The sequence below is a fragment of the Streptomyces sp. NPDC003943 genome (assembly GCF_053605265.1).
Window position 1 is genome coordinate 1 of record NZ_JBSGIW010000031.1, and the last position, 55,317, is coordinate 55,317.

The window sequence follows — 55,317 nt, forward strand, 5'->3', positions numbered from 1 at the left end:
GGCAAGGGTTTCGACGAGGTTCTCGACGGCTCGGACCGGGCCTGAAAACAGTCCACAAAGCATACCTGCGAGTCCAGTTGCTGCGTCACTCCCAACGCTGCCGCGCCGCTGCGCGGCGCCGGGGGGAGCGACCTGGCTGGCAGTCACCTTCGGTGACTGCGGGGCAGTCCGGCCGGACCGGGTGCGCGGCCCGTGGTTGGGAGGCCAGCGGTGGCTTCACGCCCCGCTGCGCGGGGCGTTTTACCTGGTCAGAGAGCTGATCGGCCGCTGAGTACCGAGGTGATGCGCTTCCGTCCCCTGCGGGGCCGAAAGCGCCGGTCGCGTTCCCGCACTCCCTAATAGCAACAGTATGCAACGGACACCAAGGGCATGTCCAGCCCACAGAAGGGCCGAAAGAGCGGTCACACAGAGCGTCAGACGGGCAGTCTGCCCGACTGTGGGTGGTCTACACCAAAAACGCAGCAACAAGGAGAGAAACGGGTCTCCGGCCCCGAAAAACACCCGCCGCCCACCACCGAATACCGCCCCCCACAAACACCCATGACGAAACCACAAAAACCCGCACCCGAAAGGCGACTGACAGACCAACAACCCCCCATGCAAAAACCGCAAAAGAAAGACCATCAGAACACGCATGGAGTTATATAACTCTGCTAGAGTTTCTTCATCAGGTGGCCGACCGGCCCCACCAATCTCCCTCGCCGAAAAGGACGCTTGAAATGTCCTCAATTCCCAGCAGTGCAGAGCGGCTCATCGACACGGCCAAGGAATACGAGTGGGTGGTGTCCGCCACATTCGCGGCCGGCGGTACCGGGGAGGTGAAGGTGGACACGTGGCTGGTTGCGTTGGAGGCCTACACGACCGCCGGAGAGGTGTCCCTGCTGCTGCTCTGGGAGCGCGATGCGCGCAACGCGTTCCGGTACAAGCCGGGTGCGTGCCGGGGCGGGGTGGACGGGGTGCCTCTGGCTGACAAGAGCCTGAAGGCCATCACTACGCTGATCGAGGAGTCCGAGCTCTGGGACGACGAGTGTGGGTGTGAGACCCCGGAGGATGCCGAGGACTGGCACAACCCGCGGGTGTGCATCGAGCGCGCCTACTTCCCGGCCCGCGGGTTCTCGACGCGGTGGGGGTCGCAGATGACCCGGAACCGTGATCTTGTCGGGTGGGATGAGGATGGCGGGACCGGCGGTCACTACTTCGTCGAGGTGGGCGAGGGTCAGGAAGCGCTCACGCTCGCGGACATCGTCCCGGCGGAGATCCGTACCGCCAAGCCGGCCAAGTGCCGGTGCCGGGGGACGTTGGCGAGTGCCGCGAGTCGGTCGCTGGTGGCTTCCAGGGCATGTGTGACGCAGTGGGTGTCCGCCTCTACTCCGTGGTGAACGGCGGCCGGCAGGTGTGCACGGAGCACGCTGCGGCACGGGCCGGGGTGCCGGTGAGCGCGCTCCCGGTGCTCGCGATGGACGCCGAGGAACGGCGCTATGCCGCCGACCTGATCGAGGACGACCGCAAGCACCGGATCCTCCGCGGGGCCGCGGACTGGGCGGAGCAGCAGGAAGGGGACGGCCGCACGGTGCCGGTGGGGTACGAGCGGTGGGCGGCAGAGAACTGGACGGGGGACGACCACGCCGCAGCGTTCGAGGCGTGGCTGCGTGCGAATGGGCGTGCGGCCGAGCCGGGTTTCGCGTGGGCGGTTTCGGGGCCGGTCGACCGCGTCGAGCAGTCCGGGGCGCGGCTCGACATGGCCCGGGCCGCGGTCCAGGCCGCGCGGGAGGGACACGCGGCGGCGCAGCGGAGTATGTCGCGGGAGGGTATCCGTCGGACCCGGGAGCAGCTGGACGTGGCGCATGTCGCGCTCGCGGATGCGGAGCGGGAGCACGCGGCGGAACGTGCTGTGAGCGCCAAGGGCAAGGTGGGTGAGGGTGCGTCGGACGCGGGAGTCCGGTATGGGTTCGGTCTGTTGGACGGGCGGGGCCGGAGAGCGGTGCTCGTGGGCGGGTTGCTCGCCGTCTACGTGTCGCAGCCGTTCCTTGGTGACTGGTACGCGTACCCGCTCCATGGCCGGGTGACGGCGCATCCGGATGGCGAGTCGGCCCTGGAGGCACTGGTGGAGTGGGCGGAGCGTCGTGCGGTCGAGGACCGCGAGCGAGTCTGGCAGGAACGGGCCGACGCGGCACGGGCCGTGGTCACGGAGTCGGTCACGACCGAGGTGGCCGGCGCCGGCACGGCCGGGGTGGCCGGGGTGGCCGGCACGGCCGGGAGGTCAGTCGCACAGGCGACACGGGCGGGGGGTGCGGGGTATTTCCGCAGGTCAACGTTTGTGACTGGGGTTCATGTGACTGGTCATGTGACGGGCTGTGTGACCGTGGTCCGGCCGCTCGCGGCGGGGGCGTGGGGCCGGCGCAGCCGTGGGCGTGGGGCGGGTATGTCGGCAGTGCCGGTCACACAAACCAAGAAGTTATATAAGTTACGCCGTGCGGTCACCCCTCGATGGCCGCCTGGCGGGGGTGCTCCGGGCGGACATCCGGCACTGCGTGTGCGGCTCGAAGGGACCGAAGCAACGAAGAAGTTATATAAGTTGAGATAGGGTGGTGTGGAGTCCGGCCCGGAGCCGGCCCCTGACCCGAGAGGCGACGCCCCGTGACCACCGCCCCGCGCCATCACGACCGCTCCCCCAAGACCTACACCGACGGCACCGGCCGACCCACAGCACGGGCACTCGACCGGACCAAGGTCGTGCGCACCGTCAACGTCACCGGCTCGGTCTGGGAAGCAGGCAAGAAGCGCGCGGCCGCCGACCAGGTGTCCATCTCCCACGCCATCGGACTGCTGCTGGAGGCATACAACGCCGGCTTGGTCGACCTGGAAACGATCGTGACGCAGCTCGATGCGCTACACGACAGCGTGGAGTAGTCCACGCGCAGTCACATGGTCATACGCCCTGAGGCCCGTTCGGCCAGAGACTCTCTACGAATCGCGATCCGCGCACTCGGCGCTGCTCGAACAGATCCTCTGCCAGTGCAGCCGTGGCTAGCAGCGCTTCAAGCAGGGGCATCTCTTCGAGCCGTATATCCATCGCGCCATCGAAGTCCCCTCTGCTCTCAAGCTCGTCAGCTTGAGCCTTCAGGCGGGCCAAGGAGGCCTTGAGGGCCTTCATTTCGCGTTCGCGGGCTGAGGGGCTCTTGTGGAGCAGCGCCTCTGCATCGGCAAGCAGCTGCTCCGCCTCAGCATCAGCACGAGCGACCGGACCGCTGTCCTCTCGTTCGTTCTCCAAAGGGGGAGGAATGGCCGGTGGGACGACCATCAGCGGCGGCGGAGGCGGGATGTTGGGTTCGGCCCCTGCCGGAGGACTGCCGACGGGAGCTGGCGGATCATCAGAGGCCGCGTCCCACAGGGCGTGGAAGCGCTCGACTTCTGCCGTGGGGTCAGCCCGGGGGATCTTCCTGGCGAGCGCCTCCACGATGACGTCGAGCAGTTCCCAGTCGGGCAGGCGCGGTTTCGTGAAGGCGTCGTGGATTCGGCTCGGGCTCGCGACACCGTCGCCGAGGGCGCGCGACAGGTTACGCACGGAGGGCCATCCAGCGCGGCGGTGCAGGGTGTGCAGCTCCGTGCTGAGGGTCTGCCGGGGGCCGGGCGGCAGGGGTGGGGCTGTCAGCTTGGGCACGCATGCTCCGAGGGCTGTCCGACGGTGTCCAGATCTGTCCGACGGACACCGTACAACGTCCGAACACGTAGCCCAGTGTCCTGAGTTGTAGCCCTGTGTGGGAGATCGTCTGCGGGGCTATTTCCGACCCCAACCTGGAGGAGTCCGAACGGAACTCACCCAGGAGACAGGCATGTTCGACACCGCTACGGCGCTCAAGCTGCTCGCACAGGGACTGCTCAGCGAACTTCCCTCCAGCCTGATCACGGCGGCAATCACCGCCCTCGTGGTCTGGGCCTTCCGCCGATACCGCAAGCGCGGCAACGGAGAGGGCGACGCGGACCGGGTCTGAACCCGCAGAGGGCCCCGGAGCCGGTGCACCGGGGCCCCTTCTATGGCAGCCACCCGCGTCTGTCCGCGCGACGCACCCCGAGGCGCTGGGCGGCCTGGTCGGGGCCGAGGGGAACGTGCTGGTCGAGGAGGGCGGGCAGATCCCGGCGGCGCGCGAGGGCGGCGACCTGGTCGGGGTGGACATCGAGATAGGCGACGTCGCCGCCGAGGTAGGCGAGCAGGCTGGCGCGCACGAGGTGGCCGACCGCGGACGCGGTCACCCGCGGCCGGCAGCCCGTCACCATCGTCGCCCTGCTCGCGGCACCGGAAGCCGCCCGGCCGTCGGTTCCCACCGGCCTTCCCGATGTCGTCCCGCTCCGCAGGGCTCCGTGAGAGCACCATCGACCGGTCGGCAGCCGAGAATCCGGCTGCCGACCGCAGGCCGTGATGGCAGAGTCTGCCCATGGTCTTCCTGCGTTGCGAAGCGGTCCGATGGGTCGATGACGAACCCCAGCCCGGCCTGGTCGAGGTCCGCTTCACCGACGCCCACCGCCAGCAATGGACCTTCATCGAGAAGTGGCCCGTCTTCAGCGGTGAGGACCTGCGCCCCAACTCCAGCTATCCCGTCAAGGTGGGAATCCTCTGCGACATCGTGACCAGCGGCAACAGCTCGGGCACCGCGGACACGGTCAAGGTCTCCGTCGCCCCCTGGGGACTGGAGTCACTCGACGGACACATCGAGTTCGAAGTGCGGGCTGATCAATTGACCACCAGCTGAGGTCCACGATCACCGGGCCCCGCCGACCTGACGGTCGGCGGGGCCCACGCATGCTCTTTGCCCCCCACCTTCCTCACACCGTTCAAGCAACAACGAAGTCAGGCGAAGAGCGGATCCCCATCAGGGCGTCCTCGCGGACGATGCACTCGCCGCAGATGGCACAGCACGGTGCCACCGACAGCACCCACGCGGCTTCGAGCCCGTCGAATGGCTTTGTCCACGAGAACAGGAGTCGTTTGTCGATGAGCGCGGGAGGCACCCCGAAGGCGGCGCTAAGTCGATGTTCACGAGCTCGGGAGGCACCCGCCGAGTGTGGTGAACCGTGCTGTCGAGATCGTCGCCAGCTGCAGCCACGCACCGGCGACTGCGCCCGTAGGCGGGACCGTGCCTACACAGCCGCATCGGAGGGGTTTCCGTCCCGCTCCGGGAGCAGCTCGGGCATCCCCTCCACCAGCACCACGACGCCGGTTACCTCACCGGCCTCGGAACGGCCGACCCACACCGGGTACGTACCGTCCCCGTTCGTCGCGAAGGACATGAGCTCGCCGCCGGAAGCCTCGTCGAAGGTGCACTGCATGAAGAGGGAACCGTCGTCGATGTCCTCGTAGCCGTCCAGGTCCGGCTCCCCCTGGATCAGCCCCCGTTCGAAGAGCGCGATGAGCGGCTTCCAGGACCCGGCGTCGGCGAAGCAGCCGGTGGCGCCGTCGGTGTCGAAGCCGGCTATCTGCTGCTCGATGAACAGGCGGGGATCGTCGTCCGGGCCGAGGGCCATCGCCCAGGTCGCTGCGGGGGTCTCGCTGACGATCAGGCGGACGGCGGTGGGTTCCGTGGTCGTGATCTCGGCGTCCCGCCACTCGCAGTGGTAGCTGAAGCGGACCCGGGCCTCGTCGAGTACGTACTCCCCGGGCGGGACAGGGACCGTAATGCGCGGCCCGTCGCCGTGGTCGATGTCCGGGCCGGAGACGGCCAGCAGCCCGCTGGGCACGCGCAGGGTGCCGACCCGGCGCGGCTCCACGACGGTCATCTCGGGGTGGTATCCGTCGGTCACGCGCGCTCCGGGCCGGAACAGCTCGTTGATCGGCCCGGGCTGCGCGGGGCGCGGCGGACGCCAGCAGGTAGCGGGGGCGCTTCCGTCACCTGGCTCGGCTGCCTCGGCCACCTCAGCCGCTTCGAGGGCTGGCGGATCAATGAGCCCGTGTACTTGGGCCGAGAGCAGCGGCCACTCGCCGAAGGCGGGGCGGTCCATCCAGCGTTCGTCGTCCCGGAGCTCGGGCGAGGTGGCGCAGGAGCTCCCGTGCTGCCCCTGCCGCTCCTCCGTTCGTCGGCCCCTCCCGTCCGGGAGGAGGTCCAGGGTGATGCGTGGGCACGCCTTGTCGAACTCCCCCATCTCTGGGCCTGTGTAGTACCAGCCGACGGAGTATCTGCGCAGCAGCCGCGACGGGTCGTCCAGCAGCCGCATGTCCAGATCGTATGTGCGGCGGCCTTGGGCGTCGTAGACCCACAAACCGACGTAGTGGTCCCGCCAGGAGACCAGCCGGACTTCCAGCGGAGCCTTCCGACCCGGCTCCCGGTACACCACCACGTACGGAAGCCCGGCAGCATCCCGCTCCCGGGCCTCCTCGACGGACATCGGCCGCCAGGGCGCGCAAGACTCCAGGTCCCACGCCTGCGCGTACCCCACCTCAACGACCACTGCCGCTCCCCTTCGTGCAACCTGCCGTGGCTCCGTGTTGAGCTGCAAGATAACCGCCGCCTGTGACAACGCCCTATTGGGCGGGCGGCGGCGGGCCAGCTCCGGCGCCGAGCGGTCGTGCCGGTGAACCGGTCCATGGACCGGGCAACGAGTGGCTTGCCAGCGTGATCGTTGATCCGCAGACGCCGCTCTGCCATGGACCGCGTAGGCGCAGGCGCTCAGTGGCTCCCGAACTCATCGACATTGATCAAGCGACAGGTGCCGCGGTGACTCCCGAAGCCGTCGACAAACGACTCCCGTTCTCGGGTTCTGGCACAACTTCTGTGACGGAGAGCTTTCAGGCCGACGGCTGGCGCGTTGACTGCGCAGTGTCGTGGACCAGTTCAGCAAGCTGGATCAGGAAACCGTACGTCGCCATGCGCCCGTGAATCCGGATGAAGTAGGACTGGCTGGAGCACTTGAAGATCTCTCGCCGGCGCACCTTCCAGAGCGTGTGCTCGTATGCGTTCACGGCCTCTAAAAGGGACGATTCCGCTTCCTCCGCGCTGCCGTCGAACTCCTTGAGGGTCCGTGCATCTCGATCTGTCTCGGTGACACCGTCAACAGGTATGGCCAGCACGATCCACCGAGACATCCTGATGTCTGTTCCTTCCCCCTGGCACCGCCTGCCGCGACGCGCACGGCGCAAGTCTGGCAGACGCCCAGCACGCTAGACCTTCACCACAGAAGTTGTGCCAGAACCCGTTCTCGTGTGCAGGGCCAGTCGAAACCCTCAGCACCGCGGCGGGCGTCGTCCTGGTCGTACGGCACAGCTTCTCCTGGGGAAAGGACGCCCGCCCCGGGCAGGTTCCGGGGGCTCACGGGGCGGGGTGGGGGAAGGGTCCCCGGAATCGGGTTGCCGGTTGTCGGAGGGTGTGTCAGCGTTCGGGCGGGACCGGTAGTTGATCATCGGCGGCCGGTCGGTACCGGCCTGCCGGCGGTCCGCCGGAGAGCTGACGAACGAGGGGAACCCGAGCCGTGGGGAACAGTTACGAGGACCAGTGCCGCCGGTCGCTGGCCGACGAGCAGGCCAACAGCCTCGCCCTGACCAACGACTGGGCACACGTGGACAGGGAGCAGGTCCACCGCGACTGGGACGTCCTGTACCGGGAGATCACGGCTCTGCTGGAGGGCGGCTCCCTGCCGGGAGACCCGGAGGTCCAGGAGCTCGTCCGCCGGCACTTCGACATCGTCTGCCGGTTCTACGTCCCTTCCCGGGATGCCTACGTCGGCATGTCGCTCTTCTACGCCGAGGACGAGGCCATGAGAGCGTTCCACGACTCCTACCACCCCCGGATGGCGGAGTTCCTGGGCGCCGGCATCAAGGTGTTCGCCGAGCAGGGCAGCGGCTTCGCCGCCGGGGCGGGGGCCGGGGCCCCGGCGTAGCCGGCCCGGCCCCCGCCCCGGCCGGTCTACTAGGTGGTCAGGCGCCGATGCCGACCGAGGAGACGTACGCGTACGCGTTGTAATCGGAGTCCAAGTCGCTGATGACGTCGTCCCAGATCTCGTCGACGAGATCTTCGTTCTGGTCGGCGTAGGCGTCGACGAGGTCGGACCAGACGTAGCGGACCGTGATGGAGCGCTGGGAGACGGTGGGGCGAAATCGCTTCTCGGAGACGTGGGTCTGGTCGACGGGGTAGATCTCCACGCGGCGCCCGCGGCCGTCGTTGTCCAAGTGCCTCTTCAGCCAGCCGGAGCGGATCAGGTTCTCGCGCCGGCGGACCCAGTACGCGGAGTCGATGCGCTCCAGGTTCGCCTTCGAGGGGCTGGACTTGCCGCGCATCCAGGAGCGGATCGTGCGGGCGCTCACGCCCTGGTCCTTCAGCGCCTGGCGGCCGGCCGGGCTGTCGAGGTAGCGCAGGCGGGCGGAAAGCCCGCGCCTGGAGGTGACCGGCGAGGAGATACCGGAGGAGTACACGATCCGGTTCAGCTCCAAAATCAGGGCCTGGCCACCCTTCACTCCCCGGGTGTTGAACTTGCCGAAATCTCCCCAGCGGGACCACAGCTCCGGAGAACCGGCCATTACCGCTTACCCCCAAGAATGTAGGTGGTCTTTTCCTTGACCTGGCTCAGGTCCCTGCCCTCCGGGAAAACCGTCCGCCAGTCGCCGATCACGTGCAGTTCGTCCGTTCCGGAAATCTCGACCACCTGCAGTCCGGCCTTCTGCGCCTTGCGGGCCTTCATCCACAGATTCGCGAACGCCTTCGAGCGGATGATGTGCATCCAGTCCGGGCGGCGGATCTCGCGGTTAGCAGTGGACTCGCCGATAGTGGAGACGAACTTAGAATACATGGCCTTCACATAGGCCACGGTCAATTCGTCGCCCTCGACGAGCGCGGTTTTCCGGGATTCCGCGAGCGCCCGGCGCAGCTTTTCCAGAAGCCCTTCGGTGGCACCGGAGACCAGCGAGCGGTGGATCACCGGCGCGTCGGCAAGACCCTGCCGGGCGCAGTCGAGCAGCAGGCGCAGCGTGGACTCCGTGACCCACAGCTCCCCCGGCTCCATGCGGGCCCCGAGCGGGTTGGGCAGGTCGTCGTGCTCCCAGTCGGCGGGGGTGATCAGGTGCACGCCGGCCTTCTTCGGGTCGTGGACTCCGCTGGTGTCCTCGCGGAGCTGGCCGATCGGCAGCCACGCCTTCATCGCCGACAGGTAGGCCGCGTTCATGTCGAGCGCGGTCACCTCGAACCGCGTCCCCTTCTTCGCCGCCGAGAAAATCTCGGCATTACGCCACTTCGGGCGTCCCTCCCAGATCTCGTCCGCGCCCTTCTGGGACTTCTTCCGCAGGATTTCGGCAGTCGGCGGGAATTCCGAATGCTCGTACCGGCCGCCGACCCGGGAGGACTTCAACAGCGTCATCACGTCCGGAATCGCGGACTTGATCAGTTCCGCCTGCGCCAGCTCCATGTCGCCCGAGCACGCCGCGAGGACGTCGTGCACCCGGTCGGAGATCTGCTCCAGGAGCGTGGCCGAGGCGTACCCCGGAGCAGACCGCGGTACCCCGTCCGGCGCTGCCGCAGCGACCGGCGCGGCTTCCGGCTCGGGCGCGCTGACGGGCCCGGCGGCCGCGGGCACCTCGGCCGGAGCAGCGGCCGGTACGGGCGGCGCGGCCGGGTGCTGTGCCGCGACTGCGGCGGACAGCTGCTCGTCTGCGGCCGCGAACTCCCCCGAGACGGCCGTCGGCTGGGCCTCGGTCTCCTCGAACTGCGCGGCGGAGACGGCGGGCTGGGGCGCGGCGGCCGGCGAGCTGCTCGCGGCGGCGACGGCCGCCGCGCACTCCTCGGCAGTCAGGTGCTGGGGGAAGCCGTCGACCTCGAGAACGGCCGGCTGCCCGCACAGCACACACGGGCGCGCCGGCTCCTGCAGTACGAGACCGGCCGGCAGTGCGACCTGAGCGGGCGCCGGGGGCGGGGCGCCGGGCGCGGCCGGCTCGGACACCGGCCCGGCGGCGGGGAGCTGCACGCGGGTCGGCGCCGGTACCGCAAGCTGCTGCACCGCCGCCTGGAGACTGGGCACAGCACCGTGCAGGACACCGACCGCATGCGTCGGGCCCGCCAGCACGTCCAGCGCGTGCAGCTTGTAGTGCGCGGCCAGCAAGTCCACGTCCTCCAGGGACCAGTGCGCCTTCGCGGCCTGTTTGCGGGAGACCTGCGCCTGTGACTGCCCAAGCCCTGCGGCGAGGTCGCCCTGCCGTTCGCCGGACCGCGACATCAGCGCGGACACCGTGAGCCTCAGAAGATCCTCAATACCCATCACAAACGCAATCCTAGTATCACGAATGCGGAATCCACATAGAGAATGCGAAAGTCAACTCTTTAGAGGGGCCCACCGGGAGCGCCAGCGTCCCAACGTCCAGCGGGCAACAGCCGAAGGCCTTCGCCCCGGTGACCGGTGCCGCACCGTCGAACGCATCCATGACGCTCTGCGCGGGCGGAGTCCATGAAGCCGACAGCCGCCACGCGGAGCCGAGCGCGGGGCTGATCGGCGCGCAGTCCGACCACATCGCCGACAATGTCCCCGCGACCGCCCCGGGCTTGGTGCGAGCAAGAAGGCGAAGGACCGCAAGGTGCCTCCCGCGTGCCCGGCGCGGGATGGTGGCCGGCCGCCCGCTGGCCGCCGCCGGGTACGGACAGACCGGCTCGGGGAGTCAGACGCCGAGGCGGACCACGGCTTCCTCGGATGAAGTGGGTCGCCGCGATCGCGGAGCGCCGGTCGTAGTAGCCGGCGTGGCCATCGGCCTTGATGCAGTACCACCACTCGAGGTCGTTGACCGTAGTCGCGAAGTCCCCGCGTATCTCGACCTTCGCCCAAGATGCGACATAGCTGAGAAGAGATCGGAAAGATGCTGGATACCTACGGTTCCTGACCGCAGCAGCTCGCTCAAAACAGCACTATTTGCGCCGCCCTCCAGGATCGTATTCCTGGGGGCGGCCGCCGCGCATTATGCGGGCTGATCTCCCATGTGCGAGCGCGGGCCGTCTCGCGCCCGGGCGCGGACCTCCGCCCTGGCGCGACTCGGGGCCGATGCCCGGCAGTTCGGTGAGGATTGCCGCCGGGAGCCGGGTCAAGGCGGTGAGGGCCGCCCGCTCGGCGCGGTCCGAGCACGGTGCCAGGGGAAGGCGGCCACAAGGGTGACGGTCAGGGCAGCGGACATCGGGGGTTCCTCGGTGGGTTCGCGTCGGCGGGTTCGCGTCGGCGGGCTTACGACACGCTGACGGCGTCGGAAGCGCGGATGTGACAGCGCACCGGCAAGAAGTTCGGGCGGGGGATGAACCCACAGGACGGGATTTCGGTCTCGTAGAGGGGTCCGGCCTGGGGGCCAAGCAGCCCCATGGCGTGGGCCCTTGTCGTGTCATCGAAGTTACGGAGCCACCCCCCGAATGAAGAAGAACCTGACCCGTCGCCGTCTGGCGCCCATAGGCCTCGCGGCCGGCGCCGCGCTGGCGCTCGTCGGTTCGGCCGCGACCGCGGCCACCGCCGTGCAGAAGCCGGGCGAGGGCATCATCGGCGGCCACGAGCAGCCCGACGGGACCTACCCCTGGATGACCGCCCTGCTGCACAAGGGCGAGGCCAGCCCCGTGCAGAGGCAGTTCTGTGGCGGCAGCCTGATCGCCGACAACATCATCCTCACCGCCGCGCACTGCGTGACCGGCGAGAAGCCGAACAAACTCGAAGTCACCGTCGGCCGGACGGTGCTGTCGAAGAAGAACCAGGGCCAGCTGCGCAACGTACGCTCCATCACCGTGCACCCCCGCTACCTCAAGGGCGACGAGGCGTACGACCTGGCGCTGCTGGAGCTCGCCAAGCCGGTGACGGGCACCGCCGCGGTGAGCCTGCCGACGCCGGGCACCGACGCGCTGCTGCGGCCGGGCGCCAAGGCCACGGTCATCGGCTGGGGCAACACCGACACCGAGATCACGCACTACCCGGACCGGCTGCGCGGGGTGCAGGTGCCGCTGCTGTCCCACGCCGAGTGCAAGGCGACCAACAAGAGCTACAACAAGGCCGTCAACATCTGCGCGGGCGTCGAGGGCAAGGACTCCTGCCAGGGCGACAGCGGCGGCCCGCTGTTCCGCAAGGTGGCCGGCCGTACGTACCAGATCGGGATCGTCTCGTACGGCGAGGGGTGCGCGGAGCAGGGCGCCCCGGGCGTGTACGCCTCGACCAGCTCGGCCAAGCTGTGGAGCACGCTGGCCGAGTCCGCCGAGGGGCGGCGGATGCTGAGGATGCTCGGCCGCTGAGCCGGCGCCGCGGCCGTACCGCATGTCCTCGCGGGCATGCGGTACGGCCGCGCGCATCATCCGTCCTGACGCCGCGCCGTCACGGGCCGTGGCGGTGAGCGCGGCGGCCAGGACGAGGGCGGTGAGCACGTCAAGCCGGGCGCCGGCGGTGAGCACGTCAAGCCGGGCGCCGGCGGTGAGCACGTCAAGCCGGGCGCCGGCGGTGAGCACGTCAAGCCGGGCGCCGGCGGTGAGCACGTCAAGCCGGGCGCCGGCGGTGGCCAGGGACGTGACGGCGATGAGCAGGACCGAACAGCTCTCCCTGTGCTTACCGGAAGACGCCGAGGGGGACTGCGTCGGCTGGCTTCCACCGCAGTCGTAGGACCGGATCGGTCCCGCCGGCGGAAGGGGCGTCCCCGGCCGTACGAGGGTTCCACGCCGTCGTCACGAAAGATCCGGGACACCCTCGTTCTCGTCTCGCAGGCACCCCTTGGATCACACCGCCAGTGGCTCTGCACACGGGAACGGGAGTCGTTGGTCAACGACTCCGGGAGTCGCCCCGCTTGGAGTAGGCGCGATCAGTGTCGATGAGTCGGGGCGTCACTTGCGGCCCGGTGTGCGATGTCCGTCGCAGCACCCCGCTGCCTGACTTTCGAACCTGGCCTGTGGGGTCAGCGGGCGAGGGAGACGGCGAAGGGCTCAAAGCCGTGTCGGCGAAGGATGTGGGGCACGACCAGGATCATGGACTCAGTGGCGCGGGCTGTGGTGATGTCGCCGAGGTTCTCGATCCATGCGGGCTGCCAGCCCAGGTCGCCGAGCAGGCCGGTGACGGTCTTCTTCGCGTCCTCGTCGTTGCCCGAGACAAAGACGGTCGGTGGGGTGGCCAGGGTTTCGGGAGCGGTCATGACCATGAACAGCATGGTGTTGAGGGTCTTGACTACCTGGGTGTCGGGGAGAGCGGCCTGGAGCTGTTCGGCCAGGCTGCTGCCGGGATAGCACAGGTCGCCGGGCAGGCCGTCACCGGCGTCGTGGGTTGCGTTGGAGACGTCGATGAGGATCTTGCCGGCGAGTTCGGTTCGCAGGCCGGCCAGGCGGTCAAGGGCGCTGTCGCCGGGCGTCGCGTTGATCACGATGTCCGCGGTGCGGGCAGTGGTGCATTGGTCAGTGAAGGACAAGCGCGGGCCTGTGCCTTCGGCAGCCGCTGTGGTCTGTTTCGTCGGGCTCCGGCGGCCGAGGACGACGTGGTGTCCGGCCTCAGAGCTTGCCGGCGAGGTTGGTACCGACGCGGCCGGCGCCCAGGATGCCGATGCTGGTCATGCGGTGATGCTCCCTGCGGTATCGGGGCGGAGAAAAGCGGAGACGTCCGCGGCGGGGCCGACGGTGGTCGAGCGGGAGTGGAAGTCCTTGTTCGGGTCGGGGGTGCGCACGAGGCCGGTGTGGAGGTCGACGATCCCGGCCGGGGTACACAGGGCCTAGGGGTCGGCGTCGAGATATACGGCCTAGAGGACCACGCCGGGCGCGGACTTGGCCTGGGCCAGCAACGCGTTGATCCCGGCCGTGCTCAGGGCCCGGCGCCGGAGCTTCTTGAGCGCCTCGACCGGGTGCTCGCCGGTGGGGTCGGTGGTGGCGAGGTGTTCGCCGATCTCACCGGCGGCCCACAGGACGGAGTCGTCCTCGTCGACCTGCCAGCGGGTGGTGTCCCACCGGTACCAGCCCAGGCCGGGGACGTGGCGGAAGTCGGCCTGGTAGAGCTTGACGAACAGCTTGGCGTTGCCGCAGTCGGTCAGGGAGTCGGCGCGCAGGCCGTGGGCAGTCGCTGTCGATGGGGCTGTCGGCGGCTGTTCGGACGGTGTTGGTGCGCTGGGGCGGCAAAACGGGGGCAGCCTTGGCCATAATCTGCTCGGCCAGGGCCTGGGGGTCGAAGTCGAAGAGCATGTTCCGCTCGCCGCCGGCGGGGCTGGTCACGGGCGGCTCCCGGCGTTCAGAGGACGGCGGGCTCCGGCAGTCATGCCACTGCGGACGATGGCCCGGGCACGGGAGTCCTGCCCGGGGCGGGCAAGGAGAGCGGCTTCCATCAAGCGTTCTCCGCGTCGAGAGCAGAGAGGTGTCCCGCGGCGACGAGGCTGCCGACGGTGTAGGCGGCGCGGTTGAGCTTCTCGGAGAACCCGGTGCCTTCGGCGGCGTCGGCACAATCGCGATCTCGGCGAGGACGGTGGTGAGTACGGCGACAACGGGGTTCTTGGTCCCGCGGGCCACAAGGACAGCCTGGCGGGCGCGGCTCGGTACAGGCCGCGGGGCGGGAACATGGGCGGCGGGCAGGTGGTGAGTGCGCTGGAGCTCCAGAGCGAGCCAGGCCGGGAGCGGCGCGGGGGTCCTCGAACGCGCCGGCCACACCGACATCACCGTCCTCGACGGCGGACCGGCCGACTACGCCGCCGCCCATGGCCAGCAGCTCGCTCAGGGCATGGAGGGCACCCGCTCGTGAACGCGATCGCCACCGCCCCGGCCGACGCCGCCGGGCGGCCCGTACGGCTCGGCCTGTGGGAGTTCACCCTGCTGGTCATCGTCAACATCGGCGTCGGCGGCGTGGTCGGACTGGGACGCACCACCGTCCCGCTCATGGCTCCGAGACCTTCGGACTGACCGCAGGCGGTAACCTCATCGATCGAAGCTCAAAAATCTACGTTGGCGAGAGTAGACATTTGACTTCAGCGTGAGTATGGTTTCTGTCATAGCCCAAGAAAGTCAGCAGGGCCTGGCAGAGACGAACTGCCGGCAAGCAGGATCAGCAGTACAGGTAAGTGCAGTACGCAAGGCGGTGCGGTGGTGGAGTTGCGAAGCCACAGAGGTTGCAGGACGGCGACGGGGCTGACCACCGCACCGGGCGGCCCGCAGTGATCAGGGGCCGCCGCAGGCGAGTCCGCAGTCATGGCAAGAGCGGACGCGCACCCCGCAGTAGCTGGCGTTACGCCGGTGAGCAGTACCCCGAGTGAAAGGCGTCGACTGCGGACGCGCGCACCGGGCGGACCAGTACCCGCAACACCCTAAGCAGTGCAACCGATGAAGGAATGGAGGAACCGAACGCCATCAGGATCGCCCGGGCAGCAGCGTCACGCCCCGGGTACCGCAGGACATCGATAGCGAGGTGGTCTCCGGTCAAGCAACCGCGATCCCCGCACCCCCGACAGCAGCAAGGTCCGGGATGCGGACATGACGAGCCGGCGCATTATCAGGGCCGGCAGATGGTGTAGCAGTTCCTTCGGGGCCCTGGTGCCGTACGGCACCAGGGCCCCTCGACGCGTGCCCCAGGAAGGTGCCGATGACAGCAGACAACGTCTACAACCGACTCGACGACGATGACTACCCCGCCTACACCATGGGCCGGGCAGCCGAGATCACCGGCACCACCCCCGCCTTCCTCAGGGCCCTGGGCGAACACCGCCTCATCACTCCGCTGCGCTCCGAAGGCGGCCACCGCCGTTACTCCCGCTACCAGCTGCGCATCGCCACCCGCGCCCGAGACCTCGTCGACGAGGGCACCCCCATCGAGGCCGCCTGCCGCATCATCGTCCTCGAAGACCAGCTCGAAGAAGCTCAGCGCATCAACGCTCAGTACCGCCGTGCCGCCGAAGCAGCCCAGCCGCCGGCAGCAGGGTGAACCAGCCCGGCGTCTGCGCGGCGACTCCACCTACGGGGCCCGGTCGATCTTCGCCCCCGGCCTGAACATCCTCTCGAACTGGTTCGGCTCACCCCGCACCACCAAAACCGCGTCCGACACCGCTCAGGCCGCGGCACACGTCGCAGACCTGGCTGCCTGCCTGATCTCGTCCTCCAAGGACATCACGACCGCCGACGTCGGCTCCGCCATCCTGGTCCTGGCCACCAAGGGCGCCCTGGTCGGACATTCCCACGTCCGACACTCGGACCTGCTGGCGTACAACAACGCCACCGGTTCCCGACCCCACCACACGGCCCGACCCGGACCCGGCGAAGCGACGCCACGAGTGCCGCACAGGTACGGCGCCCTTCAACCGCTGCCGACCCGCCCAGAGGAGCCAGTCGCACCGCTGCTCACCACGTGAACAAGAGCCCTGCCTGCCGGAATCCCTCCGTACCCTCTCTACCTTGGTCTCGTTGGCCAGGACACGAAGAAGATGGGTGGCGGCGGACGCCCTCAGGCGGGCGTGGTACGAGCCGGCGCGGGTACGCGCCGGCGTGTATCGACAAGCGCGCAGCCGACTGGCCGACCGGCTGTCTCGACGCTCCCGAGCGAGGCCTGTGAGTCACCTCAGCGGCCCCGGCACGCTTCGCCAGCTCGGCCTTCGCCGGGGTCGACGTCGTGCCGATCACCCTGCCGCCGAGATGGGTGATGAGCTGGGTCAAAAGCAGCCCCATGCCACCAGCGGCCGCATGCACGAGCACCGTGTCGCCCCCCTGAACCCGGTAGGCGTCCTTGACGAGATAGTGCGCGGTCATGCCTTGGAGGAGCACGGCGGCGGCTGTCTCGAAGCCGATGTCGTCGGGCAGCGGCACCAGCCGGGAGGCGTCCACGACGGCCCGCTCGGCATACGTGCCGGGAATCTCCACCCAACCGACCCGGTCCCCGACTGCGACGTCAGCGACGCCGGGTCCTACTTCGACGACCGTGCCGGCGCCCTCAGCGCCCGGGGTGAAGGGCAGCGGGAGGCTGTACCGGCCTTCGCGGTGGTAGACGTCGAGGAAGTTGACCCCGGATGCGGCGACCTCCACGATCGCCTCGCCCGGACCCGGCCGCGGCTGGTCCACCTTGGCCTCCTGCAGCACCTCGGGACCGCCCACTTCGTACACCTGTATCGCTCGCATGGCCCTCCAATATCGGCTCATCCCCCACCAACCCCGTTGATGGCGATCCGATTCCCGGCAAGGAGACCAGCCCGCCGCCCCCGCCGAGAGCGGAGACGCCTGCTTTGCACCCGGGTCTGGGACAGGAGACCAAGGCCGTCAAGGGTCGACGAATGCACCACCCGCGCCAGGCGGCTGGGACCGTCGCCCGGTGCGGGTTGGCCACCGGCGTCGGATTCAGCCTCGTTGGTTGAGTGCCCGCGTGAGCTCCCGGTTCGCCGGGCGGGCGGCATCGAGTTCAGCCTGCTGGTCGTCGATCTGGCGGGTCAGTACGATTTCGCGCTGCTCGAGGCGGGTGATGTTGGCTTGCAGCTCGGCGATGTCCGCGCTTGCGCCCAGGCCGGCTTCGCACCATGCCTGCCGCCCGAGATGCTGGGACAGATGGTTCTCCAGCTGCTGTACCCGGCGGGACAGCCGGGAGGCCCGGGCGTTGGCGTTGGCGAGGTCGGCCTGCAGGGTCGCAACGGTGACAGCCGACGCCGATGCATGCGCCCCTTCCGCACCGTGTGAAGGGGCCTGATGGCGTTGTCAGGAACGAGGCCCCGTGCCCCGGGTGTGCGAGAGAAGCGCCGTTGCTCGGATGCGCCTGCCAACGGACTGGGCGGCCGAATTCAGCGGTGCGAGCTGCCGGGACATCCTTCTGCCGCCCCTCCGGCCGCACCCGCGTTCCGTGCGTATGGGCCGCAAGGCACGGGCCCGACTTTCAGATCCCTACCGTTTCTGCGGAACGATCACTGAGGGAGAAAGCATCACCACGGTCCTTCGTCGTCACAAGCCGCCCAACGATCACCTGGGCCGCCTCGTCGAAGAGGCCGCGATGAGCAAAAAGGAGCTGGCGCGATGCGTCAACGAACGTGTGCCGTGAAACGCTCTGTAGACCACCCCTACGAGTGTTGCCAACTGGATCGACCGCGGCATGATCCCCCGCCCACCGATGCCCCAGCACATCCCTGATGTACTGGGAAAACGTCTCGGCCGGATCGTCACACCCAACGAAATCGGCATGAGTACGAGGGACAAGACTGAGGCAGACATCGGCTTGGTTTTTTCCTCGCGACCCTGTGGAAGCCCTGCGCCTGTCTGCCAACTACTGGAGCACCATGAAGCGCCGCACACTCGTCACCGGCGGCCCTTTGGCCATCGCCGCCTACACAACCCCCGTACGGCGGTGGCTGACGAACCCAACAGACGTACCCGAGCCCCGACAGGGTGGAAAGCGCGTTGGACAGGCAGACCTGGACGAACTCTGGCTCGCCTCCGAGGACGCCCGCCGCTGGGACTCCAAGTTCGGCGGCGGCAACTCCATGTCCTCCTCCGCCATCAACTGTCTCCAGAACAAGGCCGCCCCACTCCTGCGAGGCACCTTCACCGAGGCCATCGGAACCGAGTTGTTCTCGGCCACGGCCGAACTCGCGCGAATCGCCGCATGGACCGCTGTCGACATAGGCCAGCATGACGTCGCTCAGCGCCACTTCACCCAAGCTCTGCGCCTGGCCCGCAGCGCTGGCAACGTCGAAGCCTGCTCCTACGCACTGGCCACGATGAGCTTGCACGCGTTTCTTCGCGGACACCCTTCCGAGGCCGTCGACATGGCCGAGGCGCCGGCAACCTCGACGAGGGTCTCCACCTCCGCCAAGCCTCGGACATCCTCTCCCAGGTCCGCTCGACACGAGCCCACGACTACGTACGGCAACTGAGCACCGATGTACGGCCGTGGCAAAGGGACACAAACGTGCAGTCCTTCCTGGCAGAGCTGTCGGCGTAGGCCATCAACGGTCCTCATATCCGACATGGTCAGTCAGACGATCGGTGGGCGGCCGGCGTGCGTCAGCTGCCACACCGTGCGCCACGACATCGCCCGCCGCTCCCCGCGCCGCCGCGCAGACCCTCGGCGAATCCCCTCATCGACGACAAGCCGGCCTTCCTCGACCGGGTCCGGCGCATCCTCGCGCCCTGCGGAGTCTTCTGGGTCGTCACCAAGATCGCCGGCCGCCGCACGACCACCAACCCGACCCTCCAGAAGCGCGGGATCTCACCCCTGGAGGCCGAACTGCTGACGACCGGCTGGTCCTGCGTACGGACCGCCGACCTCAACGTCCTGCGCTGCTACGCCCTGCGGCCCTGCCCCCCGTGAACAGAAGGAAGCATCCGGTGCCAGACATCGAGAACCGCACCCCAGAGGTCTTCTGCGGCTGCCTTGCCCGCTCGGAGCCCGGGGCATTCCTGCAGGAGGAGGCACCGTGGACGCGCTGGCGAACGATCCCCGCTTCGCCGCCGCAACATTCTTGGTGATCGATTTCGAAGGCCTCGCCTCGGCGGGACCGCCTGCCCAGCCGATCGAGGTCGCGGCGCTGGCCCTGCGCCCGGCAGGCGACAGGCCGGTGGATCGGCCGGTTCGAAGAGCTGAGGCGGCCGCCCGCCGACGTTCCTGTTACCGCGCGGGACGTCCAGCTGAAGGGACCCACCAGCAGATGCTCTCCACGGCACGTCCGGCCGCCGAAGTACTGGCGCGGCTCGAAGCCCACCTGACCGCGCCGCCGTACCGGCTGGTCGCCCACCATGCCTCCACGGAGGCCGGGATCATCGGCCGGCAGGCCGAGCACTGTCCCGTGCTCGCGGCGACGCTGCTGCTGGACACGCTGCGTCTGGCCAGGGCCGTGGTGCCCGGGCTCGGCTCCTACGGACTGGACGGCCTGCTCGGCTACTACGGCATCCCCAATCCGGCCGGACGGCACCGAGCGACGCCGGATGTCGAGGTCACCTCCCAGGTGCTGGCCCGGCTCCTGGCCGACGGATACGTGGCTTCGTTCATCTCCTGGGACAGCGTTTGTCGACCGGTTCCGGAGTCAGTCGGTGATCAACGGACCCATGGATGTCGATGAGAAGTGACGGCACTGTCGTGGTCGGGGCGTGGGGGCGGCTCAGCGGGGATCCGAAGCCGTTCGATGCTGAAGAATCTGAGTGCTCCAGGTGTCCACCACGGGACTGCGGCGATAGAAGACGTTCGGCTGTACTGGGTCACACGTCACCAGCAGGATGTCTCCTTGGTCGAGCACAACTTTCTGCTCGACTCGTGTGGGACCTGGCCGACGGATCCGATCGACCTTGAGGTGCAGCGAGTACGAGCCTGGGGGCAAGGGGAAGAAGCGGACCGTTCTGAAGGTTGTCCGATCAACACTGCAGAGGCGACGCCCGTTTGCAGTGACAGACAAGACGCACCACTTGGGCGACATGCTCCGGGGAGGATCACGTAGGTCCGCCTGGAAAAGCAGCCCGGTCAGGCATCGACGGTGGGCCCTGTGGACCAGGTAGCGGGAACGCCACTTCAGTCGACCGTCGAAGACGCTGTTCATCTGCACCGCACTGCTGCCCACTGTGCCTCCATCTGCAAGCTGGTCAGGGCACCTGGCCGCCCAGGCTGGCACGGGTGTGTTGGAAGGAAAAGTGCCCTGACCGGCAGAGGAACTCGCGGAAGACTGCCGACGACAGCGGTGATGGCAGCAGATGTCAGCCGGCCTTGGCGGGTTCCTCGGCCCGTGCTCGGGTGCTGGCGAGGCGGTAGGAGTCAGTGCCGGTCTCGATGATGGTGCCGTTGAAGGTGAGGCGGTCGACAATGGCCGCGCAGAGGCGGGGGTCGGTGAAGGTCTTGGTCCAGCCGCCGAACGACTCGTTGGAGGCGATGGCGACGCTGTTCTTCTGGTCGTAAACCACCAGGTGAGAGGCGTGCAGGATGACCCTCACCCGCTTGCCGATCAGCCGGATGGGGACCGAGTAGCGGTTCGTGCGGACCGGGATCTGGCCGTAGCGGTCGACCCTCGGGGTGAACAGCCGCCCGGTCTCGAACGGCTCCTCCGGCAGCGGCATCAGCAGCCGCTGTTCGAGCGCGAACTCCTAAGCAATGGTCCGGGACCTGGCGCCGATCCTGCGGGCGTCGTCCTGCCGGTCCCACTGCTCGACCATCTCGTTCAGCTCGGCGAGCGATGAGACCTCGGGAACCGGGACGAAGTGGTTGCGGCGGAAGTAGCCGATCTGTCCCTCGACTCCGCCCTTCTCGTGGGCGCCCTCGACGCCCGGGCGGCAGTAGAAGCTTTCGATTCCGCAGTGCGATTTGAAGGCGATCCACCGGTCAGCTTCCACCCTCGCCCGGCTGAGTCCCAGCACCCGGGCGACGGCGGCCTTGAGGTTGTCGTAGCGGACCTTGCTCCGCGGGACCCCGCCCAGTGTCCGCAGCGCGTGGACGTGGCCTTCGAAGAACGCCTCCTGGCCGCAGGAGGCGAACACTCGGTGGACGGCCTTGCCCGAATACGACAGGCGGAAGGAGAACAGGTAGCAGGTCACCAGCTCGCCGGCGAGGCGGATCGTGACGTCGCCGAAGTCGACCTCCGCCTCATGCCCCGGCTGGTGGGTCTGGGGGACGAACGCCTCCAACGGGGCCTTGCCCGACTCGACCAGGATCTCGGGCTTCCGGGCCGCGACGTAGTAGCGGACCATCCCGTAGGAGACGTCGGCGCCGTGTTCCTCGACCAGCCGGTGGAAGATCCGGGTGACCGTGTGCCGCTGCTTGCGCGGCGCGTCCAGGTCCGCCCGCAGGATCTCGTCGATCACCGGCTTGTAGCGGTCCAGCCCGGTCGCCCGCGGCGGCAGCTTCTTGCGCGGCTCCGGCCATGACGAGTCCAACGCCTTCCGCACCGTCCGCCACGTCACACCGTGCTTGCGCTCAAGCTCCCGCATCGACATGCCACCACGGTGGTCACGCCGGATCGCCGCGTACAGCTCGACCTTCGACATCCGCGGCATGACCAGCACCTTTCACCAGGAGCATCCCGATGCTGCCCTGGCAAGAACCTTGGTGCCTCCCAAACTCGTCGACATCACCCATCCGTGGAACAGGGCGCCTCCCAAACCCATCGACAGGTGACGTCACTACTGCTCGATAAAGCCAGATACGCCAACGGGCACTGGAGCACCCTCCTCGAACTGGACGCGGCCGCCGGATTGCAGCCCAACCGACGACCGGCGCCTGAAGCGGAGCAACATGCCCTTTTCTGAATCAGAAGCTGTGCCACATCGTCTTTCCGCAGGTAGCGGCGATATGAGGCTGGTTGTTGATCAGGGTTGCCGTTCGGTTGGGCGCCCATGGACGCCCAACCGAACGGCAGTTGGAGATCGTCAGGCCGCTTCCGCAAGAGGGGCGGGGAGCGGCTCAACGCGGCGGTTTCGGCGTGTCATGAGGGTGATGAACACCCACTGGACGTCAACGTCAACTCGGGTAACCGATCGTGGCGTTGCCCTTGACCCACTCGTAGTCGTGCAGCTTGTTCAAGTAGAAGTAGTAGGTGCCGTCGTCGTGAGCCGTGAAGAACGCCCTCTTCCCCCTCTCGCACGTCAACGTGTGCCCCTCCAGCTTGATGTCCGACCCGATCACCGAACGCCGCAACTCGACGTAGAACGTTTCCCGCTCCCGGCACCAGGTCACCGTGAAGGATGTGGAACCACGCTTCTGCTTCCAGGTAGTGGTCTCCATCTCCCGCTGGAAGCTGAAGGAGATCTTCTTGTCGGTACGGCCAGCGGCGCCGGCCGGCCCCGTCTGCACAACGACGAGCGACGCCGTACAGAGAACAGCGGCCACCACACGGCCCATGGTCGAACGAAGCACGTGATTTTTCCTTCCGGAATGCCAGGTGTGCGATCACTCTCACAACGACGGGAAGACGCGGCTGGTGACGAGTAGCCGTCCGTAGACACGACAAGCCCTGGCCTGCTCAAAAGCCACTCGACTTGTCATGTAAAGACCTGACACAGGCACTCAGCGTCCCGGCAGGGATGACGCGATGCGGCCAGCCTCTTCAGGGCCGGTTCCCGCAGAGCCGACCGTGCCAGACACCTGCCCAAGGTCGTTGACCAAACTGACGCGAGATAGGGTAACTACCCATAACCACGCCGGTGTTCACCGTGGCGGTGGCGGCGGCACCACCTGCACCCCCGGACGCAGCCGAGGACGTCGCGCGGATGCGTCGCGCGTTCGCGGCCGCGGCCAACGACTTTCAGGTCGCGCCGTCGGGCCGGGAGGTACGCGGGTGGCAAGGCCGCACGCTCGGACGGCGTGCCAGCACGAACTGGCTTCGCCTCGTTTGCGCTCCGTCAGACAGAGCCGGTGGACGACTGTGGGAGGGCACCGCCCTCGCGGACACTGCCGTGCCGCAGTTGGTGCCGCGCCCCCGGCCGCACAACCTCCTGGACTGGACGTTGCGGCGCGTACGCGTACCGGGCCGAGCTCACCGAACTCGTCACCACCCCGGCAGTCGTCGCCGGCAGCCCCGTACTCGACCGCGATCCCGGGCTGCTGGATGCCTGGTGGCGAGACCTGCGCGCAGCATCGCGCTCGCTCGCAGAGGTGCCGACCGACCGTGAGGCCGTGCGGCACTCCCGGATCGACCGCAACTTCCGCCGCTTCGTGGGCATCAACCCGCCAAGGGTCAGCGACCGCACCACCGGTCACGCGGACCTGCACTGGGCCAACCTCACTACCCCGAATTTGATGGGGCAGGCACACGGCGAGCGTGCCGGGCGGACGAGGACCCGCGATCACCTAGCCGAGCGGCTCGGCCCCGCGCTACCCCAAGGGCCTGGCTGCCCGCATCCACCTCGTCGCCACCGACCCCGACTTCCGGCGTCTTGGGCTCGCCCGGGCCACCGTGTCCGCGCTGCTGGACCACCTGACACGGGACGGGGGTCCCCCTCTTCGAGCTGCACGCGAGCAAGGATGCGGCCCCGCTGTATGAGGAGTTCGGTTCGCGAGCGAGCTGGCCCTGATGCGGATGACCAGGCTCTCCCCCGCGCCCGGGGAGGGAAGGGCATGAGCTCGACATGGCTGCCTCCCGAGGAGTACGCGGCGACGCTGCAAAGGCCACCGTGCTCGGCAGGGTGTTCTTCACCGACGAGGACGACCGCCCGGTGCACCTGCGCGCCGTCTACAGCGCGGAGCATCCCTGGCAGAGGCCGGGCGGTACGGCCGATCCGGGCGAGCGGCCGTGGGACACGGCCGTCCGCGAAACCGCCGAGGAGACCGGGCTTGTGGTGCCGGGCCCGCCGCGCCTTCTGGCGGCGGTTTTCGGACTCCCCGGCGCGGCATGGCCGTTTGCGACCTCGGGCCTCGCCTTCGACGGCGGCCAGCTCTCGGACCGACAGATCGCGGGCATCACCCTCGCGCCCGACGAGCACGACGAGGTCCGGGTGCTGCCGCTTGAGGGCTGGCGGGGGCTGATGCCGGAGCGGGACTTCGCCCGGTTGACCGCCGTCATGGAAGCGCGCCGCACAGGAGTGGCAGCCTACTTCGACACCTGGGACTGGGACGGGTGACCGCCGGGCCGGCACCCACCGGCCCCAAACCAACTGAACTGACCTTGTCGTGTGAGGAGATGACGGATGTATGTCGTGCGATCCGAGTGGGAGAAGCACTATGCCGACGGGAGGGGGTTCCGGCAGATCAGCGACGACGAGCGGGAGCTGCTGACCCGGCGCGTCGCGGCCCCCGAAGGTGGCGGCCGGGCGCTGGACGCCGGCTGCGGAACCGGCGACCTGGCCCTGTTCCTCGCCTCGGTCGGGTACGAGGTGGACGCGGTCGACTTCGCCGACAGCGCTCTGGCCCGCGCACGCGAGGAACACAGCGAAGTGCCGGGGGTGCGGTGGCTGGCCTTGGACCTGGAGCAGGACGACTGGGCCGAGCTGAACGAGAAGGGGTACGACCTGATCGCGCTGCGCCTCGTCGTCCCCTTCATCAAGGACAGGGCCAGGATTCTGCACGCGCTGGGCTAGCGGCTGCGGCCCGGCGGCAAGCTGCTGATCATGACGCCGACCGCCGGATCGATGCCGGTCGACACGCGCGGGGTCGCCCTCGACGAGGAGGAGCTCGCGCTAATCGCGTCGGGCTGGGAACGGTGTGTGCGGGAGGACCTGGACGGGCTGGTGGTGCTCACCCTGCAAGGGTCGTGTCACAGCGCCACGCGCGCGGTGGAGCGTCGGCTCCCGCCCGCCAGGCCGGCGATGACTGCGGCGTGCGCGGTGGTCACGGACGAGACCGGACGCGTGCTGCTGGGCTCTTCCCTGCGCGGGCATGGTCTTTGCGGTCAAGGCGCGGAAGCGGCTCCGGCTCGTCCTGGGCCGTGATGGTCTGCAGGTCGCCACGCATCCGGGTCGCTTTGGACCGGTCGGCGCAGAACTCCAGGAGTTCCCCGCGTCGTGTCGAGGTAAGGGCCGGCCTTTGCCGTGCTCAGGGGGTGGGACGCGCAGTGCGTAGCAGGACGGCCGCGCCGATGGCCGGAACGGTGAGCGAGAGCACCACGATAACGAGCCGCGCCGTATGAGTGACATGGAGGGTGTGAGGGAGGCCTCCGATGATCACCAGCATGGGAACCGCCGTCGTGGTGACTGTGCCGATCACTCTGCTCCGCTGCTCCCAGAGCGGCGAGTCCCACAGCATGATCAGCGAGGCCAGCAGCAGGAACAGCCCCACGACGATGTTGAACAGGAACATCGGCCCGGCCACGGTCAGCATGGCGAGGGTGGGCCAGGCACGCCTGGGCGGCTGGCCCGCGACCGTGGTCGTCGGCCCGCCCTGTGCGCGGCGTGGCGCGGGCGACCCCTCGGCGAGCGCGGACGCGGCCACCGTGTGGGGGTCGCCCAGGTCCGCGAGGACCTCGCGCAGCTGCTGCTCGCCCTCGGCGCCGCTCATTTCGATGTGCTCGCGCAGATTCGCCAGGAGCTCGGCCCGGCGCTCGGCGGGCAGCTCGGCCGTCTCGCGCGCGACGGCGTCGAGGTAGGCGGCCACGAGTGGATGGTCGATGGTGTTCATGAAGGTTCCCCCTATTGTTCGCTCGGCGCCGGCTACCCGATGAGCTGTTTCGCCGCCTGGCGATACTGCTTCGACCGATCTTCCGTCAGTTCCCACAGAGTAGGCACACCGTCCTCTCGCATCCGGGCTTCCGCCTCTTGTTGGCACATCGCTTCGAAGCGGATCAGGCTGTCGAAGTGGCCGATTCGGACGGCGGTCGGCCAGGATGCCGCCGCCTTCGAGGCGAACTCCAACGTCTGCGCCGCCGCAAGGTTCTGCTGCTTCGGCCTGGCCAGCACCACCGTGCCGAACACCAGAGAGGACCATCCTTTGACGAAAGGGTGGCTCGCCAGACCTGCCGGATACCTGGCATCCAGGGACCAGCTCTCGGCGAAAGCAGAGTCGAGCAAGTCGTCGTCGAGTCCTCGACCGTCAAGAAACGCCGTGATGTTCTCCAGCCCCGCCATGATCGGGTAGTAGTGGTCAAGCAGGTCAGATCGAACGGTCAGTACCTGCGCAGCTCCGCCGAGCCGGATGGCTGCGGCACAACACAGCGCCACCCCCGCCGTGTCAAACGTCTCGTCCACGAGCCCCCGCCCCCTGCCCAGCCGCCGATGCCCCCCGGGCACGATAACCGCAAGAGCACCACAAGAAGCGACGATACCGTCGGCGCCCCGCCCGTGACCGGCCTGCCCGGCATCGACGAGGGGGCCCAGCGCCTTCACGCCGCCGCGCACGGCCAGCTCCCGAAGAAGAAGACACCCGCCCAGCGCCGAAGCACACCACCACCTGCCGAAGAGCCGGCCCCGCCGTACGCCGACTACGCCCGGTTCCTGCACTCCCACCTCAACGGTGGAGAGCTCCTGCGCCGCCTCCAGCCCGGTGTGTACCCCGGCCACATGGAGCCCGCACCTTCGCTTGGGAGCAACTGACCGATTTCAGGCCGTACCGCCTCTGGCCAGGACCCGGAGCGGTGAGTCATGATCGCCGTCCCACTCCCCAAAGCACGTACGGAAGGGGCGGTGGAATGAGTGACGGCCGCAGAACGGTGGCGACGGTCGTACGCGTAGGCCCGCAGACGACGCTGGTCGCCCTGTCCGGCTGGTACCGCGGTCAGGTCCTAGCAGCGGTCAAGACCCGAGAACTCACAGCCGCCACAGGTGCCACGTTCCGACCCGGCAAGCGTCTCCTCGATTCTGACCTGGCTATGCATGGCTGCGAGGCCGTCTGACCGCCGTCCGTCGAATACCGCTCCAGGCGAGTGTTCACGGCTGGCACCAGGCCGCACGGCGACTTCCGAGGTTCTCCCGGACCACAACCTGGAGCAGCGGGCGAAATCTGATCTCACCCGTCCGCCGGGACCGTGGAAGACTCGGCTACGCGGACCGCTCACCGTCGTACTCCACAACGTCGCCCGGCAGGATCAGCAGCCCGGGCTCGCCGTCTTGCCAGGCGAGGCCGATCCGACGCACCTGCACCGCCGGGCCCCGCGCGCCGACCATGACGACGGTGGGGTCGATCTCCCGGCCGTGCTCGGCCAGCCACCGCTCCAGGGCCGCAGAGTTTTCGCTGCTCGCCGCCTGCGGCCACTCGAACGTGCTCATCGCCATCCCTCTGTATCTCGTTGCCGGCTTCTTCGCCGATCGTGCCACGGCGCACCGACATGTCCGTGGGCTCGCAGGGGCCCCTACACGGGTTGGGCCGGGCATGATGAACACGTGCCGAGCTATGTGCCCTCCCCTGATGAAGTGGCCGCCGCGATCACCGAGAAGGGCGGGTGGACGAGGAAGCAGCTCGCGGAGTGGGGCATCCCCTCTCCGCCGCCGCCGGGCTGGCGAAGGTACCTGGAGGCGAAGTGGCGCGGCGAGGACGTTCCTGATCTTCCCCGGGACGAGCCCGACCAGGACGCCCTCTTCTAGCCGCAGCCCACCATGCGGGGCCGGTCTGTCACCGGTTCGGGATCACGCCGTCCATGAAGTCTTCGAGGTGGTCCCGTCAGTTGCGGCGCCCTTCAAGCGGAGGCAGCCCGGCGGCCACGCTCGCATGCCAGACACCTCAGGCGCTTAGGAAGTCAAGTTCGCTGCGCTGAGTCCGTGTGTAGCCTGTCAATCCGTTCGAGAGCAAGCGGGGGCGGATGGTGTCTGGCGGGCCGTGGACGGGCGATGACCGTGGCCACAACAACGAGGTTCACGAGCGTTGGCTGCCTCTGCTGAACAGGTCGACCGGAACGCCCGACTATCCGGACGAGTGGTACGACGAGCAGTGCGGCGGATGCCGGTTCTGGGTCGCGCTGAGCGGCGAATTGGGGCGGAACTGGGGAGCCTGCGCCCATGCCGAGTCGAGGTTCGACGGGCAGGTGCGGTTCGAGCACGACGGCTGTCCCTGCTTCGCGGCCCGCGCAGACGGCTCGTTCAGCTGACTGCAACTGCTGGACGATGGTCCGTACACAGCCAGCTAGCCGGTGACCCTGTAGTAGAGGGCTGTCTCGCCGGTGGTTTCGCTGAGCTGCTGGGCCATCTCTTCGACGATCAGTTCGGCGGCTTCTGGCGAGACAGCGCCCTCGACGTATACGGCCCACTTACCTGCGAGTTCCCACGAGACCGAGACCGGGGTTGCTCCGGTACGGAAGGAATGATCGTCCTCTGCCTCGACCGGCTCGCAGAGCAGTGAGCGAGGTTGGAAGAGGGTGGTGTAGTCGGTCCCAGGCGTCGCGGGCCAGTCGTTCCCGCTGGGGGTGCTGATCGTGTACTCAGCGTCGACGGGAACATGCGGACGCTCTTGAGTGGAGGACTCGGCGGGTTACCGTGCGAAGTCGTTATCGGCTCGTTACCGTCCACCACCCATGGGGCGGGATACCTGGCGTGACATCCAGTGCACCGAACGACGAATGGCCCGATCTGGACCGTCGTCGTCGAAGTGGAAGCCGATCCGTCGCATGACGTCGAGGAGTTCGTCGGGCTCGGTGCCCCAGCGGTCCTCCGGAAACATGGGGTCGAAGCACAGCCGCAGCACCTGCTTCTCCGCCCAGAGGAACGTGCCGACGCCGTTGATGTTGACGAAGTGGGATACCCAGCTCGCCCCCGCGGAGGCTGGCAGTGCCTGTTCCTCGGTGACCCCGAGGTAGCCTTTGGGCTCGATCAGCAGCGTCCAGGTGCCCACCGTCGTCATGGCGACCAGCTGCCGGTCCTCCTCGTCGTACTGGGCGAAGGTGGCGTCGACGACTGCGGCTATGCCCTGCAGGGGCGCCTCCGGTCGCCCTTCGAGCCGGGACATCAGCTCAGCGGGCGACAGCCCCCGTACCAAGGTGAAGCAGTACGCCTCGGCGATGTCTGGAAAGTCGTTCTCGAACCACGCGTAGTCCGCTGCCGTCTTCGTCATGCCGCCCATCCTCGCCCCTGCGTCCTACAGCGGCGGTGGCCCGTTCGTCGGCCGAGTGGGAAAGATCTCCGTCGGTTTGGGAAGCGATCTTCGTACGCCTCCGGAGTGCCTGGTCAGACGCACTCGTGAACACCCCGAGCGAGGCCGGCCCGCGACCACGGCATGATCCGCCGGACATGACGAACAGGGTGCCTACGTGCAGGCCCATGCCTCGGTCTCGTATCTGAAACTCGCTGCGCTCGTGGAGAGCTGACCTTCGGCCTCCGGGAACACCCGTAGCCGGCCACACGGCGTTGTCGGTGGCGCGTGGCACGATCGGTGAAGGACCCGTCGACGGGATGCAGGGGGATGACGATGAGCACCCTCGAGTGGCCCCGGGAGGCCGGCCGTGACGAATCCGCGGCTCTGGAGCAGCTGGGCACGGCTGGGAGGTCGATCCCACGGTGTTCATGGCCGGCGCTCGCGGCCCGGCAGTCCAGGTCCGCCGAATCGGCGGCGCGTGGCGAGCCGGGGCTGCTGATACTGCCGGCGAGGTCGTGGAGTTCGACGGACAGCGGATACGGATCGCCTCCCGCCCGGTGGCGGGCTCGTCGGCCCCGTAGGGCTGTGAAAGGGCGGGGGCGCGTCGGCGTGGGCATACAGGCGAGGTGGTGAGGTCCCGGGTCTTGACCGGCGCCAGGATCTGACCGCGGCACCAGCCCCAGTTTACTGAACTGCCCGTTCGCGATGGTCTGCGGCTGGCAGGCTGTGGCGGGTGAGGGTGACTGGCTGCGTTCCACCCCGGGCGCGGCTGACCCCGCGCCTCCGTCCCGCCCCCGCTGCTACCCGCCCGGGCAGCAACCCAGCACTCTTCTCTCCTGGAGCCGTCACCCCATGAGCACACCCCGCCCGCACCGTCGGCACCGTCCTGGCCGCACTGCGCCCACGGCGCCGACCCCACCGATCCCGTCGGCTGTCGCGGCGTCCATGTCCCTGGCCACACCGCCTGCCTCGCCCACCTGACCGAGACCGACCGCGATACCTACCTGGCCGGTCTGACCCCCGGCGCCGACATCGACCACAGCGGGCGTCGGCTCCTTCTCCGTCTACCCGAGTTCACCGAGACGGAGGGCATCCCTTATCTCGCTGAGCTTCGCGGTCATGGCCGGGGTCTGCTCCCGCGCTTGTTCAGCGAGTCGGAGGGCGTCGTCAATCTCGCTGAGCTTCCCGGAGGACAGGACGGCCGCCCGCTCTATCAGGTCGTCCCGGGACACAGTGGTCAGCCACGTGCACGGGGTGAAGCCTGGACGCGGGAACGCGAGCCGCAGCACGCCTTCGAACGGCAGTCCTTCACCGGCGCCGACCGTCACTTCGATGCCCAGACCGCTGATGTCAACGCCCGCCGAAGCGACGACCTGCATCACCCGGATCCCGGACGTGTCGTCTCCCGACAGCAGTACGACCAACCTCCGCTCGTCGAACTGGACCCACCAGACTTCGCCATGTTGCACAAGTCCTCCAGACACACGACGGCAGACAGACGCTGCGCGACCCTGCTCGGGCGAGCCAAGTGGGACGCCGACCAGGTCCGCGACGACGTGCGGGCCTACGTGGTGGAGTATCTGCGGGACGACCAGGCGGTTCTGGTGGTCGACGAGACCGGCGACGTGAAGAAGGGCACCGACACCGTCGGTGTCCAGCGCCAGTACACCGGCACCGCGGGCAGGATCGAGAACGCGCAGGTCGCCGTCTATCTCGTCTACCGCGAATTCGGTCTTGTCAGCGAGTCCGGCGGCCCGGCCGCGGTCGGGGTTCGAGGTCCAGGAACGCGGGACGTACAGTTTCCGGTCTACCGCGGTGTGTCCGCAGCGGCCGGGCGCGGTGCTTCAACCGCTTGAAGCAGTGGCGTGGCATCGCCACCCGGTACGACAAGACCGTCCAGTCCTACGAAGCAGCCGTCACCCTGGCTTCACTCCTCATGCGGGCGTGACCTCACGCCCGTCTCCTGTGGTGCCGCCGAGGAGACGACCGATCAACGCGTATCGAAACCCAGCCGATTAGGTACATCGCCCATTGTGCAGAGCGCCGTGACCTGCTCCTCTAAACGGCTCAGGGCGTCCGTGAGGGAAAGTTGATCGATCCGCTCAAGATAGAGGGTGTGGACATGAGCGCCGAACTCTCCCAAGGGTTGTTCAAGAACGACATCGACCTTGGCTTCAACGATGCACCCAGTTGAGGTGATGGTCACACCTGCCGAGAACCGCAGCTCACTGACATCCGAATCGCCCTCCGCGAAGAAGCCGAAGCAGTGGTGGGTCCTCAGTTCAGGTCCCACAGCATGTTTTTCGATCAAGATGGCAGGCACCAGCCCAGACTCATCGCCGAAGTCGTAGGCGATGTGGAGCTGAGTGGTGAAATCGTCCAGCTGCTTGTGCAGCCGATGCATCGTGGTCAGCAAGAGAGCCGTGCTTGCGGCATCGTCCGCGCCGGTGACGTTCAACATCGGTGGATCATCGCCCATGCACAGCAGCGCTGACACGTGGGTTTCGCTCACCAGGCCGCCTCGTCCTCCACACCCTTCGACCCCCGGCCCATGGTCCGTTTTGACGACACGGCCTAGGTAAATTGACTCGCAGGGTTGTTGACGCGGCTGATCGGAGGCTTGCCTTCGAGTACGTCCTGCCCGCCAGGCCACAGAGGCAGAGCTCCGCCGGCTCCACGACGAGATTCCCACCCGTCCGGGCTTCTGGGCCAAGCACCTGGAAGGCTCCTACGCGGACATCACGTCCCTGCGCGCCGTCGCCGGCATCGGAACTCCGTGGCTGTTCTGCGACCACTTGCCACCGCGAGTTGATCTGGGACACCCACTGCAACAGCCCGCACACCCGCTGGATCCTCAGGAACCACGGAATCACCCTCACCGGCCCCCAGGTCACCGACCTCGTCGACGCAGTGCCATCCCAGGCCCTGCGCGAATCGATGCGTGAGATGCTGCCGGGCCTCATTGCAGACCTGCGGATCTGGGCCCGTGCGCGCGAAACCCTCGCCACGCGCTGGCGCCCCCTGCTCACCCAGGTGATCCAGGACCGGGAGCTGGGCTGGGACCCGACCGACCCGCCACGACCGGGCAGCCTCGAAGCGATGTACGCCTTCGGTGCCTACGCAGAGTCTTTCGCCAGCTGAACGGAGCCGGGCCCGGCCGAACCCCTCCCGTCAAGGACGCGGGCCGGCAGCGCCCGGGTCCCCGAAACCCGCCGCCTGACCAGCACACTACTCAGCCCGCCCCGCCCATCACAGCCCTGCACGCACCCCTGCACGTGATCGAACCGGGCGCAGAAATGACCACCGAGCTTCGGCACGCACGCAGCCACTACCCACAGCAGCTCGCCTTCCCCCAGTGCGCAGACGGTGAAGTCGCACCCGAGCACCAACCGGTGCCAGGAGCCCGGGAAGCCGCGACGAAGGCACCTGCTCGGGCAGTTCGGGGGCTCGGAGTGACCGGCCACTGTTCCCAGGACCAACGGCCGGGCCTTCGCGCGGGGGCGGCATCAGGTCCACGGGGCGTCTGATCCCCCCGGTTCCGCTGGATTCGTACAACCATCCGCGCGCTCGAGAGTCATGCAAGGCGAGCGCGCCCGCAGGCGTGTTCGTTCCGTTTCCAGGGGGGACCCACATGACTCGCCACATATCCCTGCGCGCCCGCGCACTTCCGGCCGTGGCTGCCGCCGGCATGCTCCTGCCCGCCGTCGCGGGCGCGGCGCCCGCTTCCGCCGCCACCGCGCCGCAGGTCAGCTGCACGTCCGGCAAGGCCGGGCTCGCCGCCAAGCTGCAAAGGGACATCACCGCCGCCCTCGCCACGCGCACCGGCACCGTCGCCGTCGGCCTGCGCGACCGCTCCACGAACACCACCTGCACCCTGCGTGCCACGACCTCGTACGACTCTGCCAGCGTCGTGAAGGTGACCGTCCTCGCCACGCTCCTGTGGGACGCCAAGAAGACCAACCGGTACCTGACCTCACGCGAGGCCGACCTCGCCACCGCCATGATCACCAAGTCCGACAACGCAGCCACCACCACCCTGTGGAACCAGCTCGGCATCACCAAGGTGAAGGGCTTCCTGGCAGCCGCCGGCATGACACGGACCGTGCCGGGGTCCGGCGGCTACTGGGGACTCACCCAGATCAACACCACCGACGAGCAGCGACTCCTCTCACTGGTCACCGCCAGGAACACCGTCCTGAGCGACAACTCCCGCGCCTACATCCTCAAACTCATGGGCAACGTCATCACCTCACAGAGGTGGGGAACCCCCGCCGGCGCACCCTCCTCCGTCACCGTGCACGTCAAAAACGGCTGGCTCCAGCGCGCCACCCGCGGCTGGCGCGTACACAGCATCGGCACGTTCCAGGGCAGCGGCCACGACTACACCATCACCGTGCTCACCGACGGCAACAGCACCATGACCTACGGCGTCAACACCATCCAGGCCGTGGCCAAGGTGATCCACCGGGACCTCATCCCGACCGCATCCACCGCCACCCGCTACACACCCACCACCACACCCAAGGAAGCGTACGTCGCGGCACCCCACAACTGACGCCCAGACCACGCACGAGACGGCGAACGGGGGCACACCGGCCGGACCCTGCCCAGCACCGTCCCCCTACAGCTCGCGGTGGCGTTTCTCGCGCGCAGCCAGCGATGACGAGCCACCTCTCGCCATCGACACCGAGCAAGTCCGCGAGAGAAACGGGCTCCTGATCGTGCCCTACAACTCCGAGCAGTACCTCGCCTCGGGCGATGCGAGACAGCAGCTGGTGGACTGCTGGCCCATCCTCGCCGACCTTGAACGCGGAGACGTGCGCTTCGGGACCCTGGACGAGCGGCATCTATGGAAGAACCCCAGCACCTGGCGAGGCTACTGCTCTCCCACAACCACAGTTCCGGGACAGCCGTCAGACCCGGCCTCCGACACAGCGGCAAGCGGTCAACGTCCGAAGGACAAAGTCCAACCCGCCAAACTTCGGTGAGCCGGGTCAGCGTGCCGCTGACCGAAGACACCGGCCGGCCCTGGTAAGTCCCTTACACAAGCGTCATCCACCTGGAATGACAGCCCTCCAACCCCACAGCTCGCCGCTCACCGCGCCGCGCGGGCCATCCCGCTCCCCCTGCCACCATTGCCGAGTGAGTTCGATGAGCCGCGGCACCGTGCGGCTGGGGTTGCCACGCCGCAGGGACCGGTACGTCAGGTCTCCCCGGCAGCGGTCCGGTTCATGCGCCCGCACCGGGCCCGAGTCGGCCGCACCGGCGCCATGCCAGCAGCCATCCGGCCTGCATCGCCGCGTCCAGCAGGTAGGTCGGGCGAATCCGTCCCATCGGCACGTACACCAGGTCGACGGTCAGCAGGGTCACGGCCGTCCCCAGGCCCGTGCGGCGGGCCTGGCGTGCCGTACCTGGCGTGGCCGGGGTGAACAGCATGCTCCAGCCTGCCGTGCCCAGCAGCCCGGCCGTCGTGCGCTGAAGCCAATCCTCTGACTTGGTTCCGAAGACCCACTCGAAGCTGCGCAGGTGCAGCAGCGGCCAGCCGCCGCCGACCAGTTGAACAGCCCCTGGGCCCGCGCTACCAGCACCGGGTTCATCTCTGCCTCCTCGCAGTCGGCCGCACCGGGCGGGAGACGCCAAGGCGGACCTGACGCCGTGGGAGAAGTGCACGAGCGGCTCCTGCGCGGGCGGCGGCAGCCCGGCCGCCAGGGTGAGGGTCTCCTCGAAGCCTTCCAGTCGCGCCGCGCGTAGCGGCCAGGGCTCGTGCTCGACGGGCGTCTGCCAGAGCACGCCGGAGCGCCGTGTGTAGGCCCGCCATCGCGACGTCAGCCACACGTCCCGCCGGGTCGGCCGGACCGGCTCGCCCGGACGCGCCACGACGCGATACCGCGGCCCGCCGCGTTCCCGCGACCCGATGTAGGTCAGGACATCGCCGCCGCGCGACAGGGTGAGTTGCGCGAGGTGGTAGGGCGCGCCGACCGTACGGGCGGCCAGCATGACCGCGCAGTTCACGTCGATGGACAAGAACCACAGCCCGTCCCTGCCGTCCGGCCCGTGCACGTAGGTGCGCAGGTTGGTCTCCTCGAAGGAGGGGAGGGCGGCGGGAAGTCCCGGCGGTCGCACGCCGGCCATCACGAATGGCGTGAGGCTCACCCACGCCCACCGTTCGTGGGTGTCCACCGCGAGCACCTCCGGCAGGAGGCGCTGTACCTGGTCGGGTGGGTACGCCAAGTGCACGAACGTCTGGGTGAGCCAGCCGCCGCACAAGACCGGCAGATACACGCGCTGCTCCGGCGTATACGACACCACCACGCGACACCGAGTTCCCGGGAACTGCGCCTCGAAACTCCGTGCGCGCCGATGCTGATGGACAGGGGTCTCTCACTCGTCGCGCCTCGTCGCGAAGGAAGCGCGCTCGCCGCGGGCCGTTGGGCTGCGGCTGGCGCTCCGACGCGGACGCGGCGGCCCAAGGTCTGCGGCCTGTCGGCCGCCGTGCGCTGTCATGACCCGCCGGCCCACCCGTCCCGCGCCACGGTCGTCACCTCCAGGCGCCAAGTGCTCCCCGGGAGCTCCCCGGGACACCGGCCTGACGCCTCTGTGACCTCGCTCGGCTGCGGGATTTCACGCACCGCCGCCCAGCGGCCGCGCCGGCTGCTCCTCCTGGACCACCGCCCCGTACGTCGTCGTACGTCGTCGCCGCACGCCTCGGCACCGCCTCAGCCCCCTGCCTCCGTCGCCGCCGTGGCCGCATCGCGACGAGCGTACGGTGACCGGGCACGATCGCACTGGAAGAGTTCGCGCCAGGCATTGCGGCACGCTCACTCGTCTCTCCCCGAGTCGATGGCCAGCCCGACTCTGGGGCCCGGGGCCTCGCCGAAGGACCGTTCTCCTGGCCCGGGCGCTGACCGGGACGCCTCCGCGATCCGCACACGCGCCCTCGGTAGCCCGCGCCCAGCCAAGCGATTCAGAACCAGGGTCCGGCCCCGTCGTCGGTCTACTCGCCGACCGGCACGTTCGACTGTCACTCTTTGTAGGCAATCGCACACTCAGAGCGAAGGAGAGGCGTGTCGTGTCGGGCGATATGGCGTGCGGGTGCTAAAGAGGCGCCCGCGTGTCGTGCCGGTGGATGCGTCCGCCAGCGGAAGGAAGTACTCCCATGAGGATCAGCGTCATATCCTCCACCGCGCTCATAGCGGCCGCGGCCACCGCCGTCATCTGCGCGCCGCAGGCCCTCGCCGCCGAGCTCAATGACCAGGACCGGGTGTTCATCAAGGCGGCGCACCAGGGCAACCTCGCGGAGATCGCCTCCGGGCAGGACGCACAACAGCATGTGACCACCTCGTGTGCGAAGGCCGTCGGCGGCGTGCTGGCGCGCGATCAGGGAAAGCTGGACGCGGACGTGACAGCGCTGGCGAAGAAGCTCAGCGTGCCCCTCCCGGCACAGCCGGCGCTGGAGGATGAACAGAAGCTGAAGTCGGTCCAGGCCAAGGCCGGTACGCCCATGTACGACGCAGCCTGGCTGGACGCCCAGGAGGCCGCGCACAACAAGACCCTGGCTCTGATCGACCAGGAGCTCCGGGCCGGGAAGAACAGCGAGGTCTTCGCGGCGGCCCAGTCCGCCCGCCCGGTCGTCGCCATGCACCTGGACCTGGTGCGCGGCGGCACCCGCCATGCCGCGAAGGCCCCCAAGACCGTCCGCGCGGGCAGCGGCGGGCAGCTCGCAGCTGCCGCCGACAGCCGTGAAGTGATCGGTACGGCGGCTGTCGCCGGCGGGTTCCTTCTCGCGGCCGGCGGCGGATGGTGGTCCGTACGATCACGCCGCCGCGCTACCGGCAGGAGCTGACCGGACATGTCGCGAACACACCGTGCCGGCGCCGTGACCGTGTTCGGCGCCGGCACGGTGCTGATGACGGCGGGCCGGGTACTCCTCGACGTCTCCCGGCCTCCGGAGAACGAGGGAACCCTGCCCGCCGCCGTCTCGGCCCCCGCGCGGACGCCCCCGTACCCACCCCCGGTGGCCGTCTCCGGCGGCTCACCCCCTGCGGCCGTCGCCGTCGACGGGCCGCACCGGCTGCACGCCGCCGTCAGCGCCGTGGCAGCCACACGCGACGGAGACCTCACCCTGCCCCAGGACGGCAACCACGTCGGATGGTGGCCCTGGGCGCCACCCCCGGGTCAGCCCGAGGCACCGTCCTGCTGGCCGGACACGTCGACACCGTGGCCGGACTCGGCGCCTTCGCGGAACTCCACGACCTCGACCTCGGCACCCGCGTCGAGGTGACGGGGGCTGACGGCCGCATCCACACGTACCGGATCACGGCGCGTCGCACCTACTCTCGCAGCGCGCTTCCAGCCGACCTCTTCTCCGCGAACGGAACGGCCCGCCTCGCCCTGCTCACCTGCTCCGGCGACTACGACTCCACCACGGGTCACTACGCCGACAACCTCGTCCCCTACGCAACTCCCCTCCCAGCGACCTGACAGCAGCCGACAGGTCACCACCGCCACCACCCTCATCGAAGCAGCACCGCCCTCAGCGCCCGGCTGGTCGCCGCTCCCCGGCAGGTGCCGACGAATCGCTGTCCTTCGCGGAGAAGAACGAGCCAGCCAATGGCAGCTGCCAGGAGGCACCGCGGTGACCCAGAATCGATCTTGGGCAATGGCCGTCCCCTTGGGGACGGCCTGCTCTGTTCAGGAGGAATGATGCTTTCAAAGCTCAACGCCGGGTTCGTCGTCCCGCACCGCAAACGCCCCGGCCGGGCCCTGTTGCCGGGCGAGGAAGAGGACAACCGCCGAATACCGCCGGGTCCGGGCCCGTGTCGAGCACGCCTTCGCCCGCATGAAGCACTACAAGATTCTTCGCGACTGCCGCCAGCGCGGCGACGGCCTCCACCGCGCGGTCCAGGTCGTCGCCCACATGCACAGCCTCGCCCTGGCAACGTGATCAGACCGTCCAGAAACCGGTCCTGCCCTGCCCGGACACAACCTTCTGCAACACGCTTTAAAGCGTGTTGCAGAAGGCTCCGATCCGGGCATTTCCCCTGTATGCGTGGGGTGTTGAGGGCTGAGCCGTTGTGGGTGGAGACGTTCACGGGGCTGCGGATGCGGCAGTTCGAACGGCTGGTGAAGGTCGTGCGGGAACGGGGCGGAAACGGGCCCGGTGGCGGCCGTCCGTGGTGCCTGCCGCTGGCCAACCGGGTGCTGCTGGTGGCCGTGTACTACCGCACGAACCTCACCATGCGGCAGCTCGCACCGCTGTTCGGGGTCTCGCCGGCGACGGTCTGCCGGGTCATCCAGCGGCTGCGGCCGCTGCTCGCGATCGAGCCGGCCACCCGCCCCACCGACGCGGTGGACCGGTTGTGGATCGTGGACGGCACCCTCATCCCGGTCCGTGACCGGAAGACCGGCGCGTCCTCACGCAACTACCGGTTCTCGGCGAACGTGCAGGTCATCATCGACGCCGACACCAAGCTGGTCATCGCGGCGGCCCGGCCGGTGCCCGGAAACACCGCGGACGCGAAAGCCTGGCGGGACTCCGGCCTGGCCGCCGTCTGCGAGGACGTGACGGTGCTGGCCGACGGCGCCTACATCAACACCGGGCTTGTGGTCCCGCACCGAGCCCTGCTGCCGGGCGAGGAGGAGGACAACGCCGAACACCATAAGGTCCGGGCCCGTGTCGAGCATGCCTTCGCCCGCATGAAGCACTACAAGATCCTCCGCGACTGCCGCCAGCGCGGCCACGGCCTCCACCACGCGGTCCAGGCCGTCGCCCACATGCACAACCTCGCCCTCGCCGCATGACCGGACCGGCCGCAAACCGGCCCTGACCTGCCCGGCCACAACCTTCTGCAACACGCTTTAGGGGCTGTCCCGTAACTGGTCATTGGCAGCACGAGAGTGGCTGGCCGGGATCGCATCCCCGGTTCCCTTTGGGGAGGCACTGACCTCGGTTCACCCCTGCGACCGCACGACACAGCAGCGGGTAGCAGACGCCTCCTCCCGACCGCGTGTGGACCTCCCGACCTGGGGAGATGAGCAGGGCCCTGTTATCGTGCGCCGATGTCAACGATCAAACAGTTCCAAGTGACCTTCGACTGTGCGGAGCCTGCGCGCCTCGCCGCCTTCTGGTGCGAGGTGCTGGGGTACGTCGTGCCGACGGTCCCGGAGGGCTTTGCCACGTGGGAGGAGTACCATCGCTCGCTGCCGCCCGAGGATGAGATCTACTTCGCGTGCACTGATCCCTCGGGTGTGGGCCCGCGCTTGCTCTTCCAGCGAGTGCCTGAAGTCAAGGTCGTCAAGAACCGGGTGCATCTCGATGTGCGGGCCGGCGCCGGGCTCGTGGGTGAGGAGCGCCTTGTCACACTCGAGGCCGAATGCGCACGGCTGATGGCGCTCGGCGCGAAACACGTGCTGACACAGCGCGCCGATGGCGTCAACGAGTCGTGCATCACGATGCAGGACATCGAGGGCAACGAGTTCTGCCTCGCCTGATTCTCCTCCGAGCTTGCGAGGTGGGGAGCCGTCCCCGGCCTTCGGGAACATCGGGGCAGCCGATATCGCCTACCCCGATGTTCCCCAAGGCCGGTCTCCCGTGGACCTCTCAGGTCCCGCATGCGGCGGGAGTCATCCCATGAGAGCGAGGTTGCGTAGGCAGGCAACGCCGTGCAGCCCGAGGCGCACACCGTCGCCTCTCAATCGGCAGTCGCGAAAGATCTGCCAGGTCTTCATACGGGCGCAGGCGTGCTCGACGCGGGCGCGAACCCGTTTGTGGCTCTTGTTGTGGGCCTCTTCCAGTGGGGCAGTTCCTCGCCCTTGTGCCGGCAGAGGGCATGATCAGCCCGGTACCCAGATAGTCGCCGTCCGCGATCGTCGTAGTGTTGCCGACCGCCCGCTTGGCACCGGACTCGACCCAGGCCAGGCAGTCGTTGCGGTTTCCTGTCAGCAGCCGGCCGACCACCACGACCAGACGGGTGCCGGCCATACCGCGTTCACCCTCAACGCCGCCATGCCAGTGCCGGCATTGGGGCGACAGCTGCCGCATGGTGTCGACCATTCCTGTGTTCCCGGCAGCCTTTGGCAGCGCGGCTCGAACGAGAACCCGAACGGCCGGCTGCGGCAGTACTTCCCGAAGGGCACCGACCTGTCGGTTCACAGCCGAGAACACCTGGACGCTGTCGCTGCCCAACTCAACGGACGATAAGCTCGCGCGGCCGATCACCCCGTCAACATGAGGCCTCTCCGGCGGGGCACTGCAGCGTCGATACTCTTCAGTCCCGAATCAGTGCTCGCAGGTGTTCGCTCAGCACGACATCATGTGAAAGCCCTTCCAACTCCTGCGCTTCCACGTCCACGCCCTGCTGTGTGAGGATGCCGGCCAGGAAGCTCCAGTGGCCGGCCACCATCTGCTCGTGTGTTTCGCCACCGGTCGGCTCATCCGGCCCGACCACAGTCCGCGCCTCCTTCTCGATTTCCTCGGCTGAGATCTGCAACCGGGTATCCATTGGAGCCGACGAGGTCCAACTCCATCCGCAGTCGTCCAACAGCACCAGACTGCGGTCATCGGCGAGTACAGCCTCAAGCCGTGCGGTCACCGACGTATGCCGAGCGTCCGTGGCAGCCTTATCCAGATCCACATAAGTGACCAGACGAGTCACAGCAGTCACATGCCCTCCTCTCGGCTCACCAGCCCCCAGACGAGCCATCGCACTGAACGGCCACGATATCCGGGACGGGCCCTGGCGGCGGCCGCGCCGATGGCGACCAGGCCCGGCTCTCTCACGTGCGCCTCGTTGACGGGCTCCAGTCGCCTGCGCTGCCACGTGGGTTCCGCAGCGGCGGTGTCTTCACCCAACAGAGTGCAGGTGGTCAGGGACTGTCGCCGCCCCAATCGGAGACTGCCCGATCGCCGGCGCGCGGGTCATACATGGCCCGGCCGCCGACGCCGGCATAGAAGGCTGCCTGTTCCACGGCTTCACGGCCGATGACGCGCAGCAGCACGTTGGCTGACGTGCGGTCAGGAGTGGTCGGGTTGTCAGCCATGGCGTACAGGAACGGCAGACTGGCCATCGTGCACGGATACACGTCCCCTTGGTGGTTGACCGCGCCGTGGAAGTCACCGAACGCCTCCTCCCGGTCCGCAGGGTCAGGCGACGCCATGCCACGCAGCCATGCCGGAATGTCGCCGGCCGGCCCGTAGGCATGGCCCGGTCAATGCGGCCCAGGCGTTGATCAGGCCTGCCACTATGCCGGGCGGCAATGACACCCCAGATCGAGCTGGCTACGGCGCCAGCACCCGCCGCCAAGTGGATGCCCCCCGACACGCGCAGCCGGTACATCGGTGACTTCAGCTTGTGGGTGTAGGCACGACGGGTCCGCGAACGCGGCCCGTGGAGCAGCAGGCAGGCGGTGGGTCATCGGATCCGCACGGCGCTTCTCCGCCGCTTTCGATGATCGGCGCCGGCCGCGCCTGTCCGCAGCTGGACGGCAGTAAAGCCCCCTCTCCCCCGACGCTCGCCTCTGGAGGCGATCCCTGCCACGTTCCCGATCAAGCCGGGCTGTAGGTGGCTTGAGGCCGGACGCCTGGTGGACGGTGACGTCCGCCGCGGGGTATCCGGCGGCCAGGAGGCGACGCAGCGCGGCATAGACGGTGTGGGCCTTGCCCTCACCGCGGGAGGACCACTGCGTGACAGGCCCGCCCCGGATCTGCCGCCTGGACGCCAGGCCCTGTGCACGGCTTGTCTCAAATCGGCATGCCCCCCCGTGCGCTCGGTGCTCTGCAGCGCCAGACGACCGATGGATCAGGTTCGCTTCTCCGAGGCGGTGCGGAACTGCAGGGCGACCTCGGCGGCCTCGGCGAGACCCCTCTCGTCTCCCAGCATCACGCTGCCGGACGTGCCGGCGTCAGTCCACGCGCACACGACCGGGCGCCCCCCGGCCTTCGATTCAACGAAGCCACAGCTCAACTGGCCACCCCAGGGTCCTGCCGCAAAGGCAGTGACCTCGGTCGCCCCCGCCCCGGCGAAGAAGTTGCGCAGCTCTTGCGTCATGGTGTCCGAGCGCTTCTCCTCGGCCAGTCCCGCGTCCCACTCGACGGCATTGATCTGGAGCACGGCGCCTACCGGTCCCTGACCGGGGCCGTCGTAGAACCAGCGCTTGCCGCGGGGCTTCTTGCCCACCTGCTCGTACGTGGCTGCCTCCTCGCCGGTGAGCAGCTGGTACGCGCCGACGCGCGGGGCGGCGGCGATGACGCGCTCCTGGGCGACGGGGACGGCGCCGGCAGCAGGCGGTTGTCCCTCGTAGCTGAACGCCCGCACCACACCCGTGGCAGCGACGGCCAGCAGAATGCCGACGACGATGTTGCGTCGGCGCAGGGCCGTCGAAAAAACACGCTCGGCCTCGAGCGCACTCCTCGGCACTGGGCCGCGTCGCCAACTCCTGGTGGCGAACCAGATGACAGCCATGGCGACGGCGGTGACGAGAAGCGCCCCCAGCGCTTGGCCGTCGGCGAAGCTCTGCGAGGTGGTGTCGACTGACAACGTGATCATGCCGGAATCGTAGACACGCCCGCATGCGCGTTCGCCTCGGTTGGTAGTCACGGTCCTGCATCGACGGCCCCGGGGCGGGACCGCGCCTGCTCAACTCTCCCCTGCCGCATGACTCCCGGCTGCCCTCCCCTGGCCTGCCGCTGCGGGGCGCGAGTGCTGTTACCAGGCCCGCGCTGGTCGCTGCGGCGGCCTCGTTGACAGTGTGCGAGATGTGTGGGAGCGCGCGGCCCGACAGAGGCCGGTGACCTTCAGCAACGCAGCGTGTGGACCAACACGATCGACATCCTGTATGTCCGGCGCCGCACTCCATAGGCGGTAGCGGAGATCGCAGACAGTCGCCACCGTGGAACTCGCCGAGCTGGCTGCGTAGACGACAACCGAGAGCATGTGTCGTCGGATTCCGAGACCACTTCCCGATCAGGGCCGTGTGCGATGTCGGTGAGAAGTAGCGGCGCCTGAGTGAGGCTCCGCTCACCGACGGCTCGGCGCCGCCGGCCCTCCGCCGCTACCGCCGGACCACCCATGCCCTGGCACGGAAATGCAGGTGGCGCACCGGCACCGCCTCCGTATGATCCCCCGCATGTCCTGGATACGGCGCCGCCGGCGCGCCACCGAGCCCCCCGAGGGCCGACTGCCCGATCTCGACTTCCTCGCCCTGGTCCGCGACGCCCTTGAGGAGGTCGCCCCCGGCTGTACGGCGGGTGCCGAGCTCAAAGGCAACTCGCTGCTCAGCCCGCAGGGTTGGGCCGTCGGCGTCGGGCCGGCGGGGCACGGGGACGACCGGCACTACGACCTGATCGCCTTCCCGGACGTGAGCATCCAGCCCGACGTGCCCTGCTTCGTGGACTGCGTCGTGGTGGTCACCACCCCGCGCGACGCGGCCGGCCTCTGGGCCCGTTCTGCCGGCGCCTGCTTGCTCGAACTGCTCGACGGGCGCGAGCAGCTCGCCGAGCACCGAGGCCCCGACGAGGAGCGCGGTGTGCCGGGGTGGCGGTCCATCACCTCGGGCGTGCTGGCCTACGGGCTCTCCGACCGGGAGAACCTCCGTCTCCAGAACGCACTGCTGGAGACGGACGTGCTCCGCGAGATCGCCCACACCTTCACCGCCGACCTGGAGTCGCCCTGGTTCAACGGTGTCCGGGTCTTCTACGGCGGCGCCCCAGGCGCCGTGGAGGCCGAGGTACGGGTCAACGGCGAGCGGCACGAGGCCGCCTCCGCCGCGCTGGCCGAGCTCGGCTTGCCCGAGCCGACGGTCTTCACCGTCGCCCGGTCCTTCACCCTGGTGCTGCCCGTCGACTCCGGCCAGGAGCCGCACGACCACGCGGCAGACGGGTGCGGGTGCGACTGCGGCGGCACCTTGGACCCGGAGCACCCCGGCTTTGCCCACCCCCTCCCCCACCTGATCGCCGAACTCTCCCCGGCTGAGCGGGCGGAGCGGGTCACCGCCGATACGGGCGCGGTCATGGTCGCCCGAGGTGTCGGCAACTTTCTCAAGGTCCGACTGCCGATCCGCCTCGACGACGGCCGCACCGTGGTCCACCTGGTCTGGGTGTACCTGCGCGCCGAGGTGATCGAGGACTACACCCGCCGGGTGCACGAAAGCACCCTGGCCGGTCACCGCTTCGAGGGCCTGTTCTGCAACGCCGTCGAGCCGTGGGGCGAGGAGCTGCTCCAGGCGCGCGTCCTGCTCGGCGGGCAGCGGATCGAAGCGGACGGCTCTCTCCGGCTCAGCGAGGTTCTCGAATCCGATCACCCGCTACTGACCCGGATCCTGCGCGAGAGCTGGCCGACCGCGTTCGTGCTCGGCGACCGCGCCCCCGGGCCGTCCCGCTTCTGATCATCCGCCAGGTGCACCACCCCGTGCGCGTGGTGACGACGCCTCGGTGCCGATACGCACCCGGCGGGTGGTGGCTTCGCTGTCCAGGCTCTGCCGCCGGGCGAGACGGATGAGCGGATCCGCGCAGCCGTCTCCGGCCCGCCCTCCCTGATCGACTTGCTCATCAGCGTGCGCGCCCTCCGGCACGCCTTCCTCTACTGCGCCGGTGCCCCGGAGGCTTGGTGCCACCCGGTACGAACGCGTCTCGGCCAGCTCGAACAGCACTGCCGACGGCGAACCGGCCACCATCACCCTGCACCGGGACGGTCACGGTTCCTCCAAGAGCTCGTTGTCCGAACAGGAGCGAGGCACACGCGACGGGCTTGCCGCGCGGCGTGAAACGAGTACGGACGTGGGAGTGGCCGTGCGAGCGCCCTGCCGCTTCAGCAAGGCGCAACCGATCCTGTCCACCCATACGCAGGGACGGGTGATGCCCCGAGTGCTGTTCGGCACGCGCCTTGTGGGCCATGTCGCCGAGGTCGAGGCCTTCGGCGCGGGCGATGTCGGGCGCGTTTCTCGGGCGCTGGTTCCGCCGCGGCATGTTGGCGGGGGTGGGACGCTGCCGGGCGTGAGTCCCGCGCCGCGGGTGGTCGGCGTCGACGAGTACGCCACCCGCAAGGGCCGCCACTACGGCACCGTCCTCGTCGACCTCGAGACCCGCCGCCCTGTCGCTCTGCTGCCGGGCCGGGAGGCGTCCAGCCTGGCTGCCTGGCTCGCCGACCGACCGGGCGACGGAGTCAGGTGCCGGGACCGGGCGCCGTTCTTCGCCGAGGGCGCCTCCGCAGGCGCTCCGCAGGCCGTCCAGGTCGCGGCGCAGGCTCGATCACTTCGCCTGGGCGAGCAGGACCGCGTCCGGACCGGCCGGGAACCGCAGCTGGCCGGTCGTGTCGTGCACGGCCCGCCACACCGCCTCGGCGACGTCGCTCTCCTTGGTGAAGAGGTCCTGGCCCGTGAAGTCGTCCATGGCCTTCCTCGCCCACGGCGCGTACGGCGCCGGGACCAGCTCGTCCAGTGCGACGCCGTTCGTCGCCCTGGCCGCGAAGTTCGTCGTCAGACAGGCACCCGGCTCGACCGTCTTCGCCTGTACGCCGAAGGGTGCGAGCTCGAGCGAGAGGGACGCGGTGAACCCCTCGACGGCCATCTTGCTGGCCTTGTAGACGGCCGAGAGCGGCATGTGTCCCAGCACCACGCTGGAGGTCACGTTGACAACCACGCCGGAGCCGCGTTCGCGGAACTGGGGCAGCACCGCCTGCGTCGTCGCCATCACGCCGAACGTGTTGGTCTCGAAGACCTCCCGTACGCGGTCCATCGAGGTCCCCTCGAACACGCTGATGGAGGGGACACCCGCGTTGTTGACCAGTACGTCGACGGGCCCCGCCGCCTCGAACGCGGCCGCGATGCTCTCGGGCTCGGTCACGTCGAGCCCGACGATGCGCAGCCGGTCCGACTCGGGCAGGACGCCCGTACGCGGCGTGCGCATCGTGGCGATGACGTTCCAACCCCGCGCGTGGAAGTGGAGGGCGGTCTCCCGCCCGTAACCGGACGAGCTGCCGGTGATCAGGACTGTCTTCATGGTGACCTCTGCGATGTGAGGGGACGGAGTCGCGGAGCGACAGGCATTTTCCTGCTCCACGGGAGAACTTCTATCCCCATTGAATCGCTCTGACCTGCATAAATAGTAGAACTATCCTCGCTTCCACTTGCACGATCCTCCTCGGCTGTCAGGCTCGCCACCATCAGGGCAGGATGACCGCCGGCGTACGTACGGAGTCCCGCAGGCGGGCCGCGTCCCGGCTCGGCGGTGCGCCGAACTGGCGGCGGTACTCGCGGCTGAACTGTGACGGGTTGTCGTAGCCGACGCGGTGGCCGACGCCGGTGACGTCGTTCGGGTGGGTGGCGAGGAGCAGCCGGGCCTCCTGCAGCCGGATCTGCTTCTGGAACTGGATGGGGCTCATAGCCGTCACCGCCTGGAAGTTGCGGTAGAAGGCAGAGACGCTCATGCCCGACAGCCGTGCCACGTCCTCGACCCGGAAGGGTTCGGCGTAGTGCTGCCGGATCCAGCGCACGGCCCGGGAGACATGGCTGAGGCCGCTGTCCGCGAGACCGAGCTGGCGCACCGCCGCACCCTGCTCGCCGGTGATCAGCCGCCACAGGATCTCGCGTTTGACCAGCGGGGCCAGTACGGCGCGGTCACGGGGTTCGTCGAGCAGGCGCAGCAGCCGGACCACCGCGTCGAGCAGCGCGGGCGGGGCGTCGCTGACGGCGATCCCCGACGGCACGCCCGTGCCGGTGCGCGGGGTGTCCCCGGGACCGGCCTGCAACAGCAACTCGGCGACGGCGGAGGGTTCCAGCATGAGGCCGAACCCCAGCGCCGGATGCTCGGGGTCGGTCTGTGTGAACTGCCCGGTGACGGGCAGGTCGACGGAAGCGATCAGGTACTGCCCGGCGCCGTACTCGTAGACCCGGTCGCCCAGGGCGAGGCGTTTGGCGCCTTGGGCGATGACCGCGAGCACCGTGCCGGACATGGAGGGCTCCGGCGGATCCGACCGGTCGACCTTCGAGATCAGTACGCCGTCGATCGCCGTGGTCCAGTCGGGGCGGACATGACGGGCCAGCAGGGTGCGGAGCTCTTCGAGGTGCATGTGTCCATTGCAGCACCGCCCCGGGTCACGGCTCCCGCATTCGCGAGGATCGTGCAACTGCGAGCGAGCATCTTTCTAACATTTCCGCAGGTCAGACCAGTTCAATGGAATCACCTCACTCCAGCAGAGAGAAGAAGGATTCCATGACTGCCAACTACGGCTTCAACGCCACCCTGACCGCCCGGCCCGGAATGGGCGACCGGCTCGTCGGCCTGCTGCTGACCGGCCTGGACGAGGGCAGCCCCGGCGCGAGCGAACACTGCGTCGTCTACCTCGTCTCCCGCTCCGCGTCCGACCCCGACGTCGTCCACGTCACCGAGGGCTGGACCAGCGAGGAGGACCACCACCGGATCTTCGCCGGCGAGGCCGCCCAGGCCATCGTGGCCCAGATCGGTGGACTGCTGGCCAAGGAGTCCGAGTACACCGACTACGTCCCGGTCCGCGGCAAGGCCGCGTTCTGACCCGCCCCGCATAAAGGAGAAGGCCATGACCATCGCACGCCCCGCCCTGGACCCCGAACTGCACGAGCTGCTCAGCGACATGCCGCTGATGTCCGAGCTCAGCGCGGACGTACTCGCCCACCTGCGCGGGCTCCCCTCGGCGCCCGCCGGATCCCTCCTCGCGCACCGGAAGGCCGACCGGCGCGATGTCACCGTGCCCGCCGAGGACGGCACCCTGATCCCTCTGTCGGTCTTCAGCCCCGCGAACACCGATCGCACCATCGCCGCGCCCTGCGTCTACTGGATGCACGGCGGCGGGATGGTGATGGGTGACCGCTTCGCGCAGATCGACATACCACTGGAGTGGCTCGACGAATTCGGCGCGGTCGTGGTCTCCGTGGACTACCGGCTCGCACCGGAGGCCACCGGCACCGCCCTGGTCGAGGACTGCTACCAGGGACTGCTCTGGATCGCCGGGCACGCGACCGAACTGGGCATCGACCCCACCCGGATCGTCGTCGCGGGCGCCAGCGCGGGCGGCGGCCTCGCTGCCGGCGTCACCCTGCTGGCCCGCGACCGCGGCACCCCGGCGATCGCCGCCCAGATGCTGATCTGCCCCATGCTCGACCACCGCAACACCAGCACCTCCAGCCGTCAGTACGCCGGCACACCCGGCGTCTGGACCCGCGAGATGAACGAGTTCGGCTGGCGCAGTGTCCTCGGCGGCCTCAGCGACGGCGAGGTGCCCGAGTACGTCTCGCCCGCGCTGGCCGCGGACCTCTCGGGGCTGCCGACCACCTACGTCGACACCGGCTCCGCCGAGGTCTTCCGCGACGAGGACACCGACTACGCCACCCGCATCTGGGCGGCCGGCGGCCAGGCCGAACTCCATGTCTGGGCTGGCGGCTTCCACGGCTTCGACGCGCTGTACCCGCAGGCGCACATCTCGGCCACGGCCCGCCGCACCCGCACCGACTGACTGGCCCGGGTCCTGCGCGGCGGCTAGCCGCTGCGCTGACGTGTCTGCCGGAAAGAGCTCCTGGGGGGCTCCGCCCCCAGACCCCGTGGGAACAGGGGGGTTGCGTTGGTGGGGCGGGCAGCCGGTCAACACCGGACTTCCCCGGACCCGCTCAGCGCCGGGGATCGAGCGCGTGCTCTCACTCGTCTGCTGACCGGGGTGTAGCTGCCGGACAAGGGCACCGTCTCGTGGAACGGCACCGACCTTTCCGGGGTGGACCCGGGGCATCGCCTACGACGACTGGGACCTCATCGAACTCCTCGCCGGCGCGGGAGTTCCGCAGCCGGAGGCCCTGGTCGGCCACGGCTCCCGGCTGATCGAGTGGCGTGGCGGGCACGCGCACGCCTACGACGCCGCGCAATGGCACCGGCCACCTGTTGGGCCGCCCAGCGGAGGGAGGCGTCACGCGGGCGGACGGCCGGGAGGCGGGCGGCCCGTGACGGCACCGGTCCCCTGATCGTTGTCGGGGCGCATCCTTCCACGTCGTCGGCGGGCGGTCGCTGCGGAGGGGGTGGCGCGCTGTCGGTCATCGCATTCTGCGGCTGGCGCCTCTGCTCCTTCTTCTCGGCGGCTTTCCGGTCCCGAGGGCTGGAGTGAACCCGTGACGACCGAGAGGGCCGCATGCCCAAGGAACGCCTTGATCCCGCCCTGCTCAGGCTATGTGGCGTTCTTGCCGTGGGTGCCTTCGTTCCGCTTCTCGACAGCACGATCGTCTCCGTGGCGGTCGACGCCCTCGCCGACGACCTCGGTGCCCCGACGACGACCGTGCAGTGGGTGAGCACCGCCTACTTGCTGGCGTTCGCGATGGTCATGCCGATGAGCGGCTGGGCCGGTGACCGGTTCGGGACGCGGCGGGTCTGGTTGGGCGCGTTGGCTCTGTTCTCCGTCGGTTCGCTGCTGTGTGCCTGCGCCCGGAGCGTCGAGTCGCTGGTCCTGTTCAGGAGCGTGCAGGGGGCCGGTGCGGGGCTGATGATGCCGGTCCTGCAGACCATCGTCATTCGAGCCTGCGGAGGCCGGCGGGTCGGCCGGCTCATCGCGGTCGTCTCGTTGCCGGCTCTGCTGGGGCCGGTCCTCGGCCCGGTGTTCGGCGGGCTGCTGCTCGGGCATCTGAGCTGGCGCTGGATCTTCTTCGTCAACCTGCCCGTCTGCGCGCTCGCGTTGTTCCTCGCCTGGCGGGGCGTGCCCCGGGATCACCAGCAGCGTGCTTCCCGCCTCGACGTCGTAGGGCTGGTGCTGGTCTGTCCCGGACTCACCGCGCTCGTGTACGGGCTCGCGCAGTGCGGCGGCCAGGACGGTGCCGGAGGAGGGCGTGTGCTCCTGCCTATGGCGGCAGGGGTCGTCCTGGTCGCCGCGTTCGTCGGATGGAGCCTGCGGAGCAGCGCACCCCTCATCGACATGCGTCTGTTCCGGCTGCGCTCCTTCGCCGCGACGTCGGTCCTGATGTTCACCGGCGGTCTGACCATGTACGGCGGGATGTTCCTGCTACCCCTGTACTGCCAACTCGTCCTCGACCACGGCGTCGTCGCCACCGGAATCCTGCTCGTCCCGCAAGGCATCGGTGCACTGGCCGCGCGGGTGGCCGGCGTGCTCACCGACCGGATCGGGCCCCGTCCCGTCGTGGTGGCCGGCCTGCTGCTGAGCGCGGCCGCGACGTGGCCCTTCGCCGCCTCGGTGGCTGAGGGCCCGGTCATCGGTGTCGCTCTGTTCTTCCGTGGTCTCGGCATGAGCGCCGTCAACCTCGCTGTCACGGTCGGCGCCTATCAGGGGCTGGACGACTCCCAGGTCGCGGATGCCAGCACCACGACGCGCATCCTGCAGCAGCTCGGCGGCTCCTTCGGCATCGCCGCCCTCGCCGTCCTGCTCCAGCGTGGTGGCCACTCCGCCACGGCGTTTGCCCACGCCTTCGGCCTGACGGCCGCCCTCACCGTCTGCGCCGTCCTCGTGGCAGCAGTGCTGCCCGGCCACCGAGCCCCGGCTTCGGCGACTCTGGCGACAGCCGAAGGACAGCGGCCCTGAGGGTCCTCTGCTGCCGGCCGTGTGGCCCGTCCACCAGGAAGCGGCCGGCGGTTTGCGGAGACAAACCGCGTGTGACGGGGCCGGTCACATGATCGCCCTTCGCGTGACCTTTGCCGACGCGTCCCTGTTGACCAGGCATGAACATTGAGAGGGTCCGCCACCTCACCTTCAACGGCTTCGGCTACCAGTGCCGGATCGTCGAGAACGCTGCTCCCGTCACCGAGCCCGTCATCGTTCTCGGCGGCGCTTTCCAGGACATGTACGCCTACCAGCGGCTCGAAGCACGCTGGGCGGCGTCGGCGACCGTTGTCAGCGTGGACCTGCCGGGCTCGGGCGCGGCTGATGTGCTGCCCGCCTCGTACGGCTTCGATTTCCTCACCGGCGCGCTGGCGGACCTGCTCGACCAACTGGGCCTCGGGCGAGTGAACCTCTTCGGAGCCTCCTACGCCGTGCCGATCGCCTACGGCCTGGCCCAGGAGCATCCCGAGCGCGTCGCCCGCCTGGCCCTGGTGGGTGCCGCTCCCCTGTACCCGCCGGACCAACGTGCCGCCCTACAGGCGATGGCCGACGCCCTGGAGTGCGGTGACCCCGGCGCCTACGCCCGTATGAGCATCGCGGCCCTGCTGTCCCCCGACGAGCGGGACGTCCACAAGCGCGCCGTCGTCACCCGGGTCCTCGCCCGCACGATGGGGTCGGTCACCAATGCCGACATCCCCCGGCATCTGGCTTCCACCCACCGTGTCATCGACTGGCCGGGGCTACGGCCCGGCGGCGTCCGGGACGTTCCGGCGCTGGTCTTCACCGGCGAACACGACAGCCTCACCCACCCCGACCTCGGGCGCGAGGTCGCCACCACCATCGCCGGAAGCCTCTTCACCCTGATCCGGGGCGCCGACCACCTCTGCCATCTCGAACGCCCGCTGGAGATGTCCGAGTTGATGGATCGCTTCTTCACGGACCAGCCCCTCGACGACCGGCCGTACCTCACTCCCCTCGAAACTCCCTCCGAACACCACGCCAGGCAGGCCTCCCTGGTCCCGTGACGGCTCCCGAGCGCCCCACGACAAGTCCGCCGCCACACTCCTCCCGCCGACCACCAGGGGCACAGATGTCCGACCTCCGGCCCGAAACGGCCGCCCACGGCTTCGTCACCTACACGGAAGCCGTTCTCGGTACCCTGGCACGCGATCCCGGCCTGCCGGTGATCATCTGCCACGACCGCCAACAGATCACCGCCGGCGAGCTGCGCGACAGCATCCACCGGCTCGCCCGGGAGCTGATCGCGCGTGGCGTCCGGCACGGGCAGACCGTTGCCCTGCTCACCGGCAACACCCCTCAGGCGCTCATCGCGCGCTACGCCGCCAACCTGGCCGGTGCGCGCGTGACCCCGCTGTACGGCGGGCTCTCCACTGACGTCCTGGCGCACCTGGTGGACGTCGTCGACACCGAGCTGCTGCTGGTCGACCCCACCCGGTACGCGGACCTGGACCGGCTCGAACCCCTTCTCCACGTCCCGATGCTGGCGGCGCTGGGCCCGCATCCGCACGCCGACGACATCTGCGCGGCGGCGGCCGGACAGCCGGCGGCGCCCGTCACCGTGCCCGTCGGCGCCGACGACGACTGGTGCATCCGCCACACGGGCGGCACCACGACCGGGCTGCCGAAGAGCCTGCAGATGAAGCACGGCCCGTACCGCCGCACCCTGGACAACCTGTGCTCCACCGTGGACGCCGCGCCCCGCTACCTGGCCTGTACGCCGCTCACCCACATCGCGGGGCTCTGGGCGGACCTGGCGCTTCTCCAGGGTGGATCCGTCGTCCTGCAGGCCGCCTTCGATCCCGGCGAGGCCCTCGCGGCGATCGAACGCGAGCGGGTGACCCGTCTGTTTCTCCAGCCGCCCCTCCTGCACCAGCTCCTCGACCATCCCGCGCTGCCTGCCACCGACACCTCAAGCGTCCGGCTGCTCACCTACGGCGGCAGCCCCGCGTCGACGACCAGGCTGCGGCAGGCCGAAAGCGTCTTCGGCAAGGTGCTGCAAAGCTGGTACGGGCAGAACGAGACGCTCGGGCTCACCGAAGTCCGCCCCGAAGAACACGACCGCGTCGGCCGGCACGGGCAGATCACCGTCGGCCGCGCCATGCCCGGGGTCGAACTCCGCATCGTCGACCGGCACGGCAGGGTTCTCCCGACCGGCGGCGAAGGCGAGATCCACGCCCGCGCCCACAGCGCCATGGGCGGCTATTGGAAGCAGCCCGACCTCACCGCCCGCGTGCTGCACGACGGCTGGGTGCGCACCGGCGACATCGGCTACCTCGACGACGACGGCTACCTCTTCCTCGCCGACCGCAGCGACGACACGATCACCGTCGACGGCGCACAGATCTATCCCAGCGAGATCGAGGAGGTGCTGATGGGCCACCCCGCCGTCGCCGAGTGCGCCGTCTTCGGCGTGCGCCACGCCGACACGACCGAGCGCGTCCACGCCGCCATCGTGCCCGCCCACGGCCACAGCGCCGACAGCGACGAGCTGCGCGTCTTCGTCACCGCCCACAAGAGCGGTCTTCACGCCCCACACACGTTCCACGTGTTGCAGGCCATCCCTCTCAGCGGCATCGGCAAGCCCGACAAGCAAGCACTCCGCCGAACGCTCGCCTGAGGGGCGGACCCGCAACGCAGGGGTGTCACCCGGTGGGCCCTCGATGCCTCTCCTCTGCCCGGGTCGTGGCCCAGCCGAGCCCCGGGGAGGCCGAGCCGGCCTCCCCGGGGCCGCCTGCTGGTCTTCGTCGGGGCTGAGATCTGGGGGATGTGGCGGGGGGATGTGGCCTTGCCGCTTTCTGGCGGCCGTCGCACCGGTGGAGCTCTGCCCGCCGGCCTGGTACGGAGATCGTCGGCACGGCCATGTCGCGGTGGAACTCCAGCCAGAGCTCGCCGAGCCACGCCGGGGCGCGGGGGTACTCGGCGTGCGCTCGCTCGAAATGTCGTAGCCGCGCTTTTCATAGCGGGTTTGCGACCCGGCAGGCGCGTCAGCACGGCCCGGTCGGCCTCCGTTGCGCCCGGTCCCGAGGGATCTTTCTCGTTCAGGTGTCCGCTGCCTTGTGACGTGACTTCGGGGCTTCTGGCGCGTTCCCAACTCGGACCGGTCTGCGGTCCAGTCGATGGCGAGGAGGCGGCGTGGGCAGCTTGGACAAGCTCCGCGACGCGGAGGTGCACATCAGTTTCGCCGGAGGAGGTGTTTCGGGGATCGACGGACGAGCGTTCGCGGTCCTGATGCCGGAGCCCCCCCCACCGGCACGTGGAAGCTCGTCCCTGACGATGCCAGGGGTGAGAACCACTTCGTGATCGTCGACGCGGCGGAAGGCTTCATGAAGGGCCTCACGCTCACGGATCCGGAGGCGGCGGACACCCAGGTCGAGATCTGACGATGCCGAGTGGGCACGGCTGCGGTCGTTCCTATCGGTCGCAACAGGCGCTGCGGCCGGTAGCGGGACACCGGCAGGTGATCGAGGGGGATGCGCCATCGGTGCCTCGCTCGGCTTTCGCCCCGCTGAGACGTGCGGCCAATAGCAGCAGGCTGAGCATTTAGGCTGCAGCAACCCGTAGTGAGCGCGAGGTCAACCTGAAGTCCTCGTCTCCCGATTCGGGGGAACTCTGCTGTGACGCGGCGTGCCGTAAGCTCCCCTGCGCGTGGTCGCCGCTATCACCTTGCTCATGATCAAGAAGTTGTCTCACCTGATCGCGGTGGCCGCTCTGGGGTCTTCGGCGGTTCTCACCCTCCCCGCCTCCTCGTCAGCCGCCGTATCTGCCGCCTCTGCCCCGGACTGCTCCGCTGGCTATTACTGCTTCTACTCGGAAGCCGAGTACGAGGGGAAGAAGAAGGAAGTCAGGCCCGTGCCGGGAACCTGTTACCAGGCCAGTGTGAGCTGGCCGGAGGGAGGAGTTTCGCGTCCCGCCTCGATCTACAACAACCGCAGCGAAGTCAGCCAGCTCGAAGCATTCGACAACGACACGTGCAACGGCTCCCCCTACGCGTTGCTCGCATATCAGCAGGGGGCGTCGACGGTGAGCGACCGGGCGAAGTCCTTCCGAGTCGCACCGCGCTGCGACATCGGCACGGTCTGCATCTACGAGAACAAGGACTTCACCGGCAAGCGCTGGCAGATCAGCCTGCCCTGGACGAACCGCTGTTACTACAACGGAGAAGACTCCTGGGGCTACGGCTTCTACAACAACACGAACTACACGGCCACCTTCTACCGCTCCTCCCTCTGCACAATCTTTCCGATGAGTGGTGTCGCACCCCACCAGTACGGATCGTTCGGCGAGAAGGTTCACCTCGTCAAGATCGACTGACCGTCCCCTCCCCCGTACGGCCGGACCGATACGAACAGCCCGAGGAAGTCCGACGTCAGCAGTTCGTGCGCGTGCTCGATCAGGATCGCGAGGTCCTGGTCTCCGTGGCCGGGGGGGAGTCAGC

General features: G+C 68.9%; 57 protein-coding genes and 7 pseudogenes. 39 read left to right on the top strand and 25 right to left on the bottom strand.

The features are described 5' to 3' along the window. The first annotated feature begins 719 nt into the window (after positions 1-719). The 3 genes from ACWEV0_RS15435 to ACWEV0_RS15445 all read left to right on the top strand — a co-directional run bounded on the left by ACWEV0_RS15435 (position 720) and on the right by ACWEV0_RS15445 (position 2,910). The gene (locus ACWEV0_RS15435; protein ID WP_453149787.1) at positions 720-1,379 is read left to right on the top strand and encodes a hypothetical protein; all 660 of its coding nucleotides are present in this window, start codon (positions 720-722) and stop codon (positions 1,377-1,379) included. 77 nt (positions 1,380-1,456) lie between these two features. After that, positions 1,457-2,584 (top strand): hypothetical protein, encoded by a 1,128-nt coding sequence (locus ACWEV0_RS15440; RefSeq protein WP_453149788.1) that lies wholly within the window; start codon positions 1,457-1,459, stop codon positions 2,582-2,584. Positions 2,585-2,637: 53 nt separating this feature from the next. Next, the gene (locus ACWEV0_RS15445; protein ID WP_453149789.1) at positions 2,638-2,910 is read left to right on the top strand and encodes a hypothetical protein; all 273 of its coding nucleotides are present in this window, start codon (positions 2,638-2,640) and stop codon (positions 2,908-2,910) included. A 19-nt stretch (positions 2,911-2,929) separates the two neighbouring features. Here ACWEV0_RS15445 and ACWEV0_RS15450 read toward each other — a convergent pair whose 3' ends face one another. Further along, complete coding sequence (locus tag ACWEV0_RS15450; RefSeq protein WP_453149790.1) at positions 2,930-3,565, bottom strand: hypothetical protein; 636 nt, start codon at positions 3,563-3,565, stop codon at positions 2,930-2,932. Positions 3,566-3,833: 268 nt separating this feature from the next. Here ACWEV0_RS15450 and ACWEV0_RS15455 point away from each other — a divergent pair, with 268 nt between their 5' ends. Next, the gene (locus ACWEV0_RS15455) at positions 3,834-3,992 is read left to right on the top strand and encodes a hypothetical protein (protein ID WP_453149791.1); all 159 of its coding nucleotides are present in this window, start codon (positions 3,834-3,836) and stop codon (positions 3,990-3,992) included. A 40-nt stretch (positions 3,993-4,032) separates the two neighbouring features. Here the strand turns inward: ACWEV0_RS15455 and ACWEV0_RS15460 are convergent, their stop codons facing one another. Continuing rightward, entirely contained in the window at positions 4,033-4,323 is a 291-nt protein-coding gene (locus ACWEV0_RS15460; RefSeq protein WP_453149792.1) for a hypothetical protein, read from the bottom strand. Positions 4,324-4,433: 110 nt separating this feature from the next. Between ACWEV0_RS15460 and ACWEV0_RS15465 the strand changes: the two genes are divergently transcribed. After that, positions 4,434-4,748, top strand: coding sequence for a hypothetical protein (locus ACWEV0_RS15465; protein WP_453149793.1), 315 nt, complete (start codon positions 4,434-4,436; stop codon positions 4,746-4,748). Positions 4,749-5,136: 388 nt separating this feature from the next. Here the strand turns inward: ACWEV0_RS15465 and ACWEV0_RS15470 are convergent, their stop codons facing one another. Both ACWEV0_RS15470 and ACWEV0_RS15475 read right to left on the bottom strand, forming a co-directional pair. Beyond that, positions 5,137-6,378, bottom strand: a complete 1,242-nt coding sequence (locus ACWEV0_RS15470) for a DUF4241 domain-containing protein (protein WP_453149794.1) — start codon at positions 6,376-6,378, stop codon at positions 5,137-5,139. Between the two features lie 400 nt (positions 6,379-6,778). Further along, entirely contained in the window at positions 6,779-7,075 is a 297-nt protein-coding gene (locus tag ACWEV0_RS15475) for a hypothetical protein (protein WP_453149795.1), read from the bottom strand. A gap of 383 nt (positions 7,076-7,458) precedes the next feature. Between ACWEV0_RS15475 and ACWEV0_RS15480 the strand changes: the two genes are divergently transcribed. Next, positions 7,459-7,866, top strand: a complete 408-nt coding sequence (locus ACWEV0_RS15480; protein WP_453149796.1) for a TipAS antibiotic-recognition domain-containing protein — start codon at positions 7,459-7,461, stop codon at positions 7,864-7,866. 37 nt (positions 7,867-7,903) lie between these two features. Here ACWEV0_RS15480 and ACWEV0_RS15485 read toward each other — a convergent pair whose 3' ends face one another. Both ACWEV0_RS15485 and ACWEV0_RS15490 read right to left on the bottom strand, forming a co-directional pair. Next, positions 7,904-8,503, bottom strand: a complete 600-nt coding sequence (locus ACWEV0_RS15485) for a hypothetical protein (protein WP_453149797.1) — start codon at positions 8,501-8,503, stop codon at positions 7,904-7,906. Next, the gene (locus tag ACWEV0_RS15490) at positions 8,503-10,230 is read right to left on the bottom strand and encodes an acyltransferase (protein WP_453149854.1); all 1,728 of its coding nucleotides are present in this window, start codon (positions 10,228-10,230) and stop codon (positions 8,503-8,505) included. The genes ACWEV0_RS15485 and ACWEV0_RS15490 overlap by 1 nt, the downstream gene beginning before the upstream one ends. A gap of 1,127 nt (positions 10,231-11,357) precedes the next feature. Between ACWEV0_RS15490 and ACWEV0_RS15495 the strand changes: the two genes are divergently transcribed. Further along, complete coding sequence (locus ACWEV0_RS15495) at positions 11,358-12,218, top strand: S1 family peptidase (protein ID WP_453149798.1); 861 nt, start codon at positions 11,358-11,360, stop codon at positions 12,216-12,218. 650 nt (positions 12,219-12,868) lie between these two features. Here the strand turns inward: ACWEV0_RS15495 and ACWEV0_RS15500 are convergent. After that, positions 12,869-13,514, bottom strand: a pseudogene (locus ACWEV0_RS15500) (NADPH-dependent F420 reductase). Beyond that, positions 13,511-14,080, bottom strand: a pseudogene (locus tag ACWEV0_RS15505) (hypothetical protein). The pseudogenes ACWEV0_RS15500 and ACWEV0_RS15505 overlap by 4 nt, the downstream one beginning before the upstream one ends. Positions 14,081-14,523: 443 nt before the next feature. On the opposite strand from ACWEV0_RS15505, the gene ACWEV0_RS15510 reads away from it, so the two are divergent. The 4 genes from ACWEV0_RS15510 to ACWEV0_RS15525 all read left to right on the top strand — a co-directional run bounded on the left by ACWEV0_RS15510 (position 14,524) and on the right by ACWEV0_RS15525 (position 16,279). Then, positions 14,524-14,682, top strand: coding sequence for a hypothetical protein (locus ACWEV0_RS15510; protein WP_453149799.1), 159 nt, complete (start codon positions 14,524-14,526; stop codon positions 14,680-14,682). Next, positions 14,679-14,840 (top strand): hypothetical protein, encoded by a 162-nt coding sequence (locus tag ACWEV0_RS15515; protein WP_453149800.1) that lies wholly within the window; start codon positions 14,679-14,681, stop codon positions 14,838-14,840. Before ACWEV0_RS15510 ends, ACWEV0_RS15515 begins: the two co-directional genes overlap by 4 nt. A gap of 676 nt (positions 14,841-15,516) precedes the next feature. Further along, on the top strand, positions 15,517-15,855 hold the full coding sequence (locus tag ACWEV0_RS15520) for a MerR family transcriptional regulator (protein WP_453149801.1): 339 nt from the start codon (positions 15,517-15,519) through the stop codon (positions 15,853-15,855). After that, a complete protein-coding gene (locus ACWEV0_RS15525; RefSeq protein WP_453149802.1) occupies positions 15,818-16,279 on the top strand; it encodes a hypothetical protein in 462 nt (153 codons plus the stop codon). Before ACWEV0_RS15520 ends, ACWEV0_RS15525 begins: the two co-directional genes overlap by 38 nt. Here ACWEV0_RS15525 and ACWEV0_RS15530 read toward each other — a convergent pair. Continuing rightward, positions 16,269-17,039: an alcohol dehydrogenase catalytic domain-containing protein gene (locus ACWEV0_RS15530; protein WP_453149803.1), complete on the bottom strand. Its 771-nt coding sequence runs from the start codon at positions 17,037-17,039 to the stop codon at positions 16,269-16,271. The genes ACWEV0_RS15525 and ACWEV0_RS15530 overlap by 11 nt on opposite strands. 225 nt (positions 17,040-17,264) lie before the next feature. Here ACWEV0_RS15530 and ACWEV0_RS15535 point away from each other — a divergent pair, with 225 nt between their 5' ends. From ACWEV0_RS15535 to ACWEV0_RS15550, 4 genes are all read left to right on the top strand, one after another. Beyond that, positions 17,265-17,588, top strand: coding sequence for a hypothetical protein (locus ACWEV0_RS15535; protein ID WP_453149804.1), 324 nt, complete (start codon positions 17,265-17,267; stop codon positions 17,586-17,588). A gap of 551 nt (positions 17,589-18,139) precedes the next feature. Further along, positions 18,140-18,775: a hypothetical protein gene (locus tag ACWEV0_RS15540; protein ID WP_453149805.1), complete on the top strand. Its 636-nt coding sequence runs from the start codon at positions 18,140-18,142 to the stop codon at positions 18,773-18,775. Positions 18,776-18,900: 125 nt separating this feature from the next. After that, complete coding sequence (locus tag ACWEV0_RS15545) at positions 18,901-19,212, top strand: hypothetical protein (protein WP_453149806.1); 312 nt, start codon at positions 18,901-18,903, stop codon at positions 19,210-19,212. 106 nt (positions 19,213-19,318) lie between these two features. After that, positions 19,319-19,960, top strand: coding sequence for an exonuclease domain-containing protein (locus ACWEV0_RS15550; protein WP_453149807.1), 642 nt, complete (start codon positions 19,319-19,321; stop codon positions 19,958-19,960). Between the two features lie 625 nt (positions 19,961-20,585). On the opposite strand, the gene ACWEV0_RS15555 is transcribed toward ACWEV0_RS15550, so the two are convergent. The 3 genes from ACWEV0_RS15555 to ACWEV0_RS15565 form a co-directional block, all read right to left on the bottom strand. After that, positions 20,586-20,942 carry a Mu transposase domain-containing protein gene (locus ACWEV0_RS15555; RefSeq protein ID WP_453149808.1) on the bottom strand — a complete coding sequence of 119 codons (357 nt, stop codon included), beginning with the start codon at positions 20,940-20,942 and terminating at the stop codon, positions 20,586-20,588. A gap of 27 nt (positions 20,943-20,969) precedes the next feature. Then, positions 20,970-21,875 carry an IS21 family transposase gene (gene istA / locus ACWEV0_RS15560; RefSeq protein WP_453149809.1) on the bottom strand — a complete coding sequence of 302 codons (906 nt, stop codon included), beginning with the start codon at positions 21,873-21,875 and terminating at the stop codon, positions 20,970-20,972. Between the two features lie 463 nt (positions 21,876-22,338). Continuing rightward, complete coding sequence (locus ACWEV0_RS15565; RefSeq protein ID WP_453149810.1) at positions 22,339-22,734, bottom strand: hypothetical protein; 396 nt, start codon at positions 22,732-22,734, stop codon at positions 22,339-22,341. Between the two features lie 982 nt (positions 22,735-23,716). On the opposite strand from ACWEV0_RS15565, the gene ACWEV0_RS15570 reads away from it, so the two are divergent. The 4 genes from ACWEV0_RS15570 to ACWEV0_RS15585 all read left to right on the top strand — a co-directional run bounded on the left by ACWEV0_RS15570 (position 23,717) and on the right by ACWEV0_RS15585 (position 25,244). Further along, positions 23,717-23,860 (top strand): hypothetical protein, encoded by a 144-nt coding sequence (locus tag ACWEV0_RS15570; RefSeq protein WP_453149855.1) that lies wholly within the window; start codon positions 23,717-23,719, stop codon positions 23,858-23,860. Positions 23,861-23,945: 85 nt separating this feature from the next. Continuing rightward, a complete protein-coding gene (locus ACWEV0_RS15575; protein ID WP_453149811.1) occupies positions 23,946-24,437 on the top strand; it encodes an NUDIX domain-containing protein in 492 nt (163 codons plus the stop codon). 66 nt (positions 24,438-24,503) lie between these two features. Beyond that, a complete protein-coding gene (locus ACWEV0_RS15580) occupies positions 24,504-24,893 on the top strand; it encodes a class I SAM-dependent methyltransferase (protein WP_453149812.1) in 390 nt (129 codons plus the stop codon). Between the two features lie 30 nt (positions 24,894-24,923). Continuing rightward, on the top strand, positions 24,924-25,244 hold the full coding sequence (locus tag ACWEV0_RS15585) for a hypothetical protein (RefSeq protein WP_453149813.1): 321 nt from the start codon (positions 24,924-24,926) through the stop codon (positions 25,242-25,244). A 103-nt stretch (positions 25,245-25,347) separates the two neighbouring features. Here the strand turns inward: ACWEV0_RS15585 and ACWEV0_RS15590 are convergent, their stop codons facing one another. Further along, positions 25,348-25,929, bottom strand: a complete 582-nt coding sequence (locus ACWEV0_RS15590; RefSeq protein ID WP_453149814.1) for an HAAS signaling domain-containing protein — start codon at positions 25,927-25,929, stop codon at positions 25,348-25,350. 32 nt (positions 25,930-25,961) lie between these two features. Continuing rightward, positions 25,962-26,495: a hypothetical protein gene (locus ACWEV0_RS15595; RefSeq protein ID WP_453149815.1), complete on the bottom strand. Its 534-nt coding sequence runs from the start codon at positions 26,493-26,495 to the stop codon at positions 25,962-25,964. A gap of 93 nt (positions 26,496-26,588) precedes the next feature. Here ACWEV0_RS15595 and ACWEV0_RS15600 point away from each other — a divergent pair, with 93 nt between their 5' ends. Then, a complete protein-coding gene (locus tag ACWEV0_RS15600) occupies positions 26,589-26,840 on the top strand; it encodes a hypothetical protein (RefSeq protein WP_453149816.1) in 252 nt (83 codons plus the stop codon). A gap of 444 nt (positions 26,841-27,284) precedes the next feature. Here the strand turns inward: ACWEV0_RS15600 and ACWEV0_RS15605 are convergent, their stop codons facing one another. Next, entirely contained in the window at positions 27,285-27,512 is a 228-nt protein-coding gene (locus ACWEV0_RS15605; protein WP_453149817.1) for a hypothetical protein, read from the bottom strand. Positions 27,513-27,626: 114 nt separating this feature from the next. Between ACWEV0_RS15605 and ACWEV0_RS15610 the strand changes: the two genes are divergently transcribed. Then, positions 27,627-27,827 carry a hypothetical protein gene (locus tag ACWEV0_RS15610; RefSeq protein WP_453149818.1) on the top strand — a complete coding sequence of 67 codons (201 nt, stop codon included), beginning with the start codon at positions 27,627-27,629 and terminating at the stop codon, positions 27,825-27,827. Positions 27,828-28,042: 215 nt separating this feature from the next. Continuing rightward, complete coding sequence (locus ACWEV0_RS15615) at positions 28,043-28,327, top strand: DUF3027 domain-containing protein (protein ID WP_453149819.1); 285 nt, start codon at positions 28,043-28,045, stop codon at positions 28,325-28,327. Positions 28,328-28,734: 407 nt separating this feature from the next. On the opposite strand, the gene ACWEV0_RS15620 is transcribed toward ACWEV0_RS15615, so the two are convergent. Next, the gene (locus ACWEV0_RS15620) at positions 28,735-29,286 is read right to left on the bottom strand and encodes a DUF6461 domain-containing protein (RefSeq protein ID WP_453149820.1); all 552 of its coding nucleotides are present in this window, start codon (positions 29,284-29,286) and stop codon (positions 28,735-28,737) included. Positions 29,287-30,371: 1,085 nt separating this feature from the next. After that, a complete protein-coding gene (locus ACWEV0_RS15625; RefSeq protein WP_453149821.1) occupies positions 30,372-30,776 on the bottom strand; it encodes a type II toxin-antitoxin system PemK/MazF family toxin in 405 nt (134 codons plus the stop codon). A 42-nt stretch (positions 30,777-30,818) separates the two neighbouring features. Between ACWEV0_RS15625 and ACWEV0_RS15630 the strand changes: the two are divergent. Beyond that, a pseudogene (locus ACWEV0_RS15630) lies at positions 30,819-31,028 on the top strand (transposase); the annotation flags it as partial. Between the two features lie 269 nt (positions 31,029-31,297). Here ACWEV0_RS15630 and ACWEV0_RS15635 read toward each other — a convergent pair. Next, entirely contained in the window at positions 31,298-31,819 is a 522-nt protein-coding gene (locus tag ACWEV0_RS15635) for a hypothetical protein (protein ID WP_453149822.1), read from the bottom strand. A 296-nt stretch (positions 31,820-32,115) separates the two neighbouring features. On the opposite strand from ACWEV0_RS15635, the gene ACWEV0_RS15640 reads away from it, so the two are divergent. Then, positions 32,116-32,448, top strand: a complete 333-nt coding sequence (locus tag ACWEV0_RS15640) for a hypothetical protein (RefSeq protein WP_453149823.1) — start codon at positions 32,116-32,118, stop codon at positions 32,446-32,448. Positions 32,449-32,938: 490 nt separating this feature from the next. Beyond that, complete coding sequence (locus ACWEV0_RS15645; protein WP_453149824.1) at positions 32,939-33,862, top strand: serine hydrolase; 924 nt, start codon at positions 32,939-32,941, stop codon at positions 33,860-33,862. 674 nt (positions 33,863-34,536) lie between these two features. Here ACWEV0_RS15645 and ACWEV0_RS15650 read toward each other — a convergent pair. Continuing rightward, positions 34,537-35,619 carry a YqjF family protein gene (locus ACWEV0_RS15650; RefSeq protein ID WP_453149825.1) on the bottom strand — a complete coding sequence of 361 codons (1,083 nt, stop codon included), beginning with the start codon at positions 35,617-35,619 and terminating at the stop codon, positions 34,537-34,539. 844 nt (positions 35,620-36,463) lie between these two features. Between ACWEV0_RS15650 and ACWEV0_RS15655 the strand changes: the two genes are divergently transcribed. The 5 genes and pseudogenes from ACWEV0_RS15655 to ACWEV0_RS15675 all read left to right on the top strand — a co-directional run bounded on the left by ACWEV0_RS15655 (position 36,464) and on the right by ACWEV0_RS15675 (position 39,798). Continuing rightward, positions 36,464-37,150, top strand: a complete 687-nt coding sequence (locus ACWEV0_RS15655) for a DUF4142 domain-containing protein (RefSeq protein ID WP_453149826.1) — start codon at positions 36,464-36,466, stop codon at positions 37,148-37,150. Positions 37,151-37,455: 305 nt separating this feature from the next. Continuing rightward, the gene (locus tag ACWEV0_RS15660) at positions 37,456-37,788 is read left to right on the top strand and encodes a class F sortase (RefSeq protein WP_453149827.1); all 333 of its coding nucleotides are present in this window, start codon (positions 37,456-37,458) and stop codon (positions 37,786-37,788) included. 234 nt (positions 37,789-38,022) lie between these two features. Continuing rightward, positions 38,023-38,251: pseudogene (locus ACWEV0_RS15665) on the top strand (transposase family protein); the annotation flags it as partial. Positions 38,252-38,352: 101 nt separating this feature from the next. After that, a complete protein-coding gene (locus tag ACWEV0_RS15670) occupies positions 38,353-39,108 on the top strand; it encodes a transposase family protein (RefSeq protein ID WP_453149828.1) in 756 nt (251 codons plus the stop codon). Between the two features lie 258 nt (positions 39,109-39,366). Then, a complete protein-coding gene (locus ACWEV0_RS15675; RefSeq protein WP_453149829.1) occupies positions 39,367-39,798 on the top strand; it encodes a VOC family protein in 432 nt (143 codons plus the stop codon). Between the two features lie 132 nt (positions 39,799-39,930). Here ACWEV0_RS15675 and ACWEV0_RS15680 read toward each other — a convergent pair. Then, positions 39,931-40,285 (bottom strand): annotated as a pseudogene (locus tag ACWEV0_RS15680) (transposase family protein); the annotation flags it as partial. A gap of 78 nt (positions 40,286-40,363) precedes the next feature. Here ACWEV0_RS15680 and ACWEV0_RS15685 point away from each other — a divergent pair. Continuing rightward, positions 40,364-40,507, top strand: a pseudogene (locus tag ACWEV0_RS15685) (IS30 family transposase); the annotation flags it as partial. Positions 40,508-40,574: 67 nt separating this feature from the next. Here the strand turns inward: ACWEV0_RS15685 and ACWEV0_RS15690 are convergent. The 3 genes from ACWEV0_RS15690 to ACWEV0_RS15700 all read right to left on the bottom strand — a co-directional run bounded on the left by ACWEV0_RS15690 (position 40,575) and on the right by ACWEV0_RS15700 (position 42,851). Beyond that, on the bottom strand, positions 40,575-40,970 hold the full coding sequence (locus ACWEV0_RS15690) for a hypothetical protein (RefSeq protein WP_453149830.1): 396 nt from the start codon (positions 40,968-40,970) through the stop codon (positions 40,575-40,577). 202 nt (positions 40,971-41,172) lie between these two features. Then, positions 41,173-41,463, bottom strand: coding sequence for a hypothetical protein (locus ACWEV0_RS15695; RefSeq protein ID WP_453149831.1), 291 nt, complete (start codon positions 41,461-41,463; stop codon positions 41,173-41,175). A gap of 641 nt (positions 41,464-42,104) precedes the next feature. Next, a complete protein-coding gene (locus ACWEV0_RS15700) occupies positions 42,105-42,851 on the bottom strand; it encodes a hypothetical protein (RefSeq protein WP_453149832.1) in 747 nt (248 codons plus the stop codon). A gap of 580 nt (positions 42,852-43,431) precedes the next feature. Here ACWEV0_RS15700 and ACWEV0_RS15705 point away from each other — a divergent pair. Further along, positions 43,432-44,688: a DUF6348 family protein gene (locus ACWEV0_RS15705; RefSeq protein WP_453149833.1), complete on the top strand. Its 1,257-nt coding sequence runs from the start codon at positions 43,432-43,434 to the stop codon at positions 44,686-44,688. Between the two features lie 613 nt (positions 44,689-45,301). Next, positions 45,302-45,538: pseudogene (locus ACWEV0_RS15710) on the top strand (transposase); the annotation flags it as partial. 12 nt (positions 45,539-45,550) lie between these two features. Here the strand turns inward: ACWEV0_RS15710 and ACWEV0_RS15715 are convergent. Together ACWEV0_RS15715 and ACWEV0_RS15720 are read right to left on the bottom strand one after the other, a co-directional pair. Beyond that, a complete protein-coding gene (locus ACWEV0_RS15715; RefSeq protein ID WP_453149834.1) occupies positions 45,551-46,300 on the bottom strand; it encodes an SDR family oxidoreductase in 750 nt (249 codons plus the stop codon). Positions 46,301-46,463: 163 nt separating this feature from the next. Then, entirely contained in the window at positions 46,464-47,369 is a 906-nt protein-coding gene (locus ACWEV0_RS15720) for an AraC family transcriptional regulator (RefSeq protein WP_453149835.1), read from the bottom strand. A 143-nt stretch (positions 47,370-47,512) separates the two neighbouring features. On the opposite strand from ACWEV0_RS15720, the gene ACWEV0_RS15725 reads away from it, so the two are divergent. The 6 genes from ACWEV0_RS15725 (at position 47,513) to ACWEV0_RS15750 (ending at position 55,193) form a co-directional block, all read left to right on the top strand. Further along, the gene (locus ACWEV0_RS15725) at positions 47,513-47,830 is read left to right on the top strand and encodes a putative quinol monooxygenase (RefSeq protein WP_453149836.1); all 318 of its coding nucleotides are present in this window, start codon (positions 47,513-47,515) and stop codon (positions 47,828-47,830) included. 25 nt (positions 47,831-47,855) lie between these two features. Beyond that, a complete protein-coding gene (locus ACWEV0_RS15730) occupies positions 47,856-48,788 on the top strand; it encodes an alpha/beta hydrolase (RefSeq protein ID WP_453149837.1) in 933 nt (310 codons plus the stop codon). 660 nt (positions 48,789-49,448) lie between these two features. Continuing rightward, a complete protein-coding gene (locus tag ACWEV0_RS15735) occupies positions 49,449-50,843 on the top strand; it encodes a DHA2 family efflux MFS transporter permease subunit (protein ID WP_453149838.1) in 1,395 nt (464 codons plus the stop codon). Between the two features lie 137 nt (positions 50,844-50,980). Further along, positions 50,981-51,886 (top strand): alpha/beta fold hydrolase, encoded by a 906-nt coding sequence (locus tag ACWEV0_RS15740; RefSeq protein WP_453149839.1) that lies wholly within the window; start codon positions 50,981-50,983, stop codon positions 51,884-51,886. A 65-nt stretch (positions 51,887-51,951) separates the two neighbouring features. Beyond that, on the top strand, positions 51,952-53,499 hold the full coding sequence (locus ACWEV0_RS15745; RefSeq protein WP_453149840.1) for an AMP-binding protein: 1,548 nt from the start codon (positions 51,952-51,954) through the stop codon (positions 53,497-53,499). Between the two features lie 1,052 nt (positions 53,500-54,551). Then, entirely contained in the window at positions 54,552-55,193 is a 642-nt protein-coding gene (locus ACWEV0_RS15750) for a peptidase inhibitor family I36 protein (RefSeq protein ID WP_453149841.1), read from the top strand. Positions 55,194-55,317 lie beyond the last annotated feature (124 nt).

Bases quoted from the DNA above. Each gene is read 5' to 3' on its own strand.
- ACWEV0_RS15435 (WP_453149787.1), top strand. From the start codon at position 720: ATGTCCTCAATTCCCAGCAGTGCAGAGCGGCTCATCGACACGGCCAAG.
- ACWEV0_RS15440 (WP_453149788.1), top strand. From the start codon at position 1,457: ATGGACGCCGAGGAACGGCGCTATGCCGCCGACCTGATCGAGGACGAC.
- ACWEV0_RS15455 (WP_453149791.1), top strand. From the start codon at position 3,834: ATGTTCGACACCGCTACGGCGCTCAAGCTGCTCGCACAGGGACTGCTC.
- ACWEV0_RS15465 (WP_453149793.1), top strand. From the start codon at position 4,434: ATGGTCTTCCTGCGTTGCGAAGCGGTCCGATGGGTCGATGACGAACCC.
- ACWEV0_RS15470 (WP_453149794.1), bottom strand. From the start codon at position 6,378: ATGTCCGTCGAGGAGGCCCGGGAGCGGGATGCTGCCGGGCTTCCGTAC.
- ACWEV0_RS15475 (WP_453149795.1), bottom strand. From the start codon at position 7,075: ATGTCTCGGTGGATCGTGCTGGCCATACCTGTTGACGGTGTCACCGAG.
- ACWEV0_RS15485 (WP_453149797.1), bottom strand. From the start codon at position 8,503: ATGGCCGGTTCTCCGGAGCTGTGGTCCCGCTGGGGAGATTTCGGCAAG.
- ACWEV0_RS15490 (WP_453149854.1), bottom strand. From the start codon at position 10,230: ATGGGTATTGAGGATCTTCTGAGGCTCACGGTGTCCGCGCTGATGTCG.
- ACWEV0_RS15495 (WP_453149798.1), top strand. From the start codon at position 11,358: ATGAAGAAGAACCTGACCCGTCGCCGTCTGGCGCCCATAGGCCTCGCG.
- ACWEV0_RS15520 (WP_453149801.1), top strand. From the start codon at position 15,517: ATGACAGCAGACAACGTCTACAACCGACTCGACGACGATGACTACCCC.
- ACWEV0_RS15530 (WP_453149803.1), bottom strand. From the start codon at position 17,039: ATGCGAGCGATACAGGTGTACGAAGTGGGCGGTCCCGAGGTGCTGCAG.
- ACWEV0_RS15555 (WP_453149808.1), bottom strand. From the start codon at position 20,942: ATGCCGCTGCCGGAGGAGCCGTTCGAGACCGGGCGGCTGTTCACCCCG.
- istA (WP_453149809.1), bottom strand. From the start codon at position 21,875: ATGCCGCGGATGTCGAAGGTCGAGCTGTACGCGGCGATCCGGCGTGAC.
- ACWEV0_RS15575 (WP_453149811.1), top strand. From the start codon at position 23,946: ATGGCTGCCTCCCGAGGAGTACGCGGCGACGCTGCAAAGGCCACCGTG.
- ACWEV0_RS15580 (WP_453149812.1), top strand. From the start codon at position 24,504: ATGTATGTCGTGCGATCCGAGTGGGAGAAGCACTATGCCGACGGGAGG.
- ACWEV0_RS15585 (WP_453149813.1), top strand. From the start codon at position 24,924: ATGACGCCGACCGCCGGATCGATGCCGGTCGACACGCGCGGGGTCGCC.
- ACWEV0_RS15590 (WP_453149814.1), bottom strand. From the start codon at position 25,929: ATGAACACCATCGACCATCCACTCGTGGCCGCCTACCTCGACGCCGTC.
- ACWEV0_RS15605 (WP_453149817.1), bottom strand. From the start codon at position 27,512: ATGAGCACGTTCGAGTGGCCGCAGGCGGCGAGCAGCGAAAACTCTGCG.
- ACWEV0_RS15615 (WP_453149819.1), top strand. From the start codon at position 28,043: ATGGTGTCTGGCGGGCCGTGGACGGGCGATGACCGTGGCCACAACAAC.
- ACWEV0_RS15620 (WP_453149820.1), bottom strand. From the start codon at position 29,286: ATGACGAAGACGGCAGCGGACTACGCGTGGTTCGAGAACGACTTTCCA.
- ACWEV0_RS15645 (WP_453149824.1), top strand. From the start codon at position 32,939: ATGACTCGCCACATATCCCTGCGCGCCCGCGCACTTCCGGCCGTGGCT.
- ACWEV0_RS15655 (WP_453149826.1), top strand. From the start codon at position 36,464: ATGAGGATCAGCGTCATATCCTCCACCGCGCTCATAGCGGCCGCGGCC.
- ACWEV0_RS15660 (WP_453149827.1), top strand. From the start codon at position 37,456: ATGGTGGCCCTGGGCGCCACCCCCGGGTCAGCCCGAGGCACCGTCCTG.
- ACWEV0_RS15670 (WP_453149828.1), top strand. From the start codon at position 38,353: ATGCGTGGGGTGTTGAGGGCTGAGCCGTTGTGGGTGGAGACGTTCACG.
- ACWEV0_RS15675 (WP_453149829.1), top strand. From the start codon at position 39,367: ATGTCAACGATCAAACAGTTCCAAGTGACCTTCGACTGTGCGGAGCCT.
- ACWEV0_RS15695 (WP_453149831.1), bottom strand. From the start codon at position 41,463: ATGGCGTCGCCTGACCCTGCGGACCGGGAGGAGGCGTTCGGTGACTTC.
- ACWEV0_RS15700 (WP_453149832.1), bottom strand. From the start codon at position 42,851: ATGATCACGTTGTCAGTCGACACCACCTCGCAGAGCTTCGCCGACGGC.
- ACWEV0_RS15705 (WP_453149833.1), top strand. From the start codon at position 43,432: ATGTCCTGGATACGGCGCCGCCGGCGCGCCACCGAGCCCCCCGAGGGC.
- ACWEV0_RS15715 (WP_453149834.1), bottom strand. From the start codon at position 46,300: ATGAAGACAGTCCTGATCACCGGCAGCTCGTCCGGTTACGGGCGGGAG.
- ACWEV0_RS15720 (WP_453149835.1), bottom strand. From the start codon at position 47,369: ATGCACCTCGAAGAGCTCCGCACCCTGCTGGCCCGTCATGTCCGCCCC.
- ACWEV0_RS15725 (WP_453149836.1), top strand. From the start codon at position 47,513: ATGACTGCCAACTACGGCTTCAACGCCACCCTGACCGCCCGGCCCGGA.
- ACWEV0_RS15730 (WP_453149837.1), top strand. From the start codon at position 47,856: ATGACCATCGCACGCCCCGCCCTGGACCCCGAACTGCACGAGCTGCTC.
- ACWEV0_RS15735 (WP_453149838.1), top strand. From the start codon at position 49,449: ATGCCCAAGGAACGCCTTGATCCCGCCCTGCTCAGGCTATGTGGCGTT.
- ACWEV0_RS15740 (WP_453149839.1), top strand. From the start codon at position 50,981: ATGAACATTGAGAGGGTCCGCCACCTCACCTTCAACGGCTTCGGCTAC.
- ACWEV0_RS15745 (WP_453149840.1), top strand. From the start codon at position 51,952: ATGTCCGACCTCCGGCCCGAAACGGCCGCCCACGGCTTCGTCACCTAC.
- ACWEV0_RS15750 (WP_453149841.1), top strand. From the start codon at position 54,552: ATGATCAAGAAGTTGTCTCACCTGATCGCGGTGGCCGCTCTGGGGTCT.